Consider the following 56,057-nt stretch of genomic DNA (forward strand, 5'->3'; position numbering starts at 1 on the left):
GCGCTGAAGCCGTCGGTCGCGGACACTCTGACCACGCCTTCTGCGTCGTCGTCCGGTCCCATCAGCGAGCGGACCGCCGCTTCGATGTTCTCTGCAGCGGCGAGCGCGTCCTTGCCTCGGGCGGTGAGTTCCCAGCCGTTACCGGACCTGGCCAGGACTCTGCCTCCGAGGCTTGCTTCGAGGGCGGCGATGCGTCTGGAGATGGTGGTGTGGTTGACCCCGAGGTCGTCCGCTGCGGTGTTGTACCGGCCGGTTCTGCCCACTGCCAACAGGATCAGCAGGTCGTCGGCGCTGGGTGGCCGACCATGATCGGGGTGAGCATGCGACACATGTGCATTCTTGCAGATCCCACATGCGTTGTTGGGTATTGCGAGCTGTTCGATCTGCATCGATACTCAGCGTTACCGATATGTGTGGTGGTGGTCACAATCCGGCTCGCACGTATTCCAGAACACGAGGAGTAGCAATGAGCGTCGAAGAACGCACGAAATCACCGGGGAACGACCCCGACGCCACTCCGAGCGGCCTGAAGAAGGTCGTCGGTGCATCGATGGCGGGCACCATCGTCGAGTGGTACGAGTTCTTCCTGTACGGCACCGCGGCCACCCTGGTCTTCTCCAAGATCTTCTTCGCAGCAGGGACGAGCGAGCTCGACGCGATCCTCGCTGCCTTCGTCACGTACGCCGTCGGCTTCGTCGCACGTCCGCTCGGCGGCATCGTGTTCGGTCACTTCGGTGACAAGTACGGTCGAAAGAAGCTGCTGCAGTTCAGCCTCGTCCTGGTCGGCGGCGCGACGTTCCTGATGGGATGTCTGCCGACGTTCAACCAGATCGGCTACTGGGCACCCGCACTTCTCGTCGCGCTGCGGTTCATCCAGGGCTTCGCCGTCGGCGGCGAATGGGGTGGCGCGGTTCTGCTCGTCGCAGAACACAGTCCGAACAAGAGCCGTGGATTCTGGGCCAGCTGGCCGCAGGCAGGTGTGCCCGCCGGAAACCTGCTCGCCACCGTCGTGTTGCTCATTCTGACCACCGTCCTGCCGGAGGACGACTTCCTCAGTTGGGGCTGGCGCGTTGCGTTCTGGCTTTCCGCAGTGATCGTCTTCGTCGGCTACTACATCCGCACCAAGGTCACCGACGCCCCGATCTTCGTCGAAGCGCAGAAGCAGGCCGAGGTCATCAAGGCAGCGTCGTACGGTGTCTTCGAGGTCCTCAAGCGGTACCCGCGTGGCGTGTTCACGGCCATGGGCCTGCGTTTCGGTGAGAACGTCATGTACTACCTCGTCGTCACGTTCACCATCACGTATCTCAAGGTCGAGGTCGGTACCGACACCCAGACGATTCTGTGGTGGATGCTCGTCGCGCACGCCGTGCACTTCTGCGTGATTCCGTTGGTGGGCAAGCTCGCCGACCGCGTCGGCCGCCGTCCCGTCTACTTCTTCGGCGCAGTCACTGCAGGAACCTGGGGCTTCTTCGCCTTCCCGATGTTCAACAGCGGCCACAACGTGGTCATCATGCTCGCGATCATCATCGGCCTCGTGTTCCACGCCTTCATGTACGCAACGCAGCCGGCGATCATGGCGGAGATGTTCCCGACGCGTATGCGTTACTCCGGAGTGTCCCTCGGCTATCAGGTGACGTCGATCGTCGCGGGCTCGTTGGCGCCGATCATCGCCGTTGCGTTGCTCGACCGCTTCGGCTCGGGCGTTCCGATCGCCTGGTACCTCGCGGCATCCTGCGCGGTCACGTTGATCGCCGTCATCGCCGCCCGCGAAACCAAGGGCCTGGCACTCGAGACCATCGACATCGCCGACGCCAAGAACCTGGCCACCGAAGCCGAACTGGCCAAGGCAGGGCTGCTCGAACCGGACGTGAAGCGATGACCGACCTGACCGGACGCACCGCGCTCGTCACCGGTGGTGCGTCCGGAATCGGGGCAGCGTGTGCACGCGAACTGGCCTCGCGCGGAGCGACCGTCACCATCGCGGACGTCGACGACGTAGCGGCGAAGGAACTCGCGTCCGAGCTCCACGGCGAGACCTGGGCAGTGGACCTGCTGGACGTGGCCTCGCTCGAGGAACTGCACCTCGACACCGACATCCTGGTCAACAACGCGGGAATCCAGACCGTCGCATCGATCGTCGAATTCGACCCCGCCGCGTTCCGGCGGATCCAGACCCTGATGGTGGAAGCTCCGTTCCTGCTGATCCGAGCTGCGCTGCCCGGCATGTACTCGCGAGGGTTCGGACGAATCGTCAACGTTTCCTCGGTGCACGGCCTCCGTGCATCGGAATACAAGGTTGCGTACGTGACCGCCAAGCACGCGTTGGAAGGACTGTCCAAGGTCACGGCCCTGGAGGGTGGCCCACACGGCGTCACGAGCAACTGCGTGAACCCCGGTTACGTGCGAACACCGCTGGTGGAGAAGCAGATTGCCGATCAGGCCGCAGCGCACGGAATCGCCGAAGATCAGGTGCTGGAAAAGGTCATGTTGACCGAGAGTGCAGTCAAACGACTCGTCGAACCAGCCGAAGTGGGATCCCTCGTCGGATGGCTGGCGTCCGCGGATGCCGGCATGGTCACCGGAGCGTCCTACACCATGGACGGCGGTTGGTCGGCGCGATAGGGCTGTCGCCCGTCAGGTCGCGACGTGATGGTCGCGGACCTGTGAACGAAGAAAGCCCCCTGCATGTGCAGGGGGCTTTCTCACCGCGGAGGATAGGGGATTTGAACCCCTGAGGGCGTTAACCCAACCCGCGTTCCAGGCGAGCGCCATAGGCCACTAGGCGAATCCTCCGTGGGGAAGCATACCGGGTCACCCCCGTCCGATCCCAAACCGGCTGCTCGGGGCCGGTCTGCAGGGCCTGTATTCGAGCCGGGTGGCGGTCGTGGAACCCTGCCGGTCACCCGTTGGCGAAGGTGCGGCTACACTCTTCACTGGATCCCGCGCGGCGCGCATCCTGTGAACTCCCCCAGGGCCGGAAGGCAGCAAGGGTCAACGGGCTCTGCCGGGTGCGCGGGGTCCCCTTTATGTCAAGGGACCAGCATCACGAGAGGCCGCTCCGCATGTCAGCGCAAACCCAGTTCGGGTTGATGAACCATGAGGAGCTCGTCGCCGAGCACGAGCGACAGGCAGCGAGCTACGAGCAGCTGAAGGCCCAGAATCTTTCCCTCGATCTCACCCGAGGCAAGCCGTCGCCCGAGCAACTCGATCTCTCCTCGGACCTGCTGACGCTGCCCGGTGACGACTTCCGCGACGGCAACGGCACCGACTGCCGCAACTACGGCGGCCTCGCAGGCCTGCCGGAGCTGCGTGCGATCTTCGGCGAACTGCTGGGGATTCCCGTCTCGAACCTTCTCGCGGGCAACAACGCAAGCCTCGAGATCATGCAGGACCTCGTCGTGTGGTCACTGCTGCACGGCCTGCCGGATTCACCTCGGCCGTGGTCGGCTGAACCCAATATTCGGTTCCTCTGCCCGGCTCCCGGATACGACCGTCACTTCGCGATCTGCGAGAGCTTCGGCATCGACATGATCCCGATCCCCATGAACCCGGACGGACCTGACGTCGAGGAAATCTCGCGGCTGGTGTCGTCTGATCCTCAGATCAAGGGCCTGTGGGCGGTCCCGAACTACTCCAACCCGACCGGTGCGGTGTTCTCCGAAGAGGTCGTGCGCGCGTTGGCGTCCGTCCCGGCCGCGGCTCCGGACTTCCGTATTTTCTGGGACAACGCCTACGTCGTTCACCCGTTGACCGCGGAATTCGCACCTACGTACGACATTCTGGGATGGGCAGCCGAGGCCGGATACCCCAATCGCCCGTTCGTGTTCGCGTCGACCTCGAAGATCACGTTCGCAGGCGCGGGCGTCAGCTTCTTCGGAAGTTCCGACGCGAACCTCGAGTGGTACCTGAAGCGTCTCGGTATCAAGAGCATCGGGCCGGACAAGCTCAATCAGCTGCGCCACCTACGCTTCTTCGGCGACGCAGAGGGTGTGAAGGCGCACATGAACAAGCATCGCGAGATCCTGGCGCCGAAGTTCGCACTCGTCGGGCAGATTCTCGAAGATCGCCTCGGAGCCTCCAAGATCGCTTCCTGGACCGAGCCGAAGGGCGGGTACTTCATCTCGCTCGACGTGCTGGACGGTACGGCAGCCCGGTCCATCGCACTGGCGAAGGACGCGGGCATCGCACTGACCGGCGCAGGCTCGGCCTTTCCGTACAAGAATGACCCGGAGGACCGCAACATCCGCCTCGCCCCGAGCTTCCCGTCGCTCTCCGAGCTGGAGAAATCGATGGACGGCGTTGCGACCTGCGTACTTCTGGCCGCGGCAGAAAAGCTCCTCCGCACCACGTGAGTACTTGTGTAGCGCTCATGGTCGCTCCGGAGGATTCGCTCCAGCCCCCTGGCCTACACAAGTACTCACAGCGGGTCAGTGTCCTACTACGACAGCGCCTTCGGGTGCTGCGGGTAGCAGACCGGGCTTGACGACGATCGCGGAGATGACGGCTCCGAGCAAGAAGATGCCCGTCGCCCACCAGAACGTCGTGGTGTAGCTGGCGATTTCAGCGTTGGCCTGGAGCGCGGCTGCGCTCGACGCCGACGCGAGATTGTCGGTGACGTAGTTGGTCGCCGCGGTAGCCGCGATGGTGCTCAGCAGTGCGGTACCGATCGATCCGCCGACCTGCTGCATGGTGTTGACCGTTGCCGATGCAACACCGGAGTCGTCGGGGTTCACGCCCGAGATGGCACCCTGCATGGCCGGAGCCATCGTGGCGCCCAGACCGAGACCCATGATGACGAGGCCCGGAAGGATGTGCGTCGCATACGCGGAGTCGACGGCGATCTGGGTGAGCAGTCCCATGCCCAGTGCGGCGACGAGAAGTCCCGACGTCATGAGCACGCGAGGTCCGAAGCGGGGCAGCACGAGTGCCGTGGACAGCGTCGCGGTGACGATGAGGGAAGCGATCATCGGCATGAACGCGAATCCAGTGCTGATCGGGGTGAACCCGAGCGTGTTCTGCAGGTAGTAGGTCAGGAACAGGAACACCGCGAACATGCCTGCGCCCGTAACGAATACGGCGAGGAACGAACCCGCGCGTGTGCGGTCGAGGATGATGCGCAGCGGCAGTAGTGGGTGCGAGACGCGCTGCTGGATGGCGAAGAAAACGCCGAGCAGAACCACTCCGGCGACCAGGAATGCGATGGTGACGGTATTGCTCCAGCCGTCGGATTCGGCGTGAGCGAAGCCGTAGACGATAGCGAACAGTGCCGCCGACACGGTCAGAGTTCCTGGAATGTCCAGGCGCGGACGCACGTCGGCTTTGTGCTTGGCGAGCAGGAGGAAACCTGCGACGAACGCGAGTGCGGCGAACACCAGGTTGATGTACAGGCTCCAGCGCCAGTTGGCCCACTCGGTGAGGATTCCGCCGAGAAGTAGGCCGAGTGCACCGCCGCCGCCCGCGATGGCGCCGAAGATGCCGAACGCCTTCGCGCGCTCCTTCGGGTCGATGAACGTGGTGGCGAGAAGCGAGAGGGCTGCGGGTGCGAGAAGGGCGCCGAATACGCCTTGACCTGCACGTGCGGCAACCAGCATGCCGAAGTTGACGGCTGCTCCGCCCACCGCGGACATCACGGCGAAGCCGACGAGCCCGATCAAGAATGTGTTGCGGCGTCCGAACAGGTCGCTCAGACGTCCGCCGAGCAGCAGGAGGCTACCGAAAGCCAGCGCGTAGGACGTGACGACCCAGGAGCGGTTGGCGTTGTCGAAGCCGAGGTCGAGCTGGGCGGCGGGCAGTGCGATGTTCACGACGGTGGCGTCGAGAACCACCATGAGCTGGGCGAGGCCCAGAGTGGCCAGGATCAGCCAGCGATTTCGGTGTGCCTTGGCGTCGGTGGTCTCCTCCGTCGCCAAGGTCGACGACGAGGTGTCGTCCGGTGACAATGCGGTCATGGTCATCCTTCGATCGGCTATACGGAGGTGTACCCTCCGGTTACGGAGACGAAGGTAGCAGCTAAGCGGAGGAATGTCCTCCGCTTTTCGGGTGAAACGGACATCGAATGAGTGTGAGAGCCGACACAGGCGCCAAGAAGCCGCTGCGAGCGGACGCGGAACGTAACCGTCGACGAATCGTGGACGCGGCTCGCGAACTGTTCGCCTCACGCGGAATCGACATCACGCTCGACGACGTTGCGGCGCACGCGAAAGTCGGTGTGGGGACGGTCTATCGGCGCTTCTCCTGCAAGGAAGAGCTGATCGACGGCGTGTTCGAGCAGCGTATGCAGGACATGTTGGCCACCGCGGAAAGTGCTCTGGCTGCGGACGATCCGTGGGACGGACTCGTCCTGTTTCTCGCTGATCTGTTCGCGGGAATGTCGGCGGACAAGGGTCTCGGCGAGGTCGTGCTCGGCAGGGACGAGGGCTGCAACGGCATCACCCAGATGCGTGAGAGAATCGACCCGTACGTGGACCGCATCGTGACGCGGGCCCGTGACTCCGGCCAGCTGCGCGCCGACGTGGAGGTCAACGACCTGTTCCCGCTCATCGGAATGATCGGTGCGGCTTCGGAATTCATGAAGACGGTGGAGCCGGACAACTGGAGGCGGTACTTCACGATAGTGCTCGACGGCCTCCGCTCGACGCCGGGTGCCGCGACCGAACTGCCCGGTCGATCGTTGACGACGGAGGAAATTTCGATCGCCAAAGCGGACATGCATCGTCGACGCCGCTGATCGCAGTCGGTGACACTGAAGTTCGGTGACACTGAACCTGACTCTTCCCAAGTGTGTCCCCTGTCACGTATGGTCCCAGTCGGATATCACTACCGGTGGGTAAGTACGGGGGTTGGACGATCGATGCGAGTATCACGATTGCTGGGCACTGCGGTGGGCGTAGTCCTGCTGGCGGCGGTGACGGGAGTGCCGCTCGCGTCGGCGCAGCCAGGGGCGGGATCGTCCACCGGGTCGACGGGTGAGTCCGACTTCTACCTCCCGCCCACCCCGCTGCCCGACGGTGCCGCCGGAGATGTGATCCGCACCGAGCCGTCACCTCTGGCGCTGTCGGTTCCCGGCATCGGCGGACCGCTACCGGGAACTGCGACGCGAATCATGTACCGCAGCACCGACTCCAACGATGCGCCCAACGCGATCACCGGGACGTACATCGACCCGGCTGCGGAATGGACGGGGCCCGGCCCGAGGCCGCTCGTCGTGCTGGCACCCGGAACACAGGGTCAGGGAGATCAGTGTGCGCCGTCGCGCATGCTGAATCGGCTGATCACCTACACCCCGCCGCTAGGGTTCATGGTCGAATACGAGGTCCTGGCCGCCTACTCCTTGCTCTCGCAGGGATACGGCGTCGTGATCACCGACTACGACGGACTCGGAACGCCCGGTGCTCACACCTACGTCAATCGCGCAGCCGAAGCGCATGCAGTTCTCGACGCCGCGCGAGCTGCCCAACAGCTCCCCGGCACCAAGATCGCGGCAGGCGGACCCGTCGCGACCTACGGGTACTCCCAGGGCGGCGGCGCGGTGGCAGCGGCCGCCGAAATTGCCGGTGACTACGCGCCCGAGCTGGACCTCGTGGGTAGCTACGCGGGCGCTCCGCCTGCGGACTTGAAGCAGACTCTCGAGCAGGTCGACGGCACCATCCTCACGGGGGTCATCGGGTACACCCTCAACGGTCTGCTGAAGTCGGATCCGGACCTCCAGCCTCTGATCGACGCCAACATCAACGACGCGGGCCAGGCCATGCTGCGGCAGGTAGCGAATCAGTGTGTGGGCGAGACGATTCTGACCGTCGGATTGCATCGGACCACCGAATACACCCGCACCGGCGAGCCGATGTCGGTGGTATTGGATCGGCTTCCGAAGGCTCAGGAGATTCTGGCGAAGAACAAGATCGGTCTGCGCACCCCGACGGCCCCGGTTCTCGTCCAATCCGGGACGTCCGACGACATCGTCCCGCACGGGCAAGCCGTCGAACTCGCCGGTGCCTGGTGCAGCAGGGGAGCGACGGTTCAATTCAGCGCCGCGAACGTTCCGTCCATCGTCCCCGGTTCGGGTGCGGGACATATCATCCCGGATCTCCTCGGGCTCGGCGAGGCGCAGAACTGGATCAAGGATCGCTTCTACGGCGTTCCCGCCCCGAGCAACTGCTGACGCACACAGGCCGACCAGCGCAGCGCCTGGTGTAGAAAGATCAAGGTCCGGGTACTAAGACCGAAGGACTTTCGACAGGCAGAGGACGGCAGCGGATGGGGATCTCGATGGACAGGTGGGCTCGCTGTGCGTGAGAACTACAACGAGCAGCTCGTCGAAATCCGGGCCGACCTCGCCGACATGTGCACCCTCGCCGAGAAGGCGATGGCGTCGGCGACGCAAGCGTTGCTGACGGCGGATCTGGCGCTGGCCGAGGAGACCATCAGCAGTCGGGAACGCATCGACGAACTCGCGACGGCCTGGGAGCACAAGGCGTTCTCGGTGCTCGCGTTGCAGTCACCCGTCGCTTTGGACCTGCGAATCATGGTGAGCGGAATCCACATCGTCGCCGACCTGCAGCGAATGGGTGGCCTCGCCATTCACATCGCCGAGCTCGCGCGGAGGCGTCACCCCGCTCACGTCCTCCCTGTCGAGGTGGAAAGCGTCTTCGCCGAAATGGGTCGCGTCGCGGTCGAGCAGGCCGACGCCACGCGCGAGGTTCTGCTGACGAGGGACGCGGAACTGGCCGCCGAGCTGCAGGTCAAGGACGAGAAAATGGACGAGCTGCATCGCAGCCTGTTCACCCTGACTTCGTCTCCCGACTGGCCGCACGGTGTCCCCGCTGCCGTCGACATGACGCTCCTCGGACGCTTCTACGAGCGCTTCTCCGATCACACGGTGGAAGTCGCCAAACGCGTGATCTTCCTCGTCACGGGCGAATTCCGCCCGGACGAGTCCTGAGGCTGGACAAGTCCTGATCTGCGGGATCGAGTGAACGGTGGCAGGATCATCACAATGAAACGCGAAGTCTCGGCCTACCTCGACGTGGACGTCACGGAGGCGAGCACCCTGGAATTCCAGATCGCCATCGCTCCGCACCCGGGCGCCGAGGTGTGGGAAGCGCTGTCGTTCACTCTCGATGGCCAGCCTGTCGATTTCCAGGAGATCAGCGGTGCCCATGGCACCCGAATCCACAAGCTGCACGCGGGCGTCGGAAAGCTCGAAGTGTCCTACTCGGCCACCGTGTACGGCAACACCGACCCGGCGCCGGTGTCGGATTACGACCTCTCGCTGTATCTGCGGCCCAGTAGGTACGCCGAGGCGGACAAGTTCTTCGGTTTCGCGGCAACGGAATTCGGTTCCTACGCCGCGTCGGAGAAGTTGCTCGCCGAGGTGTCGTCCTGGGTCGGCTCACGGCTCAACTACGTTCCGGGAAGCAGTGATCCGATCGACGGGGCAGTGGACACTCTCCTCGCAGGTGCAGGCGTGTGCCGGGATTACACCCACCTCGTCGTCGCGCTGCTGCGTGCGGTGAACGTGCCGGCACGGCTCGTCGCGGTGTACGCACCCGGATGCGACCCCATGGACTTTCACGCCGTCGCCGAGGCCTTCGTCGACGGCCAGTGGCGCGTGGTCGACGCGACGTGCCTGGCCCCGCGGTCGACTCTCGTGCGGATCGCCACCGGGCGTGATGCCGCGGACACGGCATTCCTCGACAACCACGGCGGATCCATCACGCTGAACAACGCCGTCGTCGGAGCCGTCGTGGACGGACCGCTGCCCTTCGACGACATCACTCAACTGGTATCCATCACCTAGGACCCTGGATCTGCAGGTGGCATGATCGAGGTCATGTCTCCCACCTTGCATCTGACAGGCGACGCGGAAGCCGATGCGTTGTTGGCCGAGGATCCGTTCGCGCTGCTCATCGGGATGCTGCTGGATCAGCAGGTGCCGATGGAGTCGGCCTTCGCGGGCCCGAAGAAGCTCGTCGACCGTCTCGGTGACCTGAAAGTGGACACAATCGCGCAGGCCGATCCCGACGAGTTCGCCGCGGTGTGCGCGACGACCCCTGCAGTGCATCGCTTTCCGGGCTCGATGGCCAAGCGGATACAGGGGCTCGCGGAGTTCATCGTCGAGAATTACGACGGCACACCCGACGAGATCTGGCGTCGCGGCGACCCGAACGGTGCCGAGGTTCTGAAACGACTCAAAGCCTTGCCTGGATACGGCGACCAGAAGGCTCGCATCTTCCTCGCGCTCCTCGGCAAGCAGATGGGCGTCACTCCCGACGGCTGGCGCAAAGCCGCCGGAGCCTACGGCGACGACGGTTCCAGACGTTCCATCGCCGACGTCGTCGACGAGAAATCCCTGCTCGAGGTCCGCGAATTCAAGAAGGCAGCGAAGGCAGCCGCGAAGAACAAGTGAGACCAGGTCCGGCCACGGCATCGGGCAAGCTCGACCTCTCGACGGGGTTGTGCCGGTGTCGGTGCGCGCCGGTACCCTTCCATGCGTGGCTCTCTACCGGAAGTACCGTCCTGCGACGTTCGCTGAGGTCGTCGGGCAGGAGCACGTAACCGAACCGTTGAGCACTGCGCTCAACTCCAACCGGATCAACCACGCATACCTGTTCTCCGGGCCCCGAGGCTGCGGTAAGACATCGTCGGCGCGCATTCTCGCGCGGTCGCTGAACTGCGTCGAAGGTCCGACGTCCACGCCGTGCGGCGTCTGCAACTCGTGCGTTGCTCTCGCGCCGGGTGGGCCGGGCAACCTCGACGTCGTCGAGATGGACGCCGCAAGCCACGGTGGCGTCGACGATGCACGTGATCTCCGAGACAAGGCGGTGTACGCGCCCGCCGAATCGCGCTACGTCATCTTCATCATCGACGAGGCCCACATGGTCACGACGGCAGGCTTCAACGCACTGCTCAAGGTCGTCGAAGAGCCGCCGGAGCACCTCGTCTTCATCTTCGCGACGACGGAGCCGGAGAAGGTACTCCCGACCATCCGTTCGCGTACGCACCACTATCCGTTCCGGCTGCTCCCGCCGTCGACCATGCGTGGACTGCTCGAGAAGATCACCGCGCAGGAATCGGTCCCTGTCGAGGATCCCGTCTACCCGTTGGTGATTCGAGCCGGCGGGGGATCGCCCCGTGACTCGCTCAGTGTGCTGGACCAACTGCTCGCAGGCGCAGGCCCGGAAGGCGTCACGTATCCGCGGGCACTGTCCCTGCTCGGCGTCACCGATGTCGCGCTGATCGACGAAGCCGTGGATGCACTGGCAGCCGGAGACGGCGGATCGCTGTTCGGGACGGTCGACAAGGTGGTCGACGCTGGACACGATCCACGCCGCTTCGCGACGGACCTGCTGGAACGGCTCCGCGACCTCATCCTCATGCGCGCCGTCCCCGACGCAGGTGAGCGCGGGCTCGTCGATGTTCCCGGTGACGTTCTCGAACGTCTGCGCGACGAAGCCGGCCGCATCGGCTCGGCGACCCTGGCGCGCTATGCGGAGATCATCCACGCCGGTCTGGGGGAGATGCGCGGCGCCACCGCACCGCGCCTGCTGCTCGAAGTCATGTGTGCGCGGATGCTGCTCCCCTCGGCCTCCGACGCAGAATCTGCTGTGCTGCAACGTCTCGAGCGTCTCGAGCGGCGCTTGGACGTCACGTTGCCCGCGGGCGAGCAAGCCGCCGTCGACCAGGCTCCGCAGCGTCGAGCCGAGTCGTCGACCGCCATCGCGTCGCCGGTCGACGACACTCCGCCCAAGTTCGTTCGGCCGTCCCAGCGGGTAGCTGCGCCCGAGCCCGCGGCTCCTGCCATCGAAGTACCGCCTGTGGTTCCGACGGCTCCCGCGGTTCCCGCGGCGCCTGCCGTAACCGTTCCGGCGACGCCCGAGCCTGTCCCGAATCCAGTGCCCGAGCCGGAACCCACGCCGGAGCCCCAGCCCACTCCGGAGCCCCAGCCGGATCCCGAGCCCACCCCGATCCCAGTGCCGGAACCTGAGCCGACCCCGGAACCCGAGCCGACCCCGGAACCTGATCCGACCCCGGAACCCGAGCCTGTGTCGACGCCGGACCCGGAACCTGAACCGGCGCCCGTAGAGCCGGAGCGTCCGGTTGCCGAACCGACCCGTGCGTTCGATTTCCCCGCGCCAGTCGAGGCTCAGCCTGCCCCTGAACCAGCGCCTGCCCCTGAACCGGAACCAGTACCGGAACCAGTACCGGAGCCTGAGCCCGAGCCCGAGCCGGTTGCGGCGGCGTCCAACCAGCCGGACGCCGCGGCGATTCGTGCGGTCTGGTCCGAGGTCCGAGCCAAGGTGCGCGAGCGCAGCCGCACGGTCGAGGTCATGTTGTCCGGTGCGTCGGTGAGGGCTGTGAGCGACGGCTCGATCACGCTCGGCCATGATTCTGCGCCGCTCGCGAAGCGGTTGCAGGAGGGACGAAATGCCGACGTCATCAGGGATGCCCTTCGTGACGTGTTCGGTGTCGACTGGCAGGTGACGTGCGTCGTCGGAGCGTCGGCTCCCGCTGAGGAAGCTCCGGTCACGAAGGCTGCGCCCGAACCTCCGAAGGCGCCGCCGACCAAGTTCTCGCGTCCGAGCCAGGCGAACAAGCCCGCTTCCGTTGCGCGGGAGTCGGCAGCGACCGACCACGGGTACGACGACATACCGCCCCCCGAGGCGCCCGACTATCCCGACGACCCCGAGCCGGCCGGTCCACCGCCACCGGAAACACCGGAGGACGAGGAAGAGCTGCTCAAGGCGGCCGCCGAACCTGCCGACCCGTCGGTGCGCCGCGACCCGGAAACGGTGGCCATGGAACTGTTGCAGGCCGAGCTCGGGGCGACTCCACTTAAGGAATAGGAGCTAGCACCCTTTTTGCAGAGCTGACACGCCCGATTCGCGGATAGGAGGCGTGCTGGGTCGGCAGAAAGGGTGCTGAGTCGACCACATGACCGACCTGGGTCAGGTTGTTTCGATGTCTTCGGGGTCGACGAAGACGAGCCGGCCGTCGTCGAGGGCGACTGCGTAACGGTGAGCTCTGGCCCAGGTGCGGTCGACCGGTGCCGTCTGCTCACCGAAGTCTTCTTTGACCACGCCTGATTCCTTGGGCCACTGATCGCGTGGCAGGGAAGAATCGGAGCTGTAGCGCACTTTGACGTGCGCTCCGACCGCGAGCGGCTTCTGAGTGTCCATGGTCATCATCTCCGTAACTGGCCGAGCTCGAACCTCCCCCGCAGGCTCCACTCTGTGGAACCGGTTCGTTCCGCTGGCTCCACTCCCATATCCCCCCGAGTGGTGATGGTATCTCTACCCCTGTCTCGTCGAGCTGAAACGCACGCGCCGGTCACGGACCGCGCTCGTTTCGGTCCTTCACCGGCTTGTGTACCGCGTTCTAGTGTGAGAGGAGCCGAGGTGTGATCCTCGAGTCCTGCGGCGCTCTCGGGTGCCGCCGCCGAGTCAGAAGTACGTGGAAGGAACGACCGCGCTGTGACTACAGAAGCGTTCATTTACGAAGCCATCAGGACCCCACGCGGCAAGGGGAAGAACGGCTCACTGCATTCCGTCAAGCCGATTTCGCTGGTCACCGGCCTGATCGACGAGCTGCGTCGACGGTTCCCCGACCTCGATGAGAACCGCATCTCCGACCTGATCCTCGGTGTGGTCTCCCCGGTGGGTGATCAGGGCGCCGATATCGCGCGCACCGCGGTCCTCGCCGCGAAGATGCCCGACACTGTCGGTGGATTCCAGCTCAACCGGTTCTGCGCGTCGGGCCTCGAAGCCGTCAATCTGGCTGCGCAAAAAGTGCGTTCCGGCTGGGACGAGGTCGTCATCGCCGGTGGCGTCGAGTCGATGTCCCGCGTTCCTATGGGCAGCGACGGGGGTGCCTGGGCGATGGACCCGGCCACCAACTACGACACGTACTTCGCGCCGCAGGGCATCGGCGCCGATCTCATCGCGACGATCGAGGGGTTCAGCCGCGAGGACGTCGACGCCTATGCCGTGCAGTCGCAGGAGCGTGCGGCCGCTGCATGGTCGGGTGGCTACTTCGCCAAGTCCGTCGTACCGGTCACCGACCAGAACGGCCTGCTGATCCTCGACCACGACGAGCACATGCGTCCGGGCAGCACGGTCGAATCGCTCGGCAAGCTGAACCCGGCCTTCACCGGTGTGGCTGCGATGGGCGGATTCGACGACGTCGCGCTCCAGAAGTACCACTGGATCGAGAAGATCGATCACGTCCACACCGGTGGCAACAGCTCCGGCATCGTCGACGGCGCGGCCCTCGTCCTTGTAGGTAGCGAGCAGGCAGGCAAGGACCTGAATCTGGTTCCGCGTGCGCGCATCGTCGCGACGGCCACTTCCGGTGCAGACACGACCATCATGCTGACCGGCCCGACGCCCGCGTCCAAGAAGGTTCTGGCGACAGCAGGATTGACCGTCGACGACATCGATCTTTTCGAACTGAACGAGGCGTTCGCATCCGTCGTCCTTCGCTTCCAGAAGGATCTGCAGATCCCGAACGAGAAGCTGAACGTCAACGGTGGAGCCATCGCGATGGGACACCCGCTCGGCGCCACCGGAGCCATGATCACCGGAACCGTGCTCGACGAGCTCGAGCGTCGCGGCGGCCGGTACGCACTCATCACCCTGTGCATCGGCGGCGGCATGGGCGTTGCCACCATCATCGAGCGAGTCTGAGGAACACACCATGAGCGAAAACATGATCACCTGGGACCAGGATTCCGACGGCATCGTCGTGCTCACGATGGACGACCCCAACCAGGGCGCCAACACGATGAACCAGCTGTACAAGGACTCGATGGGCGCAACCGTCGACCGGCTGGAGAAGGAACTCGACTCCATCACCGGCGTCGTGATCACCTCGGCGAAGAAAACGTTCTTCGCCGGTGGTGACCTCAACAGCCTCATCACCGCGAAGCCCGAGGACGCTCAGCGCGTGTTCGACGAGGTGCAGGAAGTCAAAGCTCAGCTGCGACGCCTGGAGAAGCTCGGCAAGCCCGTCGTCTCCGCGATCAACGGCGCTGCGTTGGGTGGTGGCCTCGAGATCACGCTCGCGACGCACCACCGCATCGTGGCCAACGTGTCGGGCGTGCAGCTCGGTCTGCCCGAGGTCTCCCTCGGCCTCCTGCCCGGTGGTGGCGGCGTCACGCGCATCACGCGCCTGCTCGGCATCCAGAACGGATTCATGACCGTCCTTGCCCAGGGCACCCGGTTCCGTCCGGAGAAGGCGCTGGAAATCGGTCTCGTGCACGAGCTCGTCGACAGCATCGACGCTCTTGTGCCCGCGGCGAAAGCATGGATCAAGGCCAACCCGGAGGGTGGCGTCGCACCGTGGGACGTCAAGGGCTACAAGATTCCCGGTGGCACGCCGTCGAATCCGAAGCTCGCCCAGATCTTGCCCGCGTTCCCGTCGAATCTGCGTAAGCAGATCAAGGGTGCTCCGATGCCGGCTCCGCGCGCGATCCTCTCGGCCGCGGTCGAGGGAGCTCAAGTCGACTTCGACAATGCGTCGACCATCGAGTCCCGGTACTTCACCGAGCTCGTCACCGGCTCGGTGTCGAAGAACATGATTCAGGCGTTCTTCTTCGACCTGCAGGCGATCAATGCAGGCAAGTCTCGTCCGGACGGTATCGAGAAGACGACCTTCACCAAGGTCGCAGTCCTCGGTGCAGGCATGATGGGCGCCGGTATCGCCTACGTGTGTGCCAAAGCGGGCATCGACGTCGTCCTCAAGGACGTCGCCCTCGAGTCCGCGGAGAAGGGCAAGGCGTACTCCGAGGCCATCGAGGCGAAGGCGCTCTCGCGCGGCAAGACCACGCAGGAGAAGTCCGACGCACTGCTCGCGCGAATCCATCCGACCGCCGATGCCAAGGACGTCGAAGGCGCCGACCTCGTCATCGAGGCGGTCTTCGAATCCGAGGAGCTCAAGCAGAAGGTGTTCCAGGAGATCGAGGACCTCGTCGACCCGTCGGCGTTGCTCGGTTCCAACACCTCGACGCTGCCGATCACGAGCCTCGCTCAGGGTGTGAAGCGTCAGGAAGACTTCATCGGAATCCACTTCTTCTCACCCGTCGACAAGATGCCGCTGGTGGAAATCATCCGCGGCGAGAAGACATCGGACGCTGCACTGGCGAAGGCCTTCGACCTGGTACAGGTCATCAAGAAGACCCCGATCGTCGTCAACGACAGCCGTGGGTTCTTCACCTCGCGCGTCATCGGCACCTTCATCAACGAGGCCATCGCGATGCTCGGTGAGGGCGTGGAGCCGTCGACCATCGAGCAGGCAGGCCTGCAGGCCGGCTACCCGGCGGCGCCGCTGCAGCTGTCCGATGAGCTGACGCTCAACCTGATGCAGAAGATCCGCAAGGAGACCTACGACGCCATCAAGGCTGCAGGCGGTACTCCTCCGGAGGATCCGGCCGGCGCAGTCATCGACAAGATGGTCGACGAGTTCGAGCGTCCCTCCAAGGCGAAGGGCGCTGGCTTCTACGAGTACGCCGACGGCAAGCGCGCCGGCCTGTGGTCTGGCCTGCGTGACGCGTTCAAGTCAGGTACCGCGGACATTCCGTTCGAGGACTTGAAGGAGCGCATGCTGTTCATCGAGGCCATCGAGACGCAGAAGTGCTTCGACGAGGGTGTCCTGAACACCACCGCCGACGCCAACATCGGCTCGATCTTCGGCATCGGCTACCCGGCTTGGACCGGTGGTGTGCACCAGTACATCGTCGGCTACGAGGCTGCGGACGGTTCCCTCGGTCAGGCTGCGTTCGTCAAGCGTGCCGACGAGCTGGCCGCGAAGTACGGCGAGCGGTTCACCGCGCCGGACTCGCTCCGTTAGGTGAGTGGAAATGTGTCCCCTGGGACACATTTCCACTCACAGGGCGCGGTACGCGATCAGGCGTTCCGCGCCGTCGGTGAACTGTCGGCGCATCAGCGTGCAGGCTGCATCCACGTCGCCCGCACGGAGAGCGTCGATCAACTGTTCGTGATTACGCACCGCCGCTCGCCCCCATTCCGGATCCGACGCGTACAGCCGGGTGGGGGTGTAGCGGGTGGCGTTGTTGAGAAACCACGCCAGCTTGGTTGCACCGGTGAGGCGATTGAGCACCCGGTGGAACTCGAACTCGGCGATCTCGACTTCCTCGGCCTGGTTCTTCTCCACTGCAGAGGCGAGTGACGCGTTGAACTTCTCCAGCTCCGCGAGGACGTCCTCGTCGATCTTCGGCGCTGCTCGGCGAACCAATTCGACTGCGATCTGTCCCTGTAGCCAGAAGATGTCGACGATGTCCTCGGGCGTCAACGGGGACACGACGTAGCCGCGGTGCGGCACCAGTTCGACCATTCCTTCGCCCCGCAACGTGAGCAGTGCTTCGCGGACCGGGGTGACACTGACGCCGAGTTCGGCAGCCGTCTCGTCGAGTCGGATGAAGTCACCCGGACGGACCGCCCCGGACATGACGATGTGCCGCACATGGTTGGCGACGTCCTCGGACAATTGTGGACGCCGACGCAATGCGGGGGCACCGTCCGTTGGTGATCGACGCTGCTGGGCCATTCGGTCAGCTTAGGCGGCGCAGGAGTGGAGCCTGCGGAATGACTCTTTTCAGGCAGGAGTGGAGCCTGCGGAATGACTTGATAGAAGCAGGAGTGGAGCCTGCGGAATGACTCTTTTCAGGCAGGAGTGGAGCCTGCGGAATGACTCAGTGGGGGCAGGAGTGGAGCCTGCGGAATGAATGTTGTCAGTCTGCGCGGACTGCGGGTGGGACGGCGATGACCCGTGCTGCGACCGGGCCCAGAACGGCCATGAGCAGCACGTACGCGGTGGCGAGGGCGGCTAATTCTTTGTCGACGGCTCCGGCTGCCACGGCGAGGCCGGCGATCACGATGGAGAATTCCCCGCGTGCGACCAGTGCGGCGCCTGCGCGAAGCTGCCCGGGTCTGCCGATGCCCTGACGACCGGCGGCCCATGCCCCGGTCATCACTTTGGTGATGGTGGTGACGATGGCCAGGACGATTGCCCAGCCGAGTACCGGTGGCACCGTCGCGGGGTCGGTCTGTAGTCCGAAGACGACGAAGAACATAGCCGCGAACAGGTCGCGGAGGGGTTCGAGTACGCGGGTGGCGTTGTCGGCCGTGGAGCCGGAGATCGCGATTCCCAGGAGGAAGGCGCCGACGGCGGCGGAGACCTGCAGTTCGGACGCGATGCCGGCCACCAATAAGGCGGCGCCGAGGACGTTGAGCAGTACGACCTCACGGTTCGCGCTGTCGACCAGCGCCGAGACGAACTTGCCGTACCGAAGCGCAACCACCAGGACGACCGTCACGACCAACAGCGAGATACCGACTGCTTCCATGCCGCCGAGAAAACTGACACCGCTCAGCACGGTGGTCAGGATCGGGAGATAGATGGCCATGGCCAGGTCTTCGAACACGAGGATCGACAGCACGACGGGCGTCTCGCGGTTTCCGAGCCGTCCCAGGTCGGTGAGGACTTTCGCGACGATTCCCGACGACGAGATGTAGGTGACCCCGCCGAGGACGAGTGCGCCGACGCCACCCCAGCCGAGCACGAGTGCCAGTATTGCGCCCGGTGTGAAGTTGAGGACGATGTCGACGATTCCCGCGAGCGAGGAGCGGCGAAGTCCGGTGACGAGTTCGGCTGCGGTGTATTCGAGCCCTAACAGTAGGAGGAGAAGAATGACGCCGATTTCGCTGGCGAGTTCGCTGAACTCGTCGATTCCGCCGAGGGTGACGAATCCGCCGTTCCCGAAGGCCAGGCCGCCGAGTAGGTAGAACGGGATGGGCGACACGCCGATCTTGCCGGCGAGACGAGCAAGAAGTCCGAGTGTGAAGAAGACCGCGCCGAGTTCGATCAGAGCGAGCGCGCTCTCGGCCATGTCGCTATCGGCCGAGCAGCTTGGTTGCGGCGTCGAGGCCGTCGGCGGTTCCTACGGCGACCAGAAGGTCGCCCGCGACGAGCGTGAAATCGGGAGTGGGCGACGGCTGGACCTGCCCTGCGCGCATGACGGCGACGATGGACACCCCGGTCTTGGTGCGCATGGTGGTGTCGCCGAGAGTGCGGCCGTCGAATCGCGAGCCCAGTTTGATGGGCAGTTGGCGTGTGTTGATGCCGGGAAGGTCGCGATGCTCTTCCCCGAGCTGAGCAATGAGTTGCGGCGTGCCGAGCAGATTGCCCAGCGCCGCCGCTTCCTCATTGCTCAAGGTGATGGACGCCTGTGTTGCGTCGGGGTCATCCTTGCGCGAAACGATCAACTCGTTCGCCCCGTCCTTGCGGGTGATGACACCGATGCGGCGCCCGGATGCGAGGGCGAAATCCTTCCGCACCCCGATCCCGGGCAGCAGGGTCACTTCGACGTTCATGGGGAAATGCTATCCCCGCACGAACGAGATGTGTCCTCGAAGACCCTGCAGGCCGATCGAGCGTCGTATCAGGACGCGACAGCCGCCAGAAGTGCCTCGCGCTGGTTTGCGCCGAGTCCACCGATACGGCGGGTGTCTGCGATGGACAGCTGCTCGAGCAGCTGAGCGGCGCGCACCGAGCCGACGCCCGGAAGTGCCTTGATCAGTGCGGACACCTTGGTCTTCTTCACGATCTCGTCGTTCTCGGCCTTCGCGAGAACGTCAGCGACGCTGAGCTCGCCGGACTTGACGGCGGCCAGCAGCTTCGACCGGGCGGTGCGTGCCTCGGCAGCCTTGGCCAGAGCCGCGGTGCGCTGTTCCGGAGTCAATACTGGTAAAGCCATGGCCTGTTCTCCTCGATTGTGGTGACCCGTCGCTTTGGTGACATGGTCTTCGACCCTCTTGCATCGTGCCTGGTGGCTCCGACAATCTATCGAACCAACACGCGTGTGATTCGACGAGAGCCACCGTTCCTTCCCAGCCAGGCTACGTCCTTTGCGTTTCGGGGTGTGCCCCGACCAGCAGTTAGGTCCGACCCGAGGGCCTGCGATCATGCGGCGAGGGCCCGTCGGCGGCTATCAGCGAGGCTCGGCCGATGCGAGCAACCACCGGTCTCCGTTTCGCTCGAGTTCGATGATCATGCGTGACGAATCGGTGCGGCCGTCGGGTGCCGCGAGGTTCCGTACTTGCTGATCGAGGAACACTGCGACGGTGGCTCGATCGTCGCTCAGTTCGACGATTCCTGCGGCGACGACGTGCCCGGTCGCGGTGCCCTGTCCGGTCGTCAGGAGGTCCTGCAGTTTCGTGGACACGTCGCGGTAGGTGCCGGCGAATTCGTCGGTCGACGCAGCGGTCACTCGGTCGAGGTTCGCACCCGGATCGTTGAAGTCGTACGTGGCGAGTTCCTCGGTGTACTGCGTCGCCGACGCCAGTGCGGCGGACCGGAGGTCGTTCTGCTCTCGGTCGTCGAGGTGGAGGTATCCGAGGACGGCCACACCCATTGTGAGAGCGGCGATCACGAGTGCGACGGCGCGGGTTCGGAGCGTCATTTCCGTACTCCTTCCAGGAGTTGCTTCCAGTAGTTCAGTGCCTCCACGCCGGTGGGGACGAGGAGGGGATCCTCGGCGATCGGGGGCCCGGTGACGCTGCCGGGGACAGTCGACCCGGACAGTCCGAGGTCGTTCGGTCTCGGCGCGTTCTGGGCGCCGCGCTGCTCGAGGTCGTCGCCGGGTGGGCAGTAGAGGTTCAGGTTCGGATCGCGCGGTGAGGTGTCGCCGACGGCGCGGCGCGGTGTGTCGTACCAACAGACCGGGCCTTGGGTGCCGACGAGAGTGAAATCGCCGCGGTCGCCGTGCACGATGGACGTCAGCTTTCCGAGTGTCTCGGGCATCGCGATCAGCAGTGCGTCCAACGCGGGTGTGCGGTCACCGAGTACGCCGGTGACGGTGACGAGGTTGGTCATCAAAGCTCCGACTGTCCCGCGCGTGTCGTCGAGCAGTTGTCGGGTTCGTCCCAGTGCGTCCGGTGATCGATCGAGCAGGTAGATCAACGTCGGTTCCTGCGCGAGTAGCTGCTGGGTGACGTCGGCGGCGGCGCGCGCAGCTCCCGGCAGCGCGTCCGAGCGGGATGCGAGCGCGTCCAGCATCGGTAGCGAATGGTCGACGATGTTCGCCAGCGCCGGGGCGTGTTCGTCGAGCATCCGGCTGAGTGTGTCGGCGTCGTCGAGCAGTTGCTGGAGTTGGGTGCCGGTGCCGCCCACGGCGGTGCCGAACGTCTCGCCGATCGTGGTGACCGAGGCCGGATCGATGGATTCGGCGAGGGCCGCCATTCGCGTCAGCAACTCGTCGAGCTGCACCGGCGCGAGTTCGGGCGGAACGTCCAGGCTGTCGCCGTCGGCGAGGTACGGGCCTTGTCCGGTAATCGGCGAGATGTCCAGGGTTTGGATTCCGAGGGCGCTGTTGCTGGTCACGGATGCGACGGATCCGACGGGAACGCGGGTGTCCGGGTCGAGGGCGAGCCTCACCTCGGCGCCGCTGACGGTGACCGATATGTCGGTGACGGATCCGACCGCGACACCCCGGTACGTCACACCGGTACCGACTCCGATGTTCGACGCGTCGGCCATGGTTGCGTGTACGTCGATCGAACCGCGCGGCGATTGTGACCCGAGCGCATAGGTGCTGCCGACGACGAGTGCGACGACGGCGGTGACGGCGAACAACACCAGCTGTATGCGGACCGGCCTGTTCATCTCGGTGCCTCCGGGACGAGAAGAGGCTGGAGCGTTCCGGGGACGTCCTCGAGGCGACCCCCGGTGGTCAGTTCACCGACGGTTTCGGGGAGGTCGAGTGCGCCGTCGAAGACGAGGTAGTCGCCGTGGACCGCGCCGTTGAAGCCGGCGATGAACTGGTTCATGTTGGCCAGGGCCGGAGTGACGGACGAGTTGAAGCTCTGGATCGAGTTCACGATGTGGGCCAGATCGTCGATGCCGTCGGAGAGTTCGGACTGGTTGTCCGCGAACAGCTTCTGTGCGGAGGCTGCGAGTGACGCGGTGGAGTCGACGAGCGAGGCGATGTGGTCGCGTTGGGAGACGAGGAGCTCCATAGTGGGAGCGGCGACGCTCAGCCCGGCGTCGATCGCAGCGCGGTTGTCCGCCAGCATCGCAGAGACGGACCCTGCCGCGGCCAGGACACGGTCGAACTCGGCTCGGTGCTCGGCGGCGTTCGCCAGAATCCGGTCGGCACTGAGGAGGAGCGCACGGACGTCGGGACCCCGGCCGTCGAACGCGGCGTTCAGCTCGGTTCCGATGGTGTGCAGCTGGTCGAGTCCGCTGCCGTTCAGCACCAGACCCAGCGTGGCGAGCGACGTCTCGAGCTCGGGCCCGATCTCGGTGTTCTCGAGCGTGTCGCCGTCGGCCAGCGTGTCGTTGTTCGTCGAGGCATCGCCCGGGACCGTCAACTTTACGTAGGGTTCGCCCAGGGCGGAGGCGAGTTCCAGCGAGGCCGTGACGTCGGCCGGTAGCGGAACCGACTGGGACAGGCTCAGTCCCACCGATGCGATGACGCCGTCGGTGGACAGGTCGTCGACGCGCCCGACCAGCTGCTGGCCGACGCGGACCTCGGTGCCGAGCCGAATCCGGTCGGCGCGGGGAAATTGTGCGGTGACGTGGTAGTCGTCGCCGTCCGCGGACCGGCCGACGGGGAGTTGTCCCAGACCGATACCGCAGCCGGACAACAGCATGCCGGACAACAACATACAGGCGGACACCAGCGCTGGACGTCTCATCGTGGTCCCCCCAACAGTTGCGGAAGGCCCAGTGGGTCGGGAGTCTCGAACGGAACGGTGATGGGGTTGGTGATGCCCGCGCCGGTACAGATGGGCAACGCGTATTCGCGACACAAGGGAACCGCGACGGCGAACTGGTCGAGATCGGTCGAGATGTTCAACCGGATCCGGGCGCGCTGATCTTCACCGATGGTGTTGCCGATGTTCTGCATCATCAGCGGCAGTACGTCCATGAATTCGGCGAACTGTGCTTCGCGTGCCGCGAACCGGCCGGTCAGTGCGCCCGCGTTCTGCAGCACGGCGCGTAGGTCGTCACCTCGGTCTGCGAGTAGTCGGTCCAGATGGTCGAACATCGACTTCAGCTGGGTGATGGGTTCCCCGATGTCGAGGTCCTGACGCTGTATCTCGTTCCCCAGATCCGCGAGCGAGTCGGTGATCGACTGCACCGCGCCCTGACGGGCCGTGACGGCGGTGATCAAGCGGTCGAGGTTCTCGATGAGCGCACCGAGTTGTTCGCTGTTGCCTCCGACGACGGCGGTTGCGCGCGAGATGTTTCCTATGGCGTCGTTGATCTGTGGCCCGAGACCGGCCGTTCTGTCGGCGAGGACGGACAGAGCGCCCCCGACATCGGCGCCTTCTCCGCCGGTACCACTGTCGGGTCCGAGCGCTGTGGCGATGGTGTCGAGGCTGTCCTGCAGTTGGTCCCAGTTGATCGGGGAGTGACTGCGTTCGACGCCGATGACCTCGTCGCCGAGGACGGGTCCGCCGCGGTATGCCGGTCCGAGTTCGACGAAACGGTCGCTGACGACCGACGGGTTCATGACGAATGCCTGCGCGTCCGCGGGGATGTCGACGTCGCCTGCCACCGTCATGGTCACGCGGACCGAGGTGCCCTGTGGAGAGACGGCATCGACGGTTCCTACCGGGACCCCGAGGACCTGGACCGGGCTACCGGGGTAGATTCCGTTGATGTAGGCGAAATCCGCTGTGACGGTCGTGTTGTCGTCTGTTTCGTAGAACACGAACCACGCGCTTGCGGTCGCTGCGACGGTGACGAGCGCGAGAACCGCTCGGGTGTTCATCGGGTGCACCCCTGTTGGACTCCGAGGGAGCAGAGAAGGTTGTCCGGGATCGGTCCTGCGGGGGCGGAGACGTCGACCCAGTTACCGTTGCCCGTGGCGTCGGTGACGGCGCGTAGGGCAGGAGGAAGCGTCGTCAGGAGCGTGTCGATGTTCTGTCCGTTCCGTTCGAGGGTGTCGGTCACCGAGGTCATGTCGACCAGGAGTCGGTCGAGTTCGTCGGAATTGTCGTCGAGGAACGCCGACGCGGTGCCGATCAGCGTTCGGAGGTCGGTGACCACGCGGCCGAGCGCGGTTCGGCGATCCGACAACGTGGACAGCACGAGCTGGGCGTTCCCGAGGAGTGCCGTCACCGACTGGCTTTCTGCGGCGACGGTCGACGTCAGCGACTGTGCGACGTCGAGCAGGCTCGCAATCTTGTCGTCGTTGCGGGCCAGGACCTCCGACGCCGCACTGATACCGGTGAGAGCATCGGACATCACGGACGAGTCGTCCGGCACGGTGTCGCGCAGGGTGGTGACCATGGATTCGAGTGCGGACACGTCGAGTTCTTCGGCGACAGTGCGTACTTCGGTTCCGATGTCGTCGAGAGAATAGGGTACCGACGTCCGTTCCGTCGGGATCGTTCGATCGTCCCCGACGGGTCCGCTTCCGTCGGGAACGATCTCGAGGTATCGCTTCCCGAGAATCGTGCGAAGTTTGACGGCAGCGTGGGTGCGGTCGCCGAGAGGCTGGGCACGGTCGAGTCGGAAGTGGACCTCGACGTGATCTCCGGCGAGTTCGACGCTGTCGACGCGGCCGGCAGGCACACCGGCGAGGAACACGGGGTCGGATTCGGTGAGGCCGCCTGCGTGAGCGAATTGAGCTGTGTACGGCGCAGTTCGAATCAGGTACCAGCCCTGTGGAATCAGGAGGGCGGACGCGAGAAGGACTGTCACGGCGAGAATTCCGACGACGCCGAGTCTGGTGGTGTTCATCGGCAGATCTCCGTGTGCGCGTCGCCGAAGATGTTCGTTTCGGCGTCGCCCGCCTTCAGGGTGAAGTTGCAGGTGTAGAGGTTCAGCCAGCCGCCGTAGTCGCCGATGCTGTTGATGGAGTTCGCCAGCTCGGGCAGCAACGTCATGGTGCGATCGAACTGCTCGGTGTTGGGAATCCACGATTGCGTCGTCGCACGTAGGTCGGCGACGGCGCCGTCGAGTGGCGTCGACGCGTCGGTCGCCAGTTCGGCCAGTGCCGCCACGGCGGTCGATCCGTCGTCGAGAAGGGTGATGAGGGATTCGTTACGGTCGGCGACGACCTGGCTCATATCGGTCAATCCGGTGATCAGGCGGGTGATGTCGGCGTCGTGGCTGTTCATGGTCTGCAACACCGCGTCGAGGTCGGCGATCAGGTCGCCGAAGATCCGGTCGTTGTTCGCGAGTCCCTGCGTCACGCCGGCGACGTGACGCAGAAGCGAGTCGACGGTGCCCGCTTCGCCCTGGAAGGCGTCGGTGATGGACCGAGCCAACGCGTTGACCTGGCTGGGTTCGATGGCGTCGAACAGTGGTTTGAAGCCGTTGACCAGGGCCGTCAGGTCGACGGGTGGCGACGTGCGGTCCAGGGGAATCGTGGAGTCGAGGGTTCCGGCTGAGTCCTCGGGTGGCACGAGCGCAAGATAGCGGGCGCCGAGCATGTCGCCGTATCTGATTGCAGCCGTGACGTTTCCGGGAATCGGCACGGAGGTCTGCACGTCGAAATCGACCACGGCGATGGTTCTGGCGCCGTCGGTTTCGTAGCGTACGTCGTCGACCTTGCCGACGCGTACACCCGCGAGCGTGACGTCGTTTCCGGTGCGGAGCCCTTCGACACCGGTGAATTCTGCACTGTGAGTTATCGTCTCACCGCTCACCGGCACACTGAGGGTGTCGACGACAACTACGGCGGACAGTAACCCTGCCACCGCGAACGCAGCGAGTGCGAACATCGGACGTGCCAGCGAGGTCATCGAATGGTCACCTCCGTTCCGCGGAGAAGGGGAGCGAGCAGCATCGTGCTGGCGGGGTTCAACGGTTCGGATGTCCCGGTCGCGCTCTCCTGCACTTCGGCAAGTGCGCAGTTCGGCCCGTTCAGCCCGGGATAGCGGGGGCACTCCGCCGCGGTGTAGGGCAGCGGCGACGAGAAGTCCGGGACGGCGGTGATGTCGAAGCGACCGGTCGCGAAGATCCGCGCTCCCGCTGCTCCGAACGGTGCGAACTGGTCCAGTGTCGACGCGAGGCCGGATGAGTTCTCGGCCACCGTGTTCAGCACGGGCGCGCCGCGACGAACGACGGTGATGGTGGCGGGCAGGGTCTCGTCGGCGACGGTCACTGCGGCGCCGCCGAGGCGCGCGGCCGTCGTCAACAATGTTTCGACTCCGGTCGAGTGGTCCAGCACGGTCTGCGACAGGCTGGTCGCCGCCTCGATGGTCGCCAGGACGTCGGGTGTTGCCGCAGCCCCTGCGTCGGCCACCTGCAGGGTCTGCGGGGTGCTGTCGAGGACGGCGTGGATGGACGGTTCGAGCGTCGTCGACAGTGATGCGAGCCGCTCGATCGTCGCGCCGAGTTGTTCACCTCGGCCGCGTAGGGCGGTGCTGATCGCCGTCAACGCGGCCTGTGCCTCGGCCGGTTTCAGGCTGTCCAGCAGGTCGGTGACCTGTCGATAGACCTCGCTCAGTTGCACGGCGTCCTGCCCGGTGTCCATCGCGAGTTCGTTGCCCGCGCGCAGCGGTTCGGTGCTTGCCCCGTCGTGGTCGACGAGGCGCAGGTAGACGTCGCCGAACAACGTCCGCGGTACGACGCGTACGAGCGCCGACGCGGGGACCTCGGTGTCGAGGCGCATGGTGACGCGGGAACGATCGACGCCGCTGTCGATGTCCACGACTTTTCCGACCTGCACTCCGTGGTACTGGACGCCGATTTCACCGATCAGTAGGCCCGCGGACGACGGGACCTCCGCGTACACCTCGGGGGCACGCTCGAAGGCGCCGTTCCCGTACGCCACAGCGGTGACGGCTGCGACCACGAGGGCTGCGGCCATGGCCATTCCGCGCAGGGCGAGCGTTGTCCGGCTCGGGCCGAGTACACGTGGCGTCACGACACACCGAGCCCGGGGACGGAGGGGACGACGCCCCAGAGAACGAAGGTGAGGAACACGTCGGTGATACCGATCGCGAGGATCGACGTACGAAGCGCGCGCCCGGCCGCCCGTCCGACGCCCTCGGGGCCACCGGATGCGTGAAAACCGTAGGAGCAGTGCACGAGTGCGACGATGATCGCGAACACGACAGCCTTGACGACCGAGTAGACGAGGTCGCCGGGGGACAGTGCGAGGTGGAAGTAGTAGTCGTAGGTCCCGGCCGAACTGCCCCCGAAGGTGACGACGACCAAGCGCGTCGCGACGAACGTCGCGATGAGTCCGACCATGTAGATCGGCACGATGCAGATCACCGCTGCGATCACCCGAGTAGTCGCCAGAAAGGGTATGGGGCGCACCGACATGGAGTCCAGCGCGTCCACCTCGTCGGAGATCCGCATCGCGCCGAGTTGCGCGGTGAACCCGGTCCCCACCTTGGCGGCGAGGGCGATGCTGGCGATGACGGGTGCAAGTTCGCGGGTGTTGGCGATGGCGGAGAGCAGGCCGGACAGCGACGTGAGGCCGATCAGGTCCAAACCCCTGTAGGTCTCGACGCCGACCATCATCGCGGCAACGGCGGACATCGCGAACACGATGCCGATGGTTCCGCCGCCGGCGAGCAGTGACGCGTAGCCGAAGCTGACCTCGCCGACGTGCTGTGCCACGTGCTTGGGGTAGCGGCGAAGGGTGTACGGCACGGATGCGACGGTTTCGGCGTAGAACGTCACGTGACGGCCGAGCTCGGCGAAGACGTTCGTGACACCCCGGCCGCGTCGCCTCAGCCGAACGAAACTGTCGTAGTTCATCAATAGGTCCCCACCGCGGGAACGATCACTGCATACAGTTGCGAGAGAACGGTGTTGACGACGAACACCATGACGAAGGCGAGAACAACGGCTTCGTTGACGGCGTCGGCGACCCCGCTCGGTCCGCCCTTGGCGTGCAGCCCCTTGTACGACGCGATGAGAGTCGAGGTGATCGCGAAGCACACGGACTTGACCATCGCCATCGCGAAATCGGACACTCGGCCGTATTCGCTGAACGTGGCGAGGAATGCGCCTGCGGATTGATCGGCGACGAAGACCTGGTAGAAGAAGCAGGCACCCACTCCGACGACGGTGACCATTCCGCACACGGCGAGTGCGACGAACATCGACGCGATCAACCGGGGCACGACGAGCCTGGCGATGACGTCGAGCCCCATCACCTCCATGGCTGCGATCTCCTCGCGGATGGTGCGCGAGCCGAGGTCGGCGCAGATCGCGGACCCGGCGACCCCCGCCAACATCAATGCGCAGACGAGCGCGGCAGCCTGGCCGACGACCACGAAGGCGACGACTGCGCCCGAATATGCTCCGGCACCGAGTCTTCCGGCCAGCGACCCGACGGACACCGCGATCAACACCCCGATGGGAAGCATCAGCAGCAGCGCCGGGATCGTGCACACCCGGGCGACGAACAACGCCTGGGTGACCGTCTCCGTGAGCGAGAGCCTCCGTTGTGCGATCGTGGTGACCGTGCGGGTCGCCGCGGTGACCGAGAACGCGATCAGACCGCCGACCTGGTTCGCGAGGTCGCGCGTCGGCGACGCTTTCGCCGTGGGGTCGACAGTCACCGGTTACGCGGGTGTCGGCGAATAGGACGTGCGCAGTGCAACTTTGACGACTTTACCGCTGGCGTTGCGGGGGAGTGAATCGACGACGACGAGCTCCTTGGGGTGCTTGTACCTCGCCAGGTGATCCCCGAGCCACGAGGTCAACTCGGCCAACGTGAAATCGTCGGGGTCGTTCAAGGCGACGACGGCGACCGGGACTTCGCCCCACTTTCCGTCCGGGCGTCCGATGACGGCTGCCTCGAGAATGCGCGGATGTCCGTACAGGACGTTCTCCACCTCGGCGCAGTAGATGTTCTCACCGCCGGAGATGATCATGTCCTTCTTACGGTCGACGACGAACACGAATCCTTCGTCGTCCTGCCTGACCAGGTCGCCCGAGTGGAACCAACCGCCGTGGAAAGCGTCGGCGGTGGCGTCGGGGTTCTGCCAGTACTCCTGCATGAGAGTGGGTCCGCGGTAGACGATTTCACCGATCTCGCCGGTCGGTACGTCGTTCATCTCGTCGTCGACGATCCGCGCCGACACAGTGGGTACGACGCGTCCGACCGAGCCCAGTTTGCGTAGCGCGTCTTCGCCGTCGAGCACGCAGGTGATGGGCGACATCTCGGTCTGGCCGAACACTGCCACGTTCAGGGCGTTCGGGAACGTCTCGGCCATGGCTTTCAAGATCGTGTCCGACGCCGGTGCCGCGCCCCACGAGATGACGCGAAGGCTCAGATCTCTCGGCTTGCGTGTCTGCTCGGTGCACATGGCCTGCCACTGCACGGGCACGAGGAACAGGGTGGTGACTCCTTCTTCGGCGAGGACGTCGAGAAGGGTCGAGGGATCGAATGCACCGACGGGGTAGATCACCGTCGGTATGCCCAGTTGCAGACTGGGTGCGAGGCTGCCGAGGGCGGCGATGTGGAACATCGGCGATGCGCAGAAGCCGACCTCGTCGACCCCGTGCATCTGCAGTGCTCGAATACAGGTCAGCGACTGGGCCTGCATGTTGGAGTGTGTCAGCACAGCGCCTTTGGGCCTACCCGTGGTGCCCGAGGTGTACATGATGAGCGCGGGCGCGTCGTCGCGCACGTCGACAGGTGGTGCAGGCTGCGCGGCGGCGAGCAGTTCTTCGTAGGCGTCGCCGACGACGATGATGTCGCCCAGTGAATCGACCTGTGCGGCAACTGCATCGGCCAAGGGCGACAACGTCTCGTCGGTGATCAACAGGTGGGAACCGCTGTTCTGCGCGAGGTAGGCGACTTCGGGCGGGGTCATGCGGAAGTTCACGGGCACGGCCAGTGCACCGAGTGCGTTGATCGCGAGCACGGCTTCCAGGTACTCGGGCCGGTTGAGCATCAGGATCAGGACGCGGTCCCCTGAGCCGACCCCTCGTCGGCTCAGGACACCGGCGAACCTGCCGACGCTGCTCTCGAGCTGGGCCCAGGTGATGGTGGCGCCCTGGAAGCGCAGGGCCGTTGCGTCGGGTTGCATCAGTGCATGCCGGCGAACCTGGTTGTTCCAATTGTTTCGAATCGAACGATGGGGTTCGTTCAGGGGAGCGGACATCACTCTTCCTCTTTCGTCGAAGGCGGGATGTGCAGTGAGCGTACCCCCGGCAGGCCTAGCCCGAGGGCGAATCGAGACGTTTGTTTCTGCACGTCATAGCCATTTAAGTTTGCGGTGATTCGCCTTTGCGGCCGAGTAGTGCGCCTACTCGATCGCGAAATTCCGGCGCAGTCAGCAGTTCGATCTGACCTTCCCTTTCGCGTGCCAACGCATCGCCCAGAAGCGCGAGCGTCGATGCCGTCAGGGCCTGTTTTGTCAGACGAAGGGCGCGGGCCGGTCCGTGTGCCAGTCGGCGCGCGACCGATGCGACCGTGCCGGCGAGCTCGTCCGCCGGAAGCGCCTGGGTGATCAGGCCCGACGCGGCGGCGTCGCGCGCGGTCATCGGCTCACCGAGTAGTGCCATCGCGGCGGCTCGGGCGCGTCCTATCGCTGCCGGGACGAGCAGGCTTGCCCCGCCGTCGGGCATCAGCCCGACGCCGGTGAAGGCCAGGAGAAAGGTCGCGTCCTCGGCTGCATAGACGAGGTCGGCGGCCAGTGCCAGTGACACTCCGATGCCCGCAGCGATGCCGTTGACCTGCGCGATAACCGGAACAGGTGCGTCGATGACGGCCCTGATCAAGGACGACGCGACGTCCATCGTGTGGTCGGCCTGCAGGCGTGCTTCGGCGTCGGTGGTCGGTCGTGCGCGGGAGAGTTCGACGATGTCGGCTCCGGTGCTGAACGCCGGTCCGCGCCCGGTGATCACGACGACCCGTACGCGCGGCCCGAGTGCGGTGAGTGCGTCGATCAGTGCAGCTGTGGTGGCGCCGTCGAGAGCATTCATCCTCTCGGGTCGATCGATTTCCAGCGTGAGTACGCCGTCGTCTTCGGTTCTGTGCAAACCGTGGGTCATCGAGAGCTCCAGCCGGGTGTCAGGACGTGGGGCGGATGCAGCGTGGGTGCCTGCGAATTGCGGCTAACTTAACTCCTCAAATCGAATGTCTGTCAAGGGTCGTGGAAATTTCCTGAACCGACGGGCCGGCGGCGGTCACGCGCTATCATGGTTTCTGCTGCTCGCGAGCGGCTTCTCGAGCGGTGGCGCGGTGACGGATGGAGGTGTGGTGGCGGAAGCGGAAGTGACGGTGAAACGTCGACGTCCTAGAAATCGGAAGGCGCAGATTCTCACGGCTGCGGCCGAGGCGTTCAGCGAACGTGGCTACCATCCGGTCGGCATCGACGACATTGCTGCGACGGTCGGTATCTCCGGCCCGGCGCTCTATCGTCATTTCCCGACGAAGTACGCATTGTTCGTACACACCGTCATGCGGTTGGCGGATCAGTTGCTGGCCGCGACGGATCCCGCGGTGGTCACCGAGGGCGATCCAAAAGCGCGTGTCGAGGCCATGATCACCGCGATCATCCGTACGACCATCGACAACCGCCGGACCGGTGGTCTGTACCGCTGGGAGGGGCGGTACCTGATGGGCGAGGACAAGACATCGTTGCGGGACAAGTTGTACACCCTGCACGGGCGGGTTGCCGAGCCGCTTCGTCGGGTGCGTCCGGCGTTGACGGAAGCCGACGCCGCTCTGCTTGCCACGGGCGCGATCAGTGTCGTGGCGAGCGTGACGGCACATCGAACTGCACTGTCCGCCAAGCAGATCGAGGTCACTGTTCTGGACGCGGCGTGGTCGGTTCTACGGACGGATCTACCGGAGATCTCGACGGACGAGCCGGGTGCAGAGCGTGTCGGCGAGCGTGCAGGAGATTCCAAACGTGAAGTGCTGCTGCGGGAATCGATGCAATTGTTCTACCAGCACGGATATCACGACGTCAGTATCGAGGACATCGGCGCGGCAGCCGGTATCAACGCTTCCAGCGTCTACCGTCATTTCTCGAGCAAGGCCGATCTGTTGGCTGCGGCGTTCCACCGCGCGAACGAGCGGCTGATCGCGACACTGGACGAGGCACTCGAGGTATCGACGGAACCGGAGGCCGCTATCGCGACGCTGTGCCGGCTCTACACCGAACTGACGTTCCGGCAGAGCGAGCTCGTGGCCGTCTACTTCGCGGAGATCGGTAATCTTCCGGCCGACCAACGGTCCGGGCTTCGGAACGTGCAGCGGCAGAACATCGAACAGTGGGCCCGGCTGCTGCGTGATGCGCGGCCCGAGCTGCCGGTGGTCACATCACGATTTCTGGTCCACGCGGCACTTGGGATCGTCTTCGATGTCGGCCGCGCGGTGCGCTTCGATCGGTCCGACACCACGGTCACGCGGGTGACCTCGGTCATGACCTCGGTGCTTCTGAGCTGAGGCTCAGTGTGCGCGCCGCGCCAGCGCGGACTTCACGCCCAACTGTGCGAGAACGACGATGACACCGACGATCAGGCCGAGCAACGCCGACGCGAGGGTGTTGACGATCCAGGCGAGGATCGGCCCGACCCCGGCGATGTCGTGCACGGCTTCCTCGCCGTGGTGGACGAGCTCGTAGAGGGGGTGAAAGCCGAGCTCGTCGATGCCGACGAGGAGGATGTGGCCACCGACCCACAGCATCGCCGCGGTGCCGACGATGCCGAGGAACGACATGACCTTCGGCATCGCCTTGACGAGCCCACGGCCGAACTTCTCGACGAATCCCGTCGACTTGTCCGCCAGTCGCAACCCGATGTCGTCCATCTTCACGATCAGACCGACGACGCCGTAGACGATCACGGTGATGACGACGGCCACGACCGCCAGGATGATCAGCCTGCTCCAGAAGCCCTCGGCAGCAATCGTGTCGAGCGCGATGACCATGATCTCGGCGGAGAGAATGAGGTCGGTGCGGACAGCGCCGGAGACGACGGAGTCCTCGTCCTTCGGTTCGTCGGCTGCGTCGTCGTGGTGGTCACCGTGGCCGAAGACGGCGCCCCAGATCTTGTGCGCAGCTTCGTAGGCGAGGTAGCAACCACCCAACATCAGAATCGGTGTCAGCAGCCACGGCAGGAACTGGCTCAGCAGCAACGCGATCGGAAGAATGATCAGCAGTTTGTTGCGCAGCGAGCCGATCGCGATGCGCTTGATGATCGGAAGCTCACGCTCGGCAGCGAGGCCGCGGACGTACTGAGGCGTCACCGCGGCGTCGTCGATCACGACACCCGCAGCCTTGGCCGTCGCACGTCCCGTTGCCGCGCCGACGTCGTCGATGGAGGCCGCGGCCAGGCGCGCGAGGGCGGCCACATCGTCCAACAGGGCAACAAGTCCACCCGCCATCACTGGCCTCCACTTCGAATCGTCCGACCTACCGCGTCAACGCAGGCAGCTCACTCGAGAACGATACCGCCTGCACAGGTAATGCTTTGGTCAAGTCGAGTTGTTAGCATGCGTCACATGTCGTCGACTCGAAAGCTCGTTGCCGGTTTGTCCGCCTCCGTGTTGATGCTGGCGGGGGCGGCCACCGCTCACGCGGCACCCGTCAACGTTCCGTGGTCTCCTGACACGTCCGTCGACAGCGAGCTCGAGTTCGTGTCCGACGGCGTCACCTACTACGGCAGTCTGCGGCCCGCGATCGGTGAGGTTCGCGGTGCTGCTCTGCTCCTGCCGGGCAGCGGACCGATCGATCGCAACGGCAATTCGCCCGAAGGCCAGATCACGCCGAACACCATCGCCTACCTCGCCGACGCACTCGCAGCCAAGGGCATCACGACTCTGCGCTTCGACAAGATCGGAACGGGCCGCACCGGTACCGAGGGAATCGACACCTCGGTACCGCTCGGATTCACCCAGCAGATCGACACCGCCGAAGCCGCGGCCGCAGCGCTCTCCGACGCCACCGGCATCAGCGGCGAGAAGTTCTCCGTGCTCGGACACAGTGAAGGCGGGCTGACTGCACTGGCCCTCGCGGACCGCGGCGTCGAGATCGGAAACCTCGGCCTGCTGGCACCGTTGGCCATCCGCTACCTCGACCTGCTCCACGCTCAGCTCGACCGCGTCCTGGACAACGTCGTCGCCTCGGGTGAAATGACACCGGACGAAGCCGACGCCGAGCGAGTCCGAGTCGACGAGACCATCGACGCCATCCGCAACGGACGCCCGGTTCCGTACCCCGACGACGAAATCCTGGCGTCCGTAGGACTCAGCGACTCGGGCGCGAAGTTCTTCTCCGAGGCCGACGCGCTGGACCCCGCCGTTCTCGCAGCCGCACTTCCCACCGACACCGACGTACTGCTGACCTGCTCGGAGAAAGACCTCAACGTCTCCTGCGGACAGACCGACCGCGTCGCCGACGCACTCGCCGGACGCGACCTGCAGTACTCGCGCTTCGTCAACTCGTCGCACATGCTGAGCGAACTCGGCCCGCTCCCGGCAACCGGCCTGGACATCTACGCCCCGCTGCCCCAGTCGTCAGAGTTTCGCGGTGCTCTCGACGCGTGGGCGGACAGCGCTCTGTCCTGACGCACCAGGGTACGGACACGTGATCGCACCGAGATCGCTCGGCCGATAGTTGTTCGGGTAACCCGGGTAGGTCTTGTTGTGGGGGTCGGTGGTGCTGCGCGAGGACTTGCGGGTCGGGAGGAATCTCTCGGCCCGCGCCTTCGTTCGTAGGCCCGCCACAGCAAGGCGTCGCACTGTGGGGGAGCCTGCGGGGAAGCCGAACGCGTGGGCCATCTTCTCGTCGAGAAGAGCGAACACGCCCTGCGCGACGGCGGGGCGCAGAGGCGTCGGGAACCAGGAGCAGAACAGGTCGAGCGTGTACGTGCCGACTTTGTGGTTGTCCTCGGTGTACCGGAACGTGCGGTCCTCGTAGTCCAGTTTGAACCGGGCGAGCTCGGTGTAGGACTCTGGAATGTCCTTGATGCCCATGCGAATTCCGACCTGGCGGTAGAAGTGGAACGTCGCCAGGCGCTCCGAGGGATGCAGTCTGCGCCACCCGAAGGTGTCGATCCACTCGATCGGTTCGTAGATGAAGGTCGTCAGCACGTAGAGCATGTCGTCGTTCGAGATGGCGTACTGCGAGTGCATCCGGTTGACCATGCGTAGCGCTTCGCGGCCGCGCTCGGAATCGTAACCGTGCTCGACCATCTCGCCCATCAGCAGCGCGGTGTCGTCGTAACGCCGTTGCGGCCGGTCACGGAACTCACCGGTCTTCTCCAGCAGTTCGGAGATGGTGGGAACGCAATAGGTTCGGAACAGAGCGAATTCGAGGGCGCGTTGGTAGTCCCACGGGAACTCGTATCCGGCAGTGATGCGGTGAATGGTGTGGCAGTCCGCAACCGGGTCCAGTTCCTCGATCCGCTTCAGCCAGCCGTAGCGGCCGCGTTTCGGAGTGAGGTCCTGCGTCGTCGTCATGGCGTCAGCCTCTGCCGTGGCGAAGCTTGAGTACCAGTGCGGAGATCTTGAGATCGCGCGCTTTTCTTCGCATCGTCAGTAGATTGAGCGGCGCGGCGAACTTCTGCACGGCAAGGGATTTGACGGTACTGAACTCGCGGAGACCGTCGGCGCCGTGGATGCGGCCGAAGCCGGAGTCCCCGGTCCCGCCGAACGGCAGCGCTGGAATGCCGGCGAAGCCCAGGACGGAGTTGACGGTCACGACGCCGCAGTCGAGCTTCTCCGCCGCGCGTCGTCCGGCTGCGTTGTCCTTGGTGAACACCGATGCACCGAGGCCGTAGGACGATGCGTTGGCGCGTTCGATGCCCTCGTCGAGATCGCGAACCTTGTTCACGACGACGGTGGGACCGAACGTCTCCTCGGTGATCGCTGTGGAGTTCTCGGGTACGTCGGTGAGAATCACCGGGTCGATGTACGGGCCGTGCAGTGAATCCAGCCCTCCCAGAACGGCTCTGCCGCCCTTGGCGAGTGCGTCCTCGATCTGGGATCGGACGATGCCGCTCTGCTTGCCCAGTGTCATCGGGCCGTACGAGGACGTGCCCGCGCCTCCGGGTTTCAGGGCTTTCGCCGACGCGGCGAACTTCCGCAAGAACTCGTCGTATACCGGTGCGGCGACATAGATGCGCTCGACGCCCGCGCACGTCTGGCCGGCGTTGCCCATGGCCCCGAAGGTCGCGAACTCCACTGCCGCATCGAGATTCGCGTCGGCGTCGACGAGCATGGCGTCCTTTCCTCCGCACTCGGCGACCAGGGGGGTGAGGGACTGAGCGCACGTCGCCATGACCTTCTTGGCGGTCGCGGTGGACCCGGTGAATGCGATCTTGTCCACACCCGCGGTGCACAGCGCGGTTCCGGTCGAGCCGTCTCCGGTGATCGTCTGGAACACCGGATGCGCAGCAGCGATGGACTCCCACTTCTGTGCCAGCCAGACCCCGACGCCTGGTGTCAGTTCGCTGGGCTTGAACACCACGGTGTTGCCGGCAGCGAGCGAGTACGCGATGGATCCCATCGGGGTGTAGAGCGGGTAGTTCCACGGCCCGATGACGCCGACGACGCCGAATGGGCGGTATCCGACGTAGGCCTGTTGGTTGGGGCTGATCAAGCCGGAGGACACCTTGCGTTGTTTCAGGATCTTCTCGGCGTTGCGGGCGGCCCAGTCGATGTGTTCGACGCCCAGCATGACCTCGAGCAGGGCGTCCTCGTCGGGCTTGCCGCTCTCGGAGGCGATGACGTCGGCGAGAGATTTCGCGTCACGCGCGATGGCGCTCTTGAACTCGAGCAGCCAGCGCTTGCGGCCGGTGAACCCCTGGACGTCCCACCACCTGGCGGCGGATCGTGCGCGGTCGACGGCGGCCGACACCTCGGCGTCCCCGGCAATCGGATAGGTAGCGAGTACGTCACCGGTGCGTGGGTCGAGACTGTCGAACGTACGGGCTTTCGTCTCTACGACCTGGTCCGTCATGGTTGTCCTCCGCGTTGTCAAAATCGCATCACATATATTTGATGTGATTTACTGTTGTGGAGCTCACACTATGCGCCGCGTCCGGTCGATGACAACCCTCCGCATCCCGGCGCTCTACCGTCTGGAGCACTTCATGAGTACGGACTTCACCCAGGAACAAGAATCCTTCGCCACGGCGGTCGCCGCGTTCTGCGCCCGCGAAGCTGGTACTCGGGAGCAGCGCGACGCGTTGACCGAGCACGGGCAGCACACGCACAACCAAGGCCTGTACGACAAAATGGCCGAACTCGGGTGGCTCGGTGCCACGATTCCCGAGGAATACGGCGGAGCCGACGGCAGCGTCGTCGACATGTGCATTCTCCTCGAACAGGCTGCCAAGGGCATGGCCCCTATCGGCGGCATCGGCCCCACTCTCATCACCGGCGCCGCCTACGAGAAGTTCGGCACCGCCTCGCAGAAGGAAGCAGTGCTCGGCGGCATCGTCGCGGGCAAGAGTTACTCGATCTCGATGTCCGAGCCGGAAGCAGGCTCCGACGTCGGCAACCTCAGCTGCAAGGCCGAGAAGACCGAGGGTGGCTGGCTCATCAACGGCCAGAAGACCTGGTGCTCCAACGCGCACTTCGCGGATCGCATTCTGTTGGTTGCGCGAACAGGCAGGAGCGTAGCCGGCGGAGTGACCCGACAGGAGCGCGGTGAAGGGAAGCACGAGGGATTGACGATGTTCGACGTGCCCGCCGACATCGACGGACTCAACATCGTGGGAATCGGCACGATGGGCGGCAAGGAGGTCAACGACCTCTACTTCTCCGATTGCCTGCTCCCCGAGGATTCGGTGGTCGGAGTCGAAGGGCAAGGATGGGCGCAGTTGATGACAGGCCTGAACATCGAGCGCCTGATTCTGGCGGCGATGATGCTCGGAACAGCTCAACGCGCATTCGACGACACCCTCGAATTCATCACGCAACGCAAGCAATTCGGTCGTCCCGTCGGCACCTTCCAAGCGCTGCGTCACCGCGTGGCAGACCTTGCGACGGAGATCGAATGCGGCCGACTGCTGGTGTACCACGTCGCCCGGCTCGTCGACGAGAACCCGACGAAGCTGTTCCCGCGGGAAGCATCGATGGCGAAACTGAAGCTGACCGAAACCGCCAAGAAGGTCGCACTCGAAGGCATGCAGATGATGGGCGGTTACGGATACGCCACCGAATTCGACATGGAAAAGCACGTCCGCACCACGCTCGTCTCGTCGATCTACGGCGGTACCAACGAAATCCAGCGTGACATCATCGGCAAGACATACGGGCTGTGACCGCCTCGGTACTGCGACGGCGGCCGCAACTGTCGGAAGAGGTTGCGGCGCGCCTGCGAGCGCAGATCATGTCGGGAGTGCTCGGGCCGGGCACCTTCGTGCGCATCGACGACACCGCAGCAGATCTCGGCGTCAGTGCTACTCCCGTCCGCGAAGCGCTCGTGACGCTGCGCGGTGAGGGTCTCGTCGAGCAAGTGCCCAATCGCGGCTACCGCGTCGGCGAACTCAGCCGCGAGGACATCGACGACATCTTCTGGCTGCAAGGCACCATCGCCAGCAAACTCGCCAGACGAGCAGCGCGAGTCATCACCGACGTGCAGATCGAAGGGCTCGTCGGCCTCAACGCCCGGCTGCGGGACGCAGTGGCGCGCGCCGACGCGCAGGCCGTCGAAACCTGCGAATTCGAGTTCCACCGCTTCATCAACCGGGTGGCGGGCGGAAAGAAGTTGGCGTGGTTCCTCTTCGGAGCCATCCGCTACACCCCGGCCAGGCTCTACGCCTCGGATCCGTCGTGGGGCGAGCAGTCGGTTCGCAGTCACGACGCTCTGATCGCGGCCTTCTCGCGATGCGACTTCGACACCGTCGGAGAGCTGATGCGCAGGCAGTTCGCCGATGGCGCGGAGCGCCTGGTTGCGCACCTCGGTCTTCCGTGACACCGGGTCAGGCAGGAGTGGAGCCTGCGGAATGACCAGACCGGGCAGGAGTGGAGCCTGCGGAATGACCAGGAGGAGCAGGAGTGGAGCCTGCGGAATGACCAGGAGGAGCAGGAGTGGAGCCTGCGGAATGACCAGGAGGCGCAGGAGTGGAGCCTGCGGAATGACCATGGGGCGCAGGAGTGGAGCCTGCGGAATGACGGGTCTGGGAAGGGGCGGCGGCGAGGAGTAGGTCCGTACACCAGTTGACCACGGCATCTTCGTCGAGAACAAGCTCGCCGCCCAGCCATGCGGTCAACACCTGGGCGAAGCCGCCGACGACGAAGTGGGTCGTGAGGTCGAGGCGCTCGATGGTGTCGGTGGCGTAGAACTCGTTGGCCTGGGAGGCAAGCAGTCCGGCGAACATCTGTGTCGACTCGGATCGTTTGGCGGCGAGAACGTCGTTGCTCAGGGTCGCAGAGAAGAGCAGTCGGCCTCGGCGTGGGTCCTCGGCGACCAGACGCACGATCGTGTGTACTGCGGCGTGGACGCGGTCGTGTTCGGTGTCGGGTGCGGTGCCGACGGCTGCCAGGGTCGTCGTGGTGATCTCACCGATCACGTGGTCGTACACCGCTTGCATCAGGTCGTTCTTGTCGCTGAAGCTCTCGTAGAAGTAGCGGGAGGCGACGCCTGCTCGGCGGCAGACGCCGCGCACGGTCAGTTCCGGTTCGGTCGTTCCGAGCAGGTCGAGGCCCGCTTCGACGAGGGCTCGTCGACGTTCGGCAACCCTGGCCGAGCCGTCGACTCCGCCGTAGGTGCGCGGTGATTCGGCCATGGACACATCTTGACATCGATCGTCCAGCGGGCCTAGCGTCATCTGCACACGCACGTATGCAGATATCCGATCAGAAGGATTCGCCATGACAGTCGACAACGAACTGCTCCGCAAATCGATGACCGGGGTCGGCTTGCTCGCCGGTGGCGCCAACGTCATCATGCAATTGGGACATCCGGCCGTCGGGTACGGAGTGTTCGAGAGTCGCGTCGAAAGCGGCCAGATCAACCGACATCCGGTCAAGCGGACCCGCACCACCCTGTCCTACCTGGCCGTCGCAGGCATGGGGGATGACGACGTGAAGGCCGCATATCGTAAGGCGACCAACAGATCTCACGCGGCTGTCAAGTCCACTGCGGACAGTCCCGTGAAGTACAACGCTTTCGACCCGAACCTGCAGCTGTGGGTGGCTGCGTGCCTGTACCGCGGTTTCGAGGACGTCTATTACGCGCTCTACGACGAACCGGACTCGGAGTTTCTCGACGAGATGTACCAGCGGTGTCATGTTCTCGGGTCCACGTTGCAGATGCCGCCCGACATGTGGCCCGCGGACCGCATCACGTTCGAGAAGTACTGGGACGCAGCTCTGGCCGATGTGCACATCGATCCGACCATCCGTGGATATCTCTACGGAATAGCGTCCGCGACGTTCGTCAAACCCCGAGTGCTGCACCCGCTCATCGGCCCGTTCATGCGTTTCGTGACAACCGGATTTCTTCCCGAACGATTCAGGGACGAGATGGAACTGCCCTGGGACCCGATCAAGCAGAAGCGGTTCGATCGGCTCATGGGCACCCTCGCCGTGATCAACCGCGTGACGCCTCAGGTGGTGCGCGAAATGCCGTTCAATGTGCTGCTGTGGGACGTGCGCTCCAGAATCCGCGCGGGGCGGGCCCTGGTCTGATGTGAGTGGAAATGTAGTGCCTTCTGGTCGCTCCGCAGGCTCCGCTCCTGCCCCATGGCCTACATTTCCACTCACATAGGGGTCAGCTGAGATGCCGCGGCTGCGGGTGGTCCTTGTGCGCCTCGTCGGAGCCGACGCGGTCCTGCGCCCCCTCACCCGAGCGCGCGTGCGGGGTCCCCGTGCGAACGAGCTGGATCACCACGGACTTCGAGGTGGGGCAATTGCTGTCGGTGGCCGTCGAGTCGAGCGGAACCAGGGGATTCGTCTCCGGGTAGTACGCAGCCGCGCACCCGCGCGGAGTGTCGTACTCGACTATGCGGAAGCCATCGGCGCAGCGGTCGACGTCGTCGTCCTCCCACCGCGTCAGCAAGTCCACGATGTCGCCGTCCTGGAAGCCGAGCGCCGCGATGTCCTCGCGATGCACGAACACCACGCGCCGCCCACCTTCGATTCCGCGGTACCGATCGCTCAGGCCGTAGATCGTGGTGTTGAACTGATCGTGGCTGCGCAGCGTCTGCAACAGCAGGTGGCCGTCGGGCACATGCAGTACGTCGATCGGCGACGTCGTGAATTCGCCTCTACCCGAGGTGGTCTCGAACGTTCGTGAGTCGCGAGGTGGATGCGGAAGCACGAAACCGCCGGGCCGTCGGACATTGACCTCGTAGCCCTCGCACCCGTTGACGACGCGTGAGATGTGCGAGCGGATGGTGCTGTAGTTCTCGCGCATACCCTTCCAGTCGATACCGTGGCGGTCCCCGACGGCCGCCTCGGCGATACCGGTCAGGATGGCGACCTCGGATTTGAGCAGATCGCTCGCCGGCTTCAGCGGTCCGCGCGACGAGTGCACCGAGCACGTCGAGTCCTCGACGGAAATCCACTGCTCTCCGGTCGCCTGAATGTCCTTCTCGGTCCTACCGAGAGTAGGCAGGATGAGGGCGGTGTCGCCCGTGACAAGGTGTGAGCGGTTGATCTTCGTGGAGATGTGCACCGTCATTGCCATGCGCCGCATTGCGTCGAACGTGACTGTCGAGTCCGGCGTCGCCTGAACGAAATTGCCGCCGAGCCCGAGGAAGAAACTGGCCTTGCCGTCGCGCATGGCTCGAATGGAATCGACGGTGTCCAGGCCGTGCTCGCGCGGCGGGTCGAAGCCGAACTCGGCCTGGATGGAATCGAGGAAATGATCGGGCACCCGTTCCCAGATGCCCATCGTCCGGTCGCCCTGGACGTTCGAGTGGCCACGTACCGGAAGGAGCCCGGCGCCTGGCTTTCCGATGTTGCCCTGCGCGAACGCGAGATTGGTGACTTCCTTGATGGTGGCGACGGCGTTGCGGTGCTGCGTCAGACCCATCGCCCAGCAGAAGACGGTGGCCTTCGAATCGCGCAGCATCTGCGCGGCCTCGGTGATCTGGTGGCGGGACAGACCCGTCGACGCGGTCACGACGTCCCAGTCGACGGCGGTGACGTTGGCGCGCCAGGACTCGAAGCCGGTGGTGTACTGCTCGACGAAGGCGTGGTCGATCGCGTCCCATTCGACGAGCAGCGACCCGATGGCCTGGAACAGTGCGAGGTCACCGTTCACACGAATGGGGAGGTGGAAGTCGGACAGGTCCGTTCCAGGCCCGACCATCCCGCGGGGCGTCTGTGGATTCTTGAAGTTGACCAGTCCGGCTTCGCGCAACGGGTTGATCGACAGAATCCTGGCGCCGTTCTGCTTGGCCTTCTCCAGCGCGGACAGCATGCGTGGATGGTTGGTGCCGGGGTTCTGGCCTGCGAGGACGATCAGCTCGGCGTCGTACACGTCCTGGAGGGTGACGCTGGCCTTGCCGATGCCGATGGTCTCCTGCAGAGCGATCGACGTCGACTCGTGGCACATGTTGGAACAGTCGGGCAGGTTGTTGGTGCCGAACGCACGGGCGAAAAGCTGGTAGACGAAGGCGGATTCGTTCGACGCGCGGCCCGAGGTGTAGAAGATCGCCTCGTCCGGAGTGTTCAGAGACTTCAGATGGTCGCCGATGAGTCGGAACGCGTCGTCCCACTCGATCGGCTCGTAGAACCGTCCGCCGGGGAGTTTGACCATCGGGTGGGTGATGCGACCTTGCTGACCGAGCCAGTGCTCACTCATGGAGTCGAGCTCGGCGATGCTGTGGGCCGCGAAGAACTCCGGCGTCGCGCGGGTCGTCGTCGCCTCCTCGGCAACTGCTTTCGCGCCGTTCTCGCAGAACTCTGCCGCGTGACGGTGGCCGGGATCCGGGTCCGGCCACGCGCAACTCATGCAGTCGAAGCCCTCGGCCTGATTGAGGTCGAGGAGAGTCTTGGCGGTGCGCACCGGCCCCATGTGTCCGAGTGCGCGCTTCATCGACACCGCAACGGCGACGGGTCCGGCCGCATGTGTCTTGGGCTTGTCTATCTTCAGGTCGGCTTCGTCGTAGTCGCGCACGCGGTCCCTTTCCTCGCCGGTGACCGCGGCGCCCGCCGGGTCAGCCGAGAAGCTTTCCGACCAGGTCGACGTAGGACTGCTTCGCCGAATCCTGGCTGGTGCCCTCGAGCTTCGCCCAGGCGTCGTACTTGGCGCGGTTCACCATGTCCAGTCGTCCTGGACGCTTACCCGTGACGTCGCCGTTCGAACCTTGCTTGTACAACGAGTAGAGGCTCAGCAGGTCGTCGTTGCTCGGCTTGGAGGTGAGGGTCTTGACGTCGACTTGAGCTTGCTGGAAGGACTGATCGAGATCGGACATCTTCACTCCTGGGGCATGTGCGTCGGTGGTGCGGTCGCGTCGATCATGGCACGAGGGCGGAAGCGCTGGAAACCAGTCGGACGCAATGGGCTACGAACTTCTCTCGCGGTGTGCGGACGGTCCCGTCCAGGTATCCGACGAACAATGCGGTGAGCGCACCGACGACACCCACGGCAACCAGATGCCGGTCGTCCTCGGAGAGTTCCGTCAGCTGTGCCTCGACCAGGGAGACGAACGTGGGTGCGAGCGCGAGGCCGCTCCCACTGATAGCGGACTCGGACATCGGTGCCAGCAGCAGGACGCGACCGACGCTGGGCTGGTCGAGGACCAGTTCGACGAACGCGCGCACCGGGGCCTCCGGACTGGTGGCGGGTACCGCGCCGGCGATGGCGGCGCGCGCGAGCTCGCCGACGTGGCCGTACACCGCGCGGATGAACGTGTCGCGGTCGGTGAAGCTCTCGTAGAAGTACCGCTCGGTGAGTCCCGCCGTGCGGCAGACCGCCCGGACGGTGACCGACGGAGCCTTCGGGTCTCCCAGCATCTCGATCCCTGCGTCGAGCAGGGCGTGATAGCGCTGGTACTGCCTGTCCGCGAGGGATTGACTACGCATGTTGTCAATCATAAGCTGACAACATGCGTAGTCAGAATGAGCCGCTCGGACCTGACTCACTCACCTGGAAGTACTTCGGGGACTGGCGGGGCCTGCTACAAGGCGTCTGGGCGGGGTCGATGCAGAACATGCACCCGGGTCTCGGGGCTGGCGTCGAGCAACACTCCAAGTTCTTCGACGAACGGTGGGAGCGGCTCTACCGATCGCTCTACCCCATCGGCGGCGTGGTGTTCGACGGCGACCGGGCGGAACAGACCGCGCTGCAGGTGCGCGGCTACCACACCGACATCAAGGGCATCGACTCACAGGGCAGGCGGTACCACGCACTCGACCCGGAGACGTTCTACTGGGCGCATGCGACGTTCTTCATGGGTACCGTCCTGACTGCCCAGCACTTCATGGGCGGGGTCAGCGAGGACCAGAAGCGGCAACTTTTCACCGAACACGTTCAGTGGTACCGGCTGTACGGCATGAGCATGAAACCTGTGCCGGAGACCTGGGAGGACTTTCAGCTCTACTGGAAGCGCATGTGCACCGAGGTTCTCGAGGACAACAGGGCAACCCGAGGAGTACTCGATCTGTCGCAGATCGAGCAGCCGCCCCTTGCGACCTGGATCCCCGACGCCGTGTGGGCGGTCATGCGGGTGCCGATCGCACGCGGTGTCGTGTGGATGACGGTGGGAATGTACGACGAGCCGGTGCGTCAGCTCTTGGGCTATACGTGGAACGACCGTGACGAGACGTTGTTTCGGTTCGTGGGGCGGGGAGTGAATGCGGCGTTCTCGCTGCTTCCGCGCAGACGACGCATGCATCCGCGGGCCAGAGCGGGATGGGACCGGGCGACCGGGCGGGTCGCGCCGGGCAGTCCGTTGGTGCAGACCCCGGCGCGCAACCTACCGCCGGCCGGCGCCGCAGGCGATCCCCGGCATTACCACGGATAACCCACTGTGACACTCATAGGAGCATCACAGGGTCAGCCCTCCCACCAGGGGCGCAGGGGTACGTCCGCAGCGCCCTTCGGTCCGAGCTTCACGCCCAGGACCTGATGCAGCTGAACGACATTGCGCTCGAAGCCCAGGCGTGAGCCGGCCATGTACAGGCCCCATACGCGTGCGGTTCCCTCGCCGGCTTCGGCGACGCAGGCATCCCAGTTGTCCACCAGGTTCTTGCACCACGCCTTCAGGGTCAGCGCGTAGTGCTCACGTAGGTTCTCCTCGTGCCGGACCTCGAGGCCCACGTCCTGCATTTCGGTGATGATGCGGCCGGAGCCGGTCAGTTCACCGTCGGGGAAGACGTATCGGTCGATGAAGGATCCGGCGCGGGCGTGACTCCGGTTGTCCGGGCGGGTGATGCAGTGGTTCAACACCCGGCCGCCGACGCGCAGTTTCGACTTGATCGCTTCGAAGTACGCCGGGTAGTTCTGCACGCCGATGTGTTCGGTCAGGCCGATCGAGGACACCGCGTCGAAGTTCGATTCCGGAATGTCGCGGTAGTCGGAGAAGCGAACCTCCGCGAGGTCGGACAGTCCTTCCTCGGCAATCGCTTTCTGCGCCCATGCCGCCTGTTCCTTCGACAGCGTCGCGCCGATGGTCTTGACGCCACGGCGTGCGGCGTATCGCACCATTCCGCCCCAGCCGCAACCGATGTCGAGCAGTCGGTCGCCTTCCTTCAGGCCGAGCTTCTCGAACACGAGTCGGTACTTGTTCTCCTGCGCGGCCTCGAGTGAATCGTCCTCCGAGGTGTACGCGGCGCAGGTGTACGTCATCGACGGCCCGAGGACGTACTCGTAGAACGTGTTCGACACGTCGTAGTGGTGGGAGATCGAGTCGGCGTCGCGTGTCTTCGAGTGGCGAAGGCCTTCGGCGATCCGACGCCACCGCGGCACCACTTCCTGCGGAGGAGGTGCGATGGGTCGCAACAGATCCCAGCCGAGCGAGCGAGTGATCGACGCCAGTGTCAGAGCGCCGGGGCGCCGGAAATGCAGTTCGTCGCCCATGACACGGAGGATGTCGTACGGGTCTCCGGGATGGACGCCGACGGCTTCGAGGTCACCGGAGACGTAGGCGCGTGCCATTCCGAGGTCGCCGGGAGCTGTTGCCAGGTAGGTGGTTCCGCGGGGGCTCTTGAGGTTGAGTCCGAGAGTCGCGTCCTCGGGGCCTGCGGCGCTTCCGTCGTACGCGGTGAAGCGCAGCGGGATGTTTCCGTCGGACAGAAGTTCGAGGATCTGAGAGATGGTGAGCTTGTTCGCTCGGTGCGCGTCCTGCGCCGTGGGTTCCTTGAACGTTGTCATTTTCCTTGCACCGCCTTCGAATACAGATCCAGCAATCGGGAATCGGGGTCGTATCGTTTCTTCAGTTCTGCGAGTCTCTCGCCGCCGTAGAGCTCGGAGAACTCGGCTTCGGAGTAGAACGCATCGGAGTAGAGCGACTTGTGGCCGTCGAAATCGGTGACCTTCTTCTCGATGGCGCGGTTGGCCGCACCGTCGGGCTCACCTGGGGTGATGGGGACCGAGGACCAGAAGCCGACGTTGACGTACGTGCGTTTCGGTTCGAGGGGGTAGAGGGGCCACGGGCGCGCGGCGTCGGCGCCGGGAGGGGCGGGTTCGCGAAGACGCAACGGGCACAGCCACAGTGGCTCGATCGGGATCTCCGTCAAGAACCACCTCAGGAACGAGGCGGTGTTCTCGATCGGAACCTCGATGTCCTGAACCACCCGTTCGCGCGGCGGATTGCCCTTGCGGGCTTCGAGCCGATCGGCGATGTCGTACTTGCGGTCGAGCGCAATGAGTTTCCAGTAGAAACTGGATCGGCGGTACTTCTTGGGCCAGAAACGTCTGATCTTGGGGTTCTGTGTGCCGAAGGCCCGGGAGCACCAGAACCAGTCGGTGTCCCAGCGCCACAGGTAATCGGCGATGGTCAGTCGGTCGGTGGTCTTCTGCTGAATGGACCGGTAGTAGATCTCCGAACCTGCGTGGTACTCGCTGACCGGGCCGGGCGCCGCGCTCTGGACACCGAGCGTCAGGTAACTCTCCTCCGGTGTGAACACGACGCCGTCGAGGTAGTGCACCGGGGTGCCCTCGTACGAGCGGTCACGCACGATGTCGTCCATCGTGGCCTGCATGACGTCGAGGTCGTGGAAGCGCAGGTGGCGCAGCTCCACGTAGGGAAGTACGGGTTCGAGCTGAATCTTCAGGCGGGTCGAGTACCCGAGCGTTCCGTAGGAGTTGGGAAAACCCCAGAACAGGTCGGAATTCTCGCCGTCGGGCGTGGCGGTGACGACGGTGCCACTGCCGGTGAGGATGTCGATCTCCAGGACCGATTCGTGCGGCAGTCCGTTACGGAACGACGTGCTCTCGATACCGAGGCCGGTGACCGCGCCACCGAGGGTGATGGTCTTGAGCTGCGGTACGACGAACGGTGCCAGACCGTAGGGGAGTGTCGCGGCGACGAGGTCCTCGTATGTGCACATTCCTGCCACATCGGCCGTCCGGTCCTGCGGGTTGACGGTGACGACGCTCGTCAGTCCCGATACGTCGAGACCGGGGGCCGTCGATGCTGCGCGGGCGCGGAAGAGGTTCGACGTCTTCTTCGCCAAGCGCACGGTGGCGGAAGCGGGGATGGCGCGGTAACTCTCGAGCAGCAGTTCCACGCCGGCACGATGTGCGGCGAATCCGCTTTCTCGCGGGGCTGGCCTACGTCGGGGAAGAGCAATCGCAGATGGCACATGAAGACGCTATATCCAGGCGTGCCGCGGAGCCACCGAGTATGCGGCCCCGACTGCGAAATTTCACGTAAATGTTGTCGTCGAACGAGGCATTACGGACAAATGTATGCACCACGCATGTTGTTTGTGCAGCTAAAGAATTATCGGTGAACCCCATCACACACCCCGATATCCTCTTCCCTTCCGCGTCTTCGGGGAGTGCAGGATAGGACGCGAGGACTCACATTCGCGTCAACCCGAGGAGACACCACGTGGCACAGGTAAGCGCCAGCAGTTCCATCACCATCGCTCAGACACCGGAGCAGGTGCTGGCTGCGCTCGTCGACTACGAGACGGTTCGCCCCCGAATCCTCCCCGAGCAGTATCTCGACTACACCGTCGTCGAAGGCGGCCAGGGCAACGGCACCGTCGCGCAGTGGACACTGCAAGCCACCTCGAAGCGGTCACGCAACGTGAAGGCGACCGTCGCGGTCGACGGCTCGACCATCGTCGAACGCGACGCCAACTCCTCGATGGTCACCACCTGGACCGTGGCCCCGTCGGGAGCCGGCAGCGAGGTCACCACCACGACCGAGTGGAAAGGCGCCGGAGGCATCGGGGGCTTCTTCGAGAAGACCTTCGCGCCCCTCGGTCTGAAGAAGATCCAGACACAGACCTTGGCCAACCTCGAACGCGAAGTCCGCTAGTAGGTCGAGAACCGCGGGTGGTCGATGACGACCGACGCGCCCATGATGAGGGCGCGCATCGACCACTCGTAGTTCGAGTCGTTGGAACGTTTTTTCCCGTCGACGGTGCGCGGAATCAACTTCAAGTCCGACCTTGCGAGGACGGCGGCGTCGTCCTCCTGCTCGCGGCCCTCGACGTGCACCATTTCCGACAACGCCACCGCGTGCTCCGCCACCACCGTCACGATGAAGTTCGCCTGCTTGGGCGTCAGCTCGTACAACGTCGAATACGCCAGCTGCACCTCGTCGATTCTCGCCAGCGCGCCGGGCGACGACGTCCCGATGTCGACGAGATACTGAGCAATACCAGGGTTGCGGTGGACCAGCGAACGCAGGCGCAGGCTGAGGTCCATCAGCGATTCCTCGAGCGTGGCGTCCGCGTCGGGCATGGGGAACTCCCACCGAGCAAGAATTTCCTCCGCCACCGCGACTCGCAGTGCGTCCAGATTGTCGATGTTGTTGTACACGGCGACGATGCTGACGCCCAGTTCTCGCGCCAATGCCTTGACCGTCAGGTTCGGCAACGTCAGCGCAATGCCCGTCTCGATCAACTTCTCGAGGGTCACGCGGCGACGGCTGGGACGCGTCTCTTGCATACATGCAGCTTAAGGCGCGTTCGCGAGTCAACGGGGGCCGACATGTGGCAAACTCCGAGCAAAGTTTAGCCTTACTCAAGTCACGGTCGGGGTGAAGGGAGCGGGCTGTGGAGTATCCGCATGGCGTCGTCGAGACTGCGGTGCCGACGATGCACACGTTGGCGATCGGAAGGCCACGACCGGGCACGCTGCGGTTGACATCGCTTCTGTCGGCCGGGAGCTACCAGCGAGATTGGGACGAGAACGCGATAGCCGAACAGTTGCGATTCCCCGGCGTCGACGAACGGGATTTCCGTGTGCGACGGTTCGACGCGGCGCACGGCATCGTCGACATCGAGTTCACGCCGTCGCACGAGAGCACGATGATGTCGCGGTGGCTGGACTCGGTCGAGGTGGGAACTCGCACGCGAATTGCTGCCACTGGAACCGGGTACGGACCGCACTTCGGCGGCGGCAGACGTGTCCAGATGTTCGTCGACGAGCCGTCCATCCCAGCGGCCCGGGCCATTCTCCGTGCATGGCCCGACGGCACGCTCGGCACGCTGTGGGTGGACACGCCCCGTCCCGCAGACGTCGCCGGGCTCCCCGATGTGGACGGTGTCAGCGTGATGAGTTTCCACACCCAGTTGGAGTTCGATCCGCTCGTCACCGCAGCCAGGCGGATGCGGCTCGACGACTCGGTGACGGTGTGGGGAACCGGTGCGTTCGATCGAATGGACGAGATCCGAGCGACGTGTCTGGCGGCGGGGCTGGCGGACGATCACGTCCGAGTGTTCGGCTACTACTCTCGTAGGTGACGTACCCGAACCGAGAGGACATCACTGTGCAACCCGGTGAGCAGCCAGACATCGCGTCGATCATGCAGCAGGCGCAGCAGATGCAGCAACAGTTGATGGCAGCCCAGGCGGAGATCGCCGAGGCGGAAGTGACCGGTCAGGCGGGCGGCGGGCTCGTCACCGCAACGGTGAAGGGGACGGGCGAATTGGTCGGCCTGGTGATCGACCCCAAGATCGTCGACCCGGAGGACGTCGAAACACTGCAGGACCTCGTCATCGGAGCCATCGCCGACGCGTCGAAGTCCGCGTCCGCAGTCGCGGCGGAGAAACTCGGTCCTCTGGCGGGTGGGCTCGGCGGTGGGTCGCTCGGCCTGCCTGGATTCTGAGGTGTACGAAGGTCCTGTACAGGATCTGATCGACGAGCTCGGCAAGATGCCGGGTGTCGGGCCGAAAAGCGCTCAGCGCATCGCTTTTCACCTCCTCGGCGTCGAACCGCCCGAGGTGGACCGGCTGATCAAAGCGCTCGCACGTGTACGTGACGGGGTCCAGTTCTGCACCGTGTGCGGCACGGTCTCGGACAAGGAACTGTGCCGTATCTGTGCTGATCCTCGTCGGGATCGGTCGCTCATCTGCGTCGTGGAAGAGCCGAAAGACGTTCAGGCGGTGGAGCGTACGCGCGAATTCAAGGGCCGATACCACGTTCTCGGTGGTGCGCTCGATCCACTCAACGGAATCGGACCGGACCAGCTGCGCATCCGAGAACTGTTGGTGCGCATCGGAAATCAAGATGACGGCGTGGACGTGTCCGAGGTGATCATCGCCACCGATCCCAACACCGAAGGGGAGGCGACGGCGACCTACCTGGTGCGGATGATGCGCGATTTCCCCGGTCTGGCCATCAGTCGCCTGGCCTCGGGCCTCCCGATGGGTGGGGATCTGGAATTCGCCGACGAACTGACACTGGGCAGGGCACTGACCGGTAGGAGGTCGCTGCGCGACACGTGAGTGGAGCGGAGCCTGCGCGTCACTCCGCAGGCTCCGTTCCACTCACGTGCGGCGGAGCCGCTCCCGCCTCAACTGCGTGACCTCCGCCAGATCGAGCGGCTCCAAGATGCTTCCGGTCGCCCGCTCGAGCAGGTAATCCGCCAGTTGGGGGTTCCTGGCCAGAACCGGACCGTGCATGTAAGTCCCGATCACCGACCCCTGCACGACGCCTTCGCGGCCGTCGCCGACGCCGTTGCCGACGCCGTGGGTGACCGTCGCCAGTGGACTTGCATCGGGCCCGAGAGTTGTTCCACCGCGGTGGTTCTCGAATCCGGAGAGCTTCTCGGTCAGCCCGGTGACGACGGGTTCGGTGATGACTTCCCCGATGGAGCGTGTTTCCTGTGGTGCGGTCGTGACGTCGAACAGGGAAATGCCGTCGACCTTCTCGCCGGAGGAGGTTTCGTACCAGTGGCCGAGTACCTGGATGGCAGCGCAGATCGCGAGGACAGGAACACCGCGCGCCGCTGCGTTCTGCAGGCCGGGGTACTGCGTCAGGTGCCGCGTTGCCAGGCGTTGAGCGGAATCCTCGGCTCCGCCCAAGGTGTAGACGTCCAGCGACTCGGGGACGGGGTCGCCCAGGGTGACCTGGACGATCTCGGCGTCGATGTTCCGCATCCGAAGCCTCTGCCGCAGGATCAGCGCGTTTCCGTTGTCGCCGTAGGTGCCCATGACGTCGGGGAGCACCAGGCCGATGCGGACGGTGGATTCAGACATTGCCGTGCTCCCGTGCAAGTGCGCGCCCGAGGTCGCGGAACGCGGTGTAGTTGGCCAGCACCTCGACGCGCCCGGGTGGGCAGGATGCGATGGCCTTCAATGGATCTGCGACGGTGGTGTGCTTCGACCCCGCGTACAGCAGGCGCACACCGAGATCGGTTGCGCGCTCACCCGATGCGACGACGGCGACGTTCTCGAAGTGTTCGAACCGCACGTCCCACAGCCAGGACAGGTCCTCACCGTCGGGGACCTGTCCGTTGACGGCGATGACGAGTCCGTCGACGGTCGGGTCGATCATCGACAGTGCCTCTTGCCAACCCGCGGGGTTCTTCGCGAGAAGCATTCGAACGGAATGAGATCCGTACTGGACCGTGGAGTAGCGACCGGCCACTTCGTCGACCCCCGACGCGGCGGCCACCGCCTCCTGTGGATCCGCACCCAGCGTCACTGCAGCAGCTACGGCCTGAGCTGCATTGCCTCGGTTGGCTTTTCCGGGAAGGGACAGAGACATCGGTACGACGAGGCCGTCGGGGCCGTAGAGGTTGTTCTCGTCGAGCCACCAATCCGGTGTGGGTCGCGCGAAGTCGTCTCCGGTCGAGTACCAGTGCTCGCCGTCTCGGATGATGGGTTCACCGGTGCGGGGGCACGACACCGAGTCGCCCGCCCAGCCGCCTCCGGCAGCGACCCACACGACGTTCGGGGCGTCGAACGCGGCCGAGGTGACCAACACGTCGTCGCAGTTGGCGATCACGACGGTCTCCGGGTGCCGCGCGAGGCCCGCGCGGAGTTTGCGTTCGATCATGTTGATCTCGCCGACGCGATCGAGTTGGTCGCGGCTGAGGTTGAGAAGTACCACCGCGGCGGGGGATACGGCGTCGCAGACGTGCGGGACGTGCAGTTCGTCGACCTCGAGGGCCGCGAGCGGGGCATCGAAATGAGCGTGCAGTGCGGCGACGATCCCGGCGTCCATGTTGGCGCCGTCGGCCTGAGTGGCGACGTCACCGAGCGTCTCGAGCGCAGCGGCGGTCATCCGCGTCGTCGTCGACTTCCCGTTCGTTCCCGTGACGACGACGGTCCGACGACCCGAGCCGAGACCGGTCAGGATGTCCGGGTCGATCTTGAGGGCGACGAGCCCGCCGATCATCGACCCCTTGCCGCGTCCTGCCTTGCGTGACGCCCACGTTGCAGCCTCGGCCGCCCGGAGTGCCAGCCGGCCACGCGCTCCGATTGCCGCTCTGCGCTCACCTGCTCGAACCATGCGCCGAGTCTGGCACAAACCCCCCGGTGGATTCTTGTCGGCGTCGACGGCGGTGTGATCGGTCGACGCGGGTGTGAAACCCACCACGTTGTCAGGCTCGCAGGGGTTCCACACTGGCCGCTGCAGTCGGGGCTTGGCGTCCCGTCGACATTCCACCGAGACATCCGGCGATGACGACGGCCGCTCCCACGACCGACAGGATGCTCGGGGTTTCGTCGAGGAAGAGCCAGGCACCCGCGATTCCGACGACCGGGACCATCAGCGAGAACGGTGCGACGACGCCGGCCGGGTGGCGGCTGATGAGTACCGTCCACAGTCCGGATCCGGCGATCGTCCCCAGCAGCACGATGTATGCCAGTCCGGCGAGACCAGGCCACCCGTCCCAGCTGAATGCCGCCACGAGTGCGTGCCATCCCGTGGTCGGTCCTTCGACAACGGCGGACAGGGCGAGCATCGGGATCGGTGGTACGACGCACATCCACAGCATCAATCGCATCGGTTCCGCCCCGTGAGCAAGTCTGTTGCCCAGGTTTCCGAACGCCCAGCCGAGGCCGGCGAGAACAGTGAGGACGACCGGTATCGCGGATGCGACTTGGGCACGGTCGTATCCGATGAGGCACATTCCTGCGACCGCCACGGTGATGCCCAGAATTTGACGCCTGCTGACCTTCTCGCGCAACAGCAGGGCGCCGAGGACGATCGTGAACGGTGCCGAGGATTGCAGGACCAGGGATGCGAGTCCCGTTGGCATGCCTGCATTCATCGCGGTGAACAGAAATGCGAACTGGAGGAATCCGAACCCGAAGCCGTACAGCAGGAGCCACTTGACGGGCACGTCCGGTCGGCGGACGAACAGTACGACCGGTACGGCGATGATCAGGAACCGAAATGCAGCGAAGAAGAACGGTGGGAAATGGTCGAGGCCGGCCCGGATGGCGAGAAAGTTCAGGCCCCAGAGCACGGCAACGGTTGTTCCGAGAAGGCGGTCACGAGTGGGCACGCACCTATCGTGGTCGATGGGAATGCATCAGCACAATCGAATTGTTCCGTAGTAACAGTTAAGATGCTCTACATGAATGTGGAACGGCTGAGAATTCTTCGGGAATTCGCGGACCGAGGGACGGCCGGGGCGGTCGCAGCGGCATTGTCGTTGACCCCGTCCGCGGTGTCTCAGCAGCTGAAGATCCTCGCGCGTGAGGCGGGTGTGCCGCTTCTCGAACCGGACGGCCGACGTCTACGCCTCACGGATGCGGGTGCCGCACTGGTTCTACGGGCAGACGAGGTGTTGGGTGCACTGGATCGGGCGAGCGCGGAGATGGCGTCGTACAGTGCGTCGCCGTGGGGGCGCGTACGCGTGGCGTTGTTCCCCTCGGGCGCGGCACTGCTTCTGCCGGGAGTGTTGGACCGATTGCGCGACAGTGGAACTCGGGTCGATGCACGCGATGAAGATCTCCCTGCGTCCTCGGTTCCTGCGCTGCTGGCCGATTACGACGTCGTCCTCACTCACCGCGACGACAGAGCCCCTGCGACCGCCGCGCCGCGTGTGGAAGTGCGAACGCTGATGAGAGAACCGATCGACCTGCTCCTTCCCGCGACGCACAGATTGGCCGAGGAGAAGTCCGTCGACGTGCGCCAGTTGGTGGACGAGCAGTGGATCAGTGTGCCGGACGGTTTCCCCGTGGACGACGTGTTGTTGTCGGTTGCCGCGGCCACGGGCGTTCGACCCCGAGTGATCCAGCGTATCAACGACTTCCGGGTCATCGAAGAACTCGTCGCCCGCGGCCACGGAGTCGCGCTCATGCCGCGCTACGCCGTCGGGAACCGGGGTGCGATCACCCGGCCGCTGGCAGGGGTGCGTGCGGGACGGATCTACGAACTCGCAACGCGCCCGAGCGCGACGGCCTTGCCTGCCATCGCCGCGACAGTGGATGCATTCGAGAAGGAAGCCGCCGCGGTGAGTAGAAATGTATAGCAGAGGCGGCAGGAGCTGAGCCTGCGGAGCGACCCGAAAGCAGGTGAACGCTCACGTGAGGGCTTTGCTCTTGAGCTTCGCGAATTCCTCCTCGGTGATGGTGCCCGCATCCAGAAGCTCCTTCGCGTGCGCGATTTCCTCGGCAGAGGTGCGCCCCGCGACCTGCTTGATGTACTGCTCCTGCTCGTCCTTCGCGTGCTGGATCGCCCGCACCTGACGCTTGGTCATGTCGCCGCCCTTGACGATGATGTAGACGAGAGCGGTCAGGAACGGCGCGATGATCAGGAACAGCACCCATGCAGCCTTGGCCCATCCGGAGCTCTTGTGGTCGCGGAACAGGTCGCCGATGATCGAGAACAGCACCATCAGGTACGCGACGAAGGCAAAGCTGACGACGATCAACCACAGAAAATCCCAGAAGGAATCCACGAGTCGGTGCTCCATTCGGCAGAAGGTCCCCGAATGGTCTCAGGCCGCACCGAACAAGATCATCATCCTCAGCGGGTGAATTGGCCCTGTTCTGCTCCAGCTCACCTGCATCGGCAGGTACAGATGGACTCACCGGAGCCGGGGGCGGTGGGAAACCACGAGAGCCCCTGCTCCGCCCGAACGGCGGAACAGGGGCCCTCGTGGGTAGCAGATGCCGGGTCAGCCGGTGAGCGACGGTGCTTCCAGGCTGGAGCGCACTTCATCGGCGAAATGGCAGGCGGATCGGGATCCGTTGTCACGGGTCTCGAGTGCCGGTTCGTCTGTCGTGCAGATCTTTCGTGCGTGCGGGCATCGCGATGCGAACGCGCACCCCGCGGGCGGGTGTGCGGGATCGGGTGCGTCACCGTCGAGGACCGTTTTCGGACGGGCACGTTGGATCGCGGGATCGGGTACGGGAATCGCCGAGAGCAACGCGTAGGTGTACGGATGTCGTGGTGACTCGTACACCTGTGCGGCGGTGCCGATCTCGACGATTCGGCCCAGATACATCACCGCGATTCGGTCGCTGATGTGGCGGACCACGCCGAGGTTGTGCGAGATGAACAAGCAGGTCAATTCGAATTCCTTGGTGAGGTGCACGAGCAGGTTGATCACCTCGGACTGCGTCGACACGTCCAGCGCCGACACCGCCTCGTCCGCGACGATGATCTTGGGATCGAGCGCGAGCGCGCGGGCGATCGCGACGCGTTGCCTCTGGCCGCCGGACATCTCGCCCGGATAGCGAGCGGCGAACTCGGTTCGGAGGCCGACCTTGGTCAGTAACGACGCGACTCGGTCCTCGTAGTCGGACCGGCTGAGCCGATCGAAGATGCGCATGGGCT

At 64.9% G+C, this 56,057-nt stretch carries 55 protein-coding genes, 1 tRNA gene and 1 other RNA gene (2 of these 57 cut by a window edge); 23 read left to right on the forward strand and 34 right to left on the reverse strand.

The features are described 5' to 3' along the window. A protein-coding gene (locus tag CH293_RS12915) for a LysR family transcriptional regulator (protein ID WP_094720449.1) crosses the window boundary here: on the reverse strand, positions 1–389 show its start. The gene continues 586 nt to the left of window position 1, outside the view; only the first 389 of its 975 coding nucleotides appear in the window; the start codon lies at positions 387–389; the stop codon falls past the left edge of the window. Between the two features lie 77 nt (positions 390–466). Between CH293_RS12915 and CH293_RS12920 the strand changes: the two genes are divergently transcribed. Together CH293_RS12920 and CH293_RS12925 are read left to right on the forward strand one after the other, a co-directional pair. Then, positions 467–1,879: an MFS transporter gene (locus CH293_RS12920; RefSeq protein ID WP_094720450.1), complete on the forward strand. Its 1,413-nt coding sequence runs from the start codon at positions 467–469 to the stop codon at positions 1,877–1,879. Then, the gene (locus tag CH293_RS12925) at positions 1,876–2,622 is read left to right on the forward strand and encodes a 3-hydroxybutyrate dehydrogenase (RefSeq protein WP_094720451.1); all 747 of its coding nucleotides are present in this window, start codon (positions 1,876–1,878) and stop codon (positions 2,620–2,622) included. Before CH293_RS12920 ends, CH293_RS12925 begins: the two co-directional genes overlap by 4 nt. An 86-nt stretch (positions 2,623–2,708) precedes the next feature. Here the strand turns inward: CH293_RS12925 and CH293_RS12930 are convergent. Beyond that, a tRNA-Ser gene (locus CH293_RS12930) sits at positions 2,709–2,793 on the reverse strand. Positions 2,794–2,932: 139 nt separating this feature from the next. Between CH293_RS12930 and ffs the strand changes: the two genes are divergently transcribed. Together ffs and CH293_RS12940 are read left to right on the forward strand one after the other, a co-directional pair. Continuing rightward, an RNA gene (gene ffs / locus CH293_RS12935) (signal recognition particle sRNA small type) lies at positions 2,933–3,027 on the forward strand. Between the two features lie 35 nt (positions 3,028–3,062). Next, positions 3,063–4,352, forward strand: a complete 1,290-nt coding sequence (locus tag CH293_RS12940) for an aminotransferase class I/II-fold pyridoxal phosphate-dependent enzyme (RefSeq protein WP_037108323.1) — start codon at positions 3,063–3,065, stop codon at positions 4,350–4,352. Between the two features lie 75 nt (positions 4,353–4,427). Here the strand turns inward: CH293_RS12940 and CH293_RS12945 are convergent, their stop codons facing one another. After that, the gene (locus CH293_RS12945) at positions 4,428–5,948 is read right to left on the reverse strand and encodes a DHA2 family efflux MFS transporter permease subunit (RefSeq protein ID WP_080732925.1); all 1,521 of its coding nucleotides are present in this window, start codon (positions 5,946–5,948) and stop codon (positions 4,428–4,430) included. Between the two features lie 107 nt (positions 5,949–6,055). Between CH293_RS12945 and CH293_RS12950 the strand changes: the two genes are divergently transcribed. The 6 genes from CH293_RS12950 to CH293_RS12975 all read left to right on the forward strand — a co-directional run bounded on the left by CH293_RS12950 (position 6,056) and on the right by CH293_RS12975 (position 12,842). Next, complete coding sequence (locus CH293_RS12950) at positions 6,056–6,727, forward strand: TetR/AcrR family transcriptional regulator (protein WP_037108328.1); 672 nt, start codon at positions 6,056–6,058, stop codon at positions 6,725–6,727. A 153-nt stretch (positions 6,728–6,880) separates the two neighbouring features. Further along, the gene (locus CH293_RS12955) at positions 6,881–8,158 is read left to right on the forward strand and encodes a lipase family protein (protein WP_094720452.1); all 1,278 of its coding nucleotides are present in this window, start codon (positions 6,881–6,883) and stop codon (positions 8,156–8,158) included. Positions 8,159–8,284: 126 nt separating this feature from the next. Continuing rightward, positions 8,285–8,938: a phosphate signaling complex protein PhoU gene (phoU, locus tag CH293_RS12960; RefSeq protein WP_037108334.1), complete on the forward strand. Its 654-nt coding sequence runs from the start codon at positions 8,285–8,287 to the stop codon at positions 8,936–8,938. A gap of 54 nt (positions 8,939–8,992) precedes the next feature. After that, entirely contained in the window at positions 8,993–9,796 is an 804-nt protein-coding gene (locus CH293_RS12965; RefSeq protein WP_026347385.1) for a transglutaminase family protein, read from the forward strand. A 33-nt stretch (positions 9,797–9,829) separates the two neighbouring features. After that, on the forward strand, positions 9,830–10,405 hold the full coding sequence (locus CH293_RS12970) for an HhH-GPD-type base excision DNA repair protein (protein WP_037108794.1): 576 nt from the start codon (positions 9,830–9,832) through the stop codon (positions 10,403–10,405). 85 nt (positions 10,406–10,490) lie between these two features. Next, on the forward strand, positions 10,491–12,842 hold the full coding sequence (locus tag CH293_RS12975; RefSeq protein ID WP_094720547.1) for a DNA polymerase III subunit gamma and tau: 2,352 nt from the start codon (positions 10,491–10,493) through the stop codon (positions 12,840–12,842). Positions 12,843–12,944: 102 nt separating this feature from the next. On the opposite strand, the gene CH293_RS12980 is transcribed toward CH293_RS12975, so the two are convergent. Then, entirely contained in the window at positions 12,945–13,184 is a 240-nt protein-coding gene (locus tag CH293_RS12980) for a hypothetical protein (protein WP_037108340.1), read from the reverse strand. Positions 13,185–13,469: 285 nt separating this feature from the next. On the opposite strand from CH293_RS12980, the gene CH293_RS12985 reads away from it, so the two are divergent. Next, positions 13,470–14,681: an acetyl-CoA C-acetyltransferase gene (locus CH293_RS12985; protein WP_020111033.1), complete on the forward strand. Its 1,212-nt coding sequence runs from the start codon at positions 13,470–13,472 to the stop codon at positions 14,679–14,681. Between the two features lie 10 nt (positions 14,682–14,691). Then, the gene (locus CH293_RS12990; protein WP_037108344.1) at positions 14,692–16,842 is read left to right on the forward strand and encodes a 3-hydroxyacyl-CoA dehydrogenase NAD-binding domain-containing protein; all 2,151 of its coding nucleotides are present in this window, start codon (positions 14,692–14,694) and stop codon (positions 16,840–16,842) included. A 36-nt stretch (positions 16,843–16,878) separates the two neighbouring features. On the opposite strand, the gene CH293_RS12995 is transcribed toward CH293_RS12990, so the two are convergent. The 15 genes from CH293_RS12995 to CH293_RS13065 form a co-directional block, all read right to left on the reverse strand. Continuing rightward, positions 16,879–17,559, reverse strand: a complete 681-nt coding sequence (locus tag CH293_RS12995; protein ID WP_170945240.1) for a GntR family transcriptional regulator — start codon at positions 17,557–17,559, stop codon at positions 16,879–16,881. Between the two features lie 184 nt (positions 17,560–17,743). Next, positions 17,744–18,901, reverse strand: a complete 1,158-nt coding sequence (locus CH293_RS13000) for a cation:proton antiporter (protein WP_094720453.1) — start codon at positions 18,899–18,901, stop codon at positions 17,744–17,746. A gap of 4 nt (positions 18,902–18,905) precedes the next feature. Beyond that, positions 18,906–19,385, reverse strand: a complete 480-nt coding sequence (locus CH293_RS13005; protein WP_020111030.1) for a cation:proton antiporter regulatory subunit — start codon at positions 19,383–19,385, stop codon at positions 18,906–18,908. Between the two features lie 68 nt (positions 19,386–19,453). Beyond that, positions 19,454–19,768 carry an integration host factor, actinobacterial type gene (gene mihF, locus CH293_RS13010; protein WP_026347388.1) on the reverse strand — a complete coding sequence of 105 codons (315 nt, stop codon included), beginning with the start codon at positions 19,766–19,768 and terminating at the stop codon, positions 19,454–19,456. Between the two features lie 234 nt (positions 19,769–20,002). Then, positions 20,003–20,473 carry a hypothetical protein gene (locus tag CH293_RS13015; protein WP_037108354.1) on the reverse strand — a complete coding sequence of 157 codons (471 nt, stop codon included), beginning with the start codon at positions 20,471–20,473 and terminating at the stop codon, positions 20,003–20,005. After that, positions 20,470–21,675 carry an MCE family protein gene (locus tag CH293_RS13020; protein WP_094720454.1) on the reverse strand — a complete coding sequence of 402 codons (1,206 nt, stop codon included), beginning with the start codon at positions 21,673–21,675 and terminating at the stop codon, positions 20,470–20,472. The genes CH293_RS13015 and CH293_RS13020 overlap by 4 nt, the downstream gene beginning before the upstream one ends. Beyond that, complete coding sequence (locus tag CH293_RS13025; RefSeq protein ID WP_255122839.1) at positions 21,672–22,709, reverse strand: MCE family protein; 1,038 nt, start codon at positions 22,707–22,709, stop codon at positions 21,672–21,674. The genes CH293_RS13020 and CH293_RS13025 overlap by 4 nt, the downstream gene beginning before the upstream one ends. Next, on the reverse strand, positions 22,706–23,791 hold the full coding sequence (locus CH293_RS13030) for an MCE family protein (RefSeq protein ID WP_094720456.1): 1,086 nt from the start codon (positions 23,789–23,791) through the stop codon (positions 22,706–22,708). Before CH293_RS13030 ends, CH293_RS13025 begins: the two co-directional genes overlap by 4 nt. Next, positions 23,788–24,765: an MCE family protein gene (locus tag CH293_RS13035; protein ID WP_037108366.1), complete on the reverse strand. Its 978-nt coding sequence runs from the start codon at positions 24,763–24,765 to the stop codon at positions 23,788–23,790. Before CH293_RS13035 ends, CH293_RS13030 begins: the two co-directional genes overlap by 4 nt. Further along, positions 24,762–25,772: an MCE family protein gene (locus tag CH293_RS13040; RefSeq protein WP_094720457.1), complete on the reverse strand. Its 1,011-nt coding sequence runs from the start codon at positions 25,770–25,772 to the stop codon at positions 24,762–24,764. The genes CH293_RS13035 and CH293_RS13040 overlap by 4 nt, the downstream gene beginning before the upstream one ends. Beyond that, the gene (locus tag CH293_RS13045) at positions 25,769–26,899 is read right to left on the reverse strand and encodes an MCE family protein (protein ID WP_094720458.1); all 1,131 of its coding nucleotides are present in this window, start codon (positions 26,897–26,899) and stop codon (positions 25,769–25,771) included. Before CH293_RS13045 ends, CH293_RS13040 begins: the two co-directional genes overlap by 4 nt. Beyond that, complete coding sequence (locus CH293_RS13050) at positions 26,896–27,744, reverse strand: ABC transporter permease (protein ID WP_080732928.1); 849 nt, start codon at positions 27,742–27,744, stop codon at positions 26,896–26,898. Before CH293_RS13050 ends, CH293_RS13045 begins: the two co-directional genes overlap by 4 nt. After that, positions 27,744–28,553, reverse strand: coding sequence for an ABC transporter permease (locus CH293_RS13055; RefSeq protein WP_037108375.1), 810 nt, complete (start codon positions 28,551–28,553; stop codon positions 27,744–27,746). Before CH293_RS13055 ends, CH293_RS13050 begins: the two co-directional genes overlap by 1 nt. 3 nt (positions 28,554–28,556) lie before the next feature. Continuing rightward, the gene (gene fadD5, locus CH293_RS13060) at positions 28,557–30,104 is read right to left on the reverse strand and encodes a fatty-acid--CoA ligase FadD5 (RefSeq protein WP_176459993.1); all 1,548 of its coding nucleotides are present in this window, start codon (positions 30,102–30,104) and stop codon (positions 28,557–28,559) included. Between the two features lie 103 nt (positions 30,105–30,207). Continuing rightward, positions 30,208–30,996, reverse strand: coding sequence for an enoyl-CoA hydratase-related protein (locus CH293_RS13065; RefSeq protein WP_176459994.1), 789 nt, complete (start codon positions 30,994–30,996; stop codon positions 30,208–30,210). 85 nt (positions 30,997–31,081) lie between these two features. Here CH293_RS13065 and CH293_RS13070 point away from each other — a divergent pair, with 85 nt between their 5' ends. After that, the gene (locus CH293_RS13070) at positions 31,082–32,398 is read left to right on the forward strand and encodes a TetR/AcrR family transcriptional regulator (RefSeq protein ID WP_094720459.1); all 1,317 of its coding nucleotides are present in this window, start codon (positions 31,082–31,084) and stop codon (positions 32,396–32,398) included. 3 nt (positions 32,399–32,401) lie between these two features. Here CH293_RS13070 and CH293_RS13075 read toward each other — a convergent pair whose 3' ends face one another. Next, on the reverse strand, positions 32,402–33,337 hold the full coding sequence (locus tag CH293_RS13075; protein WP_037108385.1) for a DUF808 domain-containing protein: 936 nt from the start codon (positions 33,335–33,337) through the stop codon (positions 32,402–32,404). Between the two features lie 117 nt (positions 33,338–33,454). Between CH293_RS13075 and CH293_RS13080 the strand changes: the two genes are divergently transcribed. After that, entirely contained in the window at positions 33,455–34,519 is a 1,065-nt protein-coding gene (locus tag CH293_RS13080) for an alpha/beta fold hydrolase (protein WP_176459996.1), read from the forward strand. Here CH293_RS13080 and CH293_RS13085 read toward each other — a convergent pair. Continuing rightward, positions 34,469–35,413, reverse strand: coding sequence for an oxygenase MpaB family protein (locus CH293_RS13085; RefSeq protein ID WP_037108387.1), 945 nt, complete (start codon positions 35,411–35,413; stop codon positions 34,469–34,471). The two genes, CH293_RS13080 and CH293_RS13085, sit on opposite strands and share 51 nt — an antisense overlap. Positions 35,414–35,417: 4 nt before the next feature. Beyond that, a complete protein-coding gene (locus CH293_RS13090; RefSeq protein ID WP_019662899.1) occupies positions 35,418–36,914 on the reverse strand; it encodes an aldehyde dehydrogenase family protein in 1,497 nt (498 codons plus the stop codon). A 133-nt stretch (positions 36,915–37,047) separates the two neighbouring features. Here CH293_RS13090 and CH293_RS13095 point away from each other — a divergent pair, with 133 nt between their 5' ends. Together CH293_RS13095 and CH293_RS13100 are read left to right on the forward strand one after the other, a co-directional pair. Then, positions 37,048–38,223: an acyl-CoA dehydrogenase family protein gene (locus CH293_RS13095; protein WP_037108802.1), complete on the forward strand. Its 1,176-nt coding sequence runs from the start codon at positions 37,048–37,050 to the stop codon at positions 38,221–38,223. After that, the gene (locus CH293_RS13100) at positions 38,220–38,876 is read left to right on the forward strand and encodes a GntR family transcriptional regulator (protein ID WP_019662901.1); all 657 of its coding nucleotides are present in this window, start codon (positions 38,220–38,222) and stop codon (positions 38,874–38,876) included. Before CH293_RS13095 ends, CH293_RS13100 begins: the two co-directional genes overlap by 4 nt. 7 nt (positions 38,877–38,883) lie before the next feature. Here the strand turns inward: CH293_RS13100 and CH293_RS13105 are convergent, their stop codons facing one another. Then, positions 38,884–39,690: a TetR/AcrR family transcriptional regulator gene (locus CH293_RS13105; RefSeq protein ID WP_094720461.1), complete on the reverse strand. Its 807-nt coding sequence runs from the start codon at positions 39,688–39,690 to the stop codon at positions 38,884–38,886. An 85-nt stretch (positions 39,691–39,775) separates the two neighbouring features. Here CH293_RS13105 and CH293_RS13110 point away from each other — a divergent pair, with 85 nt between their 5' ends. Continuing rightward, positions 39,776–40,594 carry an oxygenase MpaB family protein gene (locus CH293_RS13110; protein WP_037108391.1) on the forward strand — a complete coding sequence of 273 codons (819 nt, stop codon included), beginning with the start codon at positions 39,776–39,778 and terminating at the stop codon, positions 40,592–40,594. Between the two features lie 82 nt (positions 40,595–40,676). Here CH293_RS13110 and CH293_RS13115 read toward each other — a convergent pair whose 3' ends face one another. From CH293_RS13115 to CH293_RS13125, 3 genes are read right to left on the reverse strand one after another with little or no spacing between them, the layout of a single operon-like run. After that, positions 40,677–43,031: an FdhF/YdeP family oxidoreductase gene (locus CH293_RS13115; protein WP_094720462.1), complete on the reverse strand. Its 2,355-nt coding sequence runs from the start codon at positions 43,029–43,031 to the stop codon at positions 40,677–40,679. A 40-nt stretch (positions 43,032–43,071) separates the two neighbouring features. Further along, the gene (locus CH293_RS13120) at positions 43,072–43,329 is read right to left on the reverse strand and encodes an acyl-CoA-binding protein (protein ID WP_026347392.1); all 258 of its coding nucleotides are present in this window, start codon (positions 43,327–43,329) and stop codon (positions 43,072–43,074) included. 43 nt (positions 43,330–43,372) lie between these two features. Then, positions 43,373–43,951, reverse strand: coding sequence for a TetR/AcrR family transcriptional regulator (locus CH293_RS13125; RefSeq protein WP_037108394.1), 579 nt, complete (start codon positions 43,949–43,951; stop codon positions 43,373–43,375). An 11-nt stretch (positions 43,952–43,962) separates the two neighbouring features. Here CH293_RS13125 and CH293_RS13130 point away from each other — a divergent pair, with 11 nt between their 5' ends. Continuing rightward, a complete protein-coding gene (locus CH293_RS13130; protein ID WP_094720463.1) occupies positions 43,963–44,880 on the forward strand; it encodes an oxygenase MpaB family protein in 918 nt (305 codons plus the stop codon). A gap of 32 nt (positions 44,881–44,912) precedes the next feature. Here the strand turns inward: CH293_RS13130 and CH293_RS13135 are convergent, their stop codons facing one another. Further along, positions 44,913–46,229 (reverse strand): class I SAM-dependent methyltransferase, encoded by a 1,317-nt coding sequence (locus CH293_RS13135; RefSeq protein WP_037108397.1) that lies wholly within the window; start codon positions 46,227–46,229, stop codon positions 44,913–44,915. Beyond that, positions 46,226–47,650 carry an FAD-binding oxidoreductase gene (locus CH293_RS13140; protein ID WP_255122855.1) on the reverse strand — a complete coding sequence of 475 codons (1,425 nt, stop codon included), beginning with the start codon at positions 47,648–47,650 and terminating at the stop codon, positions 46,226–46,228. Before CH293_RS13140 ends, CH293_RS13135 begins: the two co-directional genes overlap by 4 nt. Positions 47,651–47,913: 263 nt before the next feature. Here CH293_RS13140 and CH293_RS13145 point away from each other — a divergent pair, with 263 nt between their 5' ends. Next, a complete protein-coding gene (locus tag CH293_RS13145) occupies positions 47,914–48,348 on the forward strand; it encodes an SRPBCC family protein (RefSeq protein WP_094720465.1) in 435 nt (144 codons plus the stop codon). Here CH293_RS13145 and CH293_RS13150 read toward each other — a convergent pair. Continuing rightward, positions 48,345–48,983 (reverse strand): TetR/AcrR family transcriptional regulator, encoded by a 639-nt coding sequence (locus CH293_RS13150; protein ID WP_241483703.1) that lies wholly within the window; start codon positions 48,981–48,983, stop codon positions 48,345–48,347. The genes CH293_RS13145 and CH293_RS13150 overlap by 4 nt on opposite strands. Positions 48,984–49,090: 107 nt before the next feature. Here CH293_RS13150 and CH293_RS13155 point away from each other — a divergent pair, with 107 nt between their 5' ends. Genes CH293_RS13155 through recR form a run of 3 tightly spaced genes read left to right on the forward strand, consistent with a single transcriptional unit; the run spans position 49,091 to position 50,764 of the window. Continuing rightward, positions 49,091–49,780 carry an SIP domain-containing protein gene (locus tag CH293_RS13155; protein ID WP_037108408.1) on the forward strand — a complete coding sequence of 230 codons (690 nt, stop codon included), beginning with the start codon at positions 49,091–49,093 and terminating at the stop codon, positions 49,778–49,780. Between the two features lie 26 nt (positions 49,781–49,806). Then, positions 49,807–50,145 (forward strand): YbaB/EbfC family nucleoid-associated protein, encoded by a 339-nt coding sequence (locus tag CH293_RS13160; protein ID WP_037108804.1) that lies wholly within the window; start codon positions 49,807–49,809, stop codon positions 50,143–50,145. Between the two features lies 1 nt (position 50,146). After that, the gene (gene recR, locus CH293_RS13165) at positions 50,147–50,764 is read left to right on the forward strand and encodes a recombination mediator RecR (protein WP_037108410.1); all 618 of its coding nucleotides are present in this window, start codon (positions 50,147–50,149) and stop codon (positions 50,762–50,764) included. Positions 50,765–50,806: 42 nt separating this feature from the next. On the opposite strand, the gene CH293_RS13170 is transcribed toward recR, so the two are convergent. The 3 genes from CH293_RS13170 to CH293_RS13180 form a co-directional block, all read right to left on the reverse strand. Next, positions 50,807–51,517 (reverse strand): type 1 glutamine amidotransferase, encoded by a 711-nt coding sequence (locus CH293_RS13170; protein WP_037108413.1) that lies wholly within the window; start codon positions 51,515–51,517, stop codon positions 50,807–50,809. Further along, positions 51,510–52,775: a Mur ligase family protein gene (locus tag CH293_RS13175; RefSeq protein ID WP_037108806.1), complete on the reverse strand. Its 1,266-nt coding sequence runs from the start codon at positions 52,773–52,775 to the stop codon at positions 51,510–51,512. Before CH293_RS13175 ends, CH293_RS13170 begins: the two co-directional genes overlap by 8 nt. A 91-nt stretch (positions 52,776–52,866) precedes the next feature. Beyond that, complete coding sequence (locus CH293_RS13180) at positions 52,867–53,775, reverse strand: EamA family transporter (RefSeq protein ID WP_037143209.1); 909 nt, start codon at positions 53,773–53,775, stop codon at positions 52,867–52,869. Positions 53,776–53,847: 72 nt separating this feature from the next. Between CH293_RS13180 and CH293_RS13185 the strand changes: the two genes are divergently transcribed. Further along, positions 53,848–54,747, forward strand: a complete 900-nt coding sequence (locus CH293_RS13185) for a LysR family transcriptional regulator (RefSeq protein ID WP_037108808.1) — start codon at positions 53,848–53,850, stop codon at positions 54,745–54,747. Between the two features lie 51 nt (positions 54,748–54,798). Here the strand turns inward: CH293_RS13185 and CH293_RS13190 are convergent, their stop codons facing one another. Continuing rightward, positions 54,799–55,191, reverse strand: coding sequence for an SHOCT domain-containing protein (locus CH293_RS13190; protein ID WP_037108417.1), 393 nt, complete (start codon positions 55,189–55,191; stop codon positions 54,799–54,801). Between the two features lie 204 nt (positions 55,192–55,395). Beyond that, positions 55,396–56,057: the 3' portion of an ABC transporter ATP-binding protein gene (locus CH293_RS13195; protein WP_037143211.1), read on the reverse strand. It continues 364 nt past the right edge of the window; only the last 662 of its 1,026 coding nucleotides appear in the window; its start codon lies beyond the right edge, outside the window; it ends in the stop codon at positions 55,396–55,398.

This window comes from Rhodococcus sp. 14-2470-1b (assembly GCF_002259415.1).
GTDB lineage: Bacteria > Actinomycetota > Actinomycetes > Mycobacteriales > Mycobacteriaceae > Rhodococcoides.

What these genes read in the sequence shown, in the direction of transcription:
- CH293_RS12945 (WP_080732925.1), bottom strand. Translation starts at nt 5,948, where the DNA reads ATGACCGCATTGTCACCGGACGACACCTCGTCGTCGACCTTGGCGACG.
- CH293_RS13015 (WP_037108354.1), bottom strand. Translation starts at nt 20,473, where the DNA reads ATGACGCTCCGAACCCGCGCCGTCGCACTCGTGATCGCCGCTCTCACA.
- CH293_RS13075 (WP_037108385.1), bottom strand. Translation starts at nt 33,337, where the DNA reads ATGGCGGGTGGACTTGTTGCCCTGTTGGACGATGTGGCCGCCCTCGCG.
- CH293_RS13170 (WP_037108413.1), bottom strand. Translation starts at nt 51,517, where the DNA reads ATGTCTGAATCCACCGTCCGCATCGGCCTGGTGCTCCCCGACGTCATG.
- CH293_RS13095 (WP_037108802.1), top strand. Translation starts at nt 37,048, where the DNA reads ATGAGTACGGACTTCACCCAGGAACAAGAATCCTTCGCCACGGCGGTC.
- CH293_RS13105 (WP_094720461.1), bottom strand. Translation starts at nt 39,690, where the DNA reads ATGGCCGAATCACCGCGCACCTACGGCGGAGTCGACGGCTCGGCCAGG.
- mihF (WP_026347388.1), bottom strand. Translation starts at nt 19,768, where the DNA reads ATGGCTTTACCAGTATTGACTCCGGAACAGCGCACCGCGGCTCTGGCC.
- CH293_RS12920 (WP_094720450.1), top strand. Translation starts at nt 467, where the DNA reads ATGAGCGTCGAAGAACGCACGAAATCACCGGGGAACGACCCCGACGCC.
- CH293_RS13040 (WP_094720457.1), bottom strand. Translation starts at nt 25,772, where the DNA reads ATGACCTCGCTGGCACGTCCGATGTTCGCACTCGCTGCGTTCGCGGTG.
- CH293_RS13025 (WP_255122839.1), bottom strand. Translation starts at nt 22,709, where the DNA reads ATGAGACGTCCAGCGCTGGTGTCCGCCTGTATGTTGTTGTCCGGCATG.
- CH293_RS13035 (WP_037108366.1), bottom strand. Translation starts at nt 24,765, where the DNA reads ATGAACACCACCAGACTCGGCGTCGTCGGAATTCTCGCCGTGACAGTC.
- CH293_RS13130 (WP_094720463.1), top strand. Translation starts at nt 43,963, where the DNA reads ATGCGTAGTCAGAATGAGCCGCTCGGACCTGACTCACTCACCTGGAAG.
- CH293_RS13000 (WP_094720453.1), bottom strand. Translation starts at nt 18,901, where the DNA reads ATGGCCGAGAGCGCGCTCGCTCTGATCGAACTCGGCGCGGTCTTCTTC.
- fadD5 (WP_176459993.1), bottom strand. Translation starts at nt 30,104, where the DNA reads ATGTCCGCTCCCCTGAACGAACCCCATCGTTCGATTCGAAACAATTGG.
- CH293_RS12970 (WP_037108794.1), top strand. Translation starts at nt 9,830, where the DNA reads ATGTCTCCCACCTTGCATCTGACAGGCGACGCGGAAGCCGATGCGTTG.
- CH293_RS12965 (WP_026347385.1), top strand. Translation starts at nt 8,993, where the DNA reads ATGAAACGCGAAGTCTCGGCCTACCTCGACGTGGACGTCACGGAGGCG.
- CH293_RS13085 (WP_037108387.1), bottom strand. Translation starts at nt 35,413, where the DNA reads ATGACGACGACGCAGGACCTCACTCCGAAACGCGGCCGCTACGGCTGG.
- CH293_RS13120 (WP_026347392.1), bottom strand. Translation starts at nt 43,329, where the DNA reads ATGTCCGATCTCGATCAGTCCTTCCAGCAAGCTCAAGTCGACGTCAAG.
- CH293_RS13070 (WP_094720459.1), top strand. Translation starts at nt 31,082, where the DNA reads ATGTCTGTCAAGGGTCGTGGAAATTTCCTGAACCGACGGGCCGGCGGC.
- CH293_RS12990 (WP_037108344.1), top strand. Translation starts at nt 14,692, where the DNA reads ATGAGCGAAAACATGATCACCTGGGACCAGGATTCCGACGGCATCGTC.
- CH293_RS13175 (WP_037108806.1), bottom strand. Translation starts at nt 52,775, where the DNA reads ATGGTTCGAGCAGGTGAGCGCAGAGCGGCAATCGGAGCGCGTGGCCGG.
- CH293_RS12940 (WP_037108323.1), top strand. Translation starts at nt 3,063, where the DNA reads ATGTCAGCGCAAACCCAGTTCGGGTTGATGAACCATGAGGAGCTCGTC.
- CH293_RS13005 (WP_020111030.1), bottom strand. Translation starts at nt 19,385, where the DNA reads ATGAACGTCGAAGTGACCCTGCTGCCCGGGATCGGGGTGCGGAAGGAT.
- CH293_RS13080 (WP_176459996.1), top strand. Translation starts at nt 33,455, where the DNA reads ATGTCGTCGACTCGAAAGCTCGTTGCCGGTTTGTCCGCCTCCGTGTTG.
- CH293_RS13185 (WP_037108808.1), top strand. Translation starts at nt 53,848, where the DNA reads ATGAATGTGGAACGGCTGAGAATTCTTCGGGAATTCGCGGACCGAGGG.
- CH293_RS13110 (WP_037108391.1), top strand. Translation starts at nt 39,776, where the DNA reads ATGACAGTCGACAACGAACTGCTCCGCAAATCGATGACCGGGGTCGGC.
- CH293_RS13135 (WP_037108397.1), bottom strand. Translation starts at nt 46,229, where the DNA reads ATGACAACGTTCAAGGAACCCACGGCGCAGGACGCGCACCGAGCGAAC.
- CH293_RS12995 (WP_170945240.1), bottom strand. Translation starts at nt 17,559, where the DNA reads ATGGCCCAGCAGCGTCGATCACCAACGGACGGTGCCCCCGCATTGCGT.
- CH293_RS13030 (WP_094720456.1), bottom strand. Translation starts at nt 23,791, where the DNA reads ATGAACACCCGAGCGGTTCTCGCGCTCGTCACCGTCGCAGCGACCGCA.
- CH293_RS13125 (WP_037108394.1), bottom strand. Translation starts at nt 43,951, where the DNA reads ATGATTGACAACATGCGTAGTCAATCCCTCGCGGACAGGCAGTACCAG.
- CH293_RS12980 (WP_037108340.1), bottom strand. Translation starts at nt 13,184, where the DNA reads ATGATGACCATGGACACTCAGAAGCCGCTCGCGGTCGGAGCGCACGTC.
- CH293_RS13050 (WP_080732928.1), bottom strand. Translation starts at nt 27,744, where the DNA reads ATGAACTACGACAGTTTCGTTCGGCTGAGGCGACGCGGCCGGGGTGTC.
- CH293_RS12925 (WP_094720451.1), top strand. Translation starts at nt 1,876, where the DNA reads ATGACCGACCTGACCGGACGCACCGCGCTCGTCACCGGTGGTGCGTCC.
- CH293_RS13150 (WP_241483703.1), bottom strand. Translation starts at nt 48,983, where the DNA reads ATGCAAGAGACGCGTCCCAGCCGTCGCCGCGTGACCCTCGAGAAGTTG.
- CH293_RS13090 (WP_019662899.1), bottom strand. Translation starts at nt 36,914, where the DNA reads ATGACGGACCAGGTCGTAGAGACGAAAGCCCGTACGTTCGACAGTCTC.
- CH293_RS13065 (WP_176459994.1), bottom strand. Translation starts at nt 30,996, where the DNA reads ATGACCCACGGTTTGCACAGAACCGAAGACGACGGCGTACTCACGCTG.
- CH293_RS13020 (WP_094720454.1), bottom strand. Translation starts at nt 21,675, where the DNA reads ATGAACAGGCCGGTCCGCATACAGCTGGTGTTGTTCGCCGTCACCGCC.
- CH293_RS12950 (WP_037108328.1), top strand. Translation starts at nt 6,056, where the DNA reads ATGAGTGTGAGAGCCGACACAGGCGCCAAGAAGCCGCTGCGAGCGGAC.
- CH293_RS13190 (WP_037108417.1), bottom strand. Translation starts at nt 55,191, where the DNA reads ATGGAGCACCGACTCGTGGATTCCTTCTGGGATTTTCTGTGGTTGATC.